We start from the raw sequence: 56,583 nt of genomic DNA, 5'->3' as shown, positions 1-56,583 counted from the left end.
TTCTTGAGCCCGGCGTGGATGGAGCCCACGGTGACCACGGCGACATCGCGCGGGTCGACCTCGCGCGAGACGATCGTCTGCAGCCGCATGACAGTGGCTGCCGCCATCACCACGGGGTCGATCGTGGAGTGCGGGCGCGAACCGTGGCCGCCGCGGCCGTGGAGGACGACCGTGAGGCCGTCGGATGCGGCCATCTGGGTGCCCGGACGCACCCCGATCGTGCCGGCGGGAAGGGGGGTGAGGTGCTGGCCGAGCACGATGTCGGGCTTCGGGAACCGGGCGAGCACGCCGTCGGCGATCATGGCCTGCGCGCCGGCGCCGTACTCCTCGGCCGGCTGGAACACCGCCACCACCGTGCCGGACCACTCGCTCCGCGTGGCCGCGAGCCGCTGCAGCGCGCCGAGCATCGCCGTGACGTGCATATCGTGCCCGCACGCGTGCATGACGGGCACGCTGTTGCCGGCGGGGTCCACGCCGCGGGCCGTGCTGGCGTAGTCGAGGTTGGTCCGCTCCTCGACGGGCAGCCCGTCCATGTCGGCGCGCAGCCAGACGACCGGACCTTCGGCCTGGGAGCCGGCGGGCTGGCTGCGGATGACGGCCACGACACCGGTGCGCCCCACTCCCTCTTCGAACTCGATCCCGAGCTGGGTGAGGTGCGTCACGATCACGCCGGCGGTGCGCGTCTCCTGAAAGGACAGCTCGGGGTGTCGGTGCAGGTCGCGGTACAGGCTCTCGAGATCGATGCTCATCCCCCGAGCCTAGGGGGCGGCCCGGATCTCGCATGCGGGGTCGGGGCCCTCGTCACCGGCGTGCGACGGCGGAGGTGTCAGCGCTGGCGCGCGGTGGTGCCGCGCACGACGAGCTCGAACGGCAGACGCGCGGGGATGTGCGGGACGGATGCGGGGTCCTCGAGCCGGGTGAGGATCGCCTCGGCGGCCCGCTCTCCCTGGCCCAGCGGGAACTGGTCGATCGTGGTGAGCCGGAAGAATTCGCCGAGCTCGTGCCCGTCGACGCCGATGACTGAGAGGTCTTCGGGAACGCGGTAGCCGAGCTCGCGCGCGGCGAGCACCGCTCCGATGGCCATCTCGTCGGATGCGGCGAACAGTGCGGTGGGGCGCTCGCCGGGCCGCCCGAGCAGCTGCGTGGCGGCGCGGAACCCGCCCTCGATCGTGAAGTCCGCCGGCTCGTACAGTGCGGGCAGCGCCGGAATCCCCGCATCCGACAGCGCCTGCTCGAAGCCCTGTCGGCGCTGGGTGGGGATGTGGAAGTCGATGTCGAACTCGGGATTGGCCCCGATGTGCCCGATGTGAGTGTGGCCCAGCGAGAGCAGGTGTTCGGTGGCAAGGCGCGCGACGGCGACGTCATCCACGGTCAGTGTGGTCAGCTGCGGATTGGGGCCGCCGATCGCGATCACGGGGATGCCGAGGTCGTGGAGGCGCTCGGACTCGTCGGCGCCGAGCTCGATGGAGATGGCGATGAGTCCATCGATGCGTCGCCGGCGCAGGAACGTCTCGAAGACCATGCGCCGCTCGGCGGGATCGGCCGTGACGCTGTACAGCGTGATGTCGTAGCCGCGCCGCATGAGCGCGGCCGCGATGCCGCTCAGGACGGTGCTGAAGAACCAGCGGTCCACGAACGGCACGAGCACGCCGACGTTGCGCGTTCGCCCCGATGCGAGGCTCGACGCCGAGGCCGACACGACATAGCCGAGGTTCTCGGCGGCGGCCATCACCCGGGTCCGGGTGGCCTCGGAGACGTGCCCGCGGCCGCTGAGCGCCCGCGAGACCGTCGCCGTCGACACGCCGGCCAACCGCGCGACCTCGTCGATGCTCACCATCGCCGGACTCCCCCCACGGGATGCTTCGTTCGCGCGCTCGTTCGGCCCGCTCGCCGCGTCAGTCCGCGGCGATCCAGACCGTCGTGTCGCCCGGGATGCCCTCTGCCGCGAGCGGACCGCTCGCGGCCACGAGCGTACCGGCCGGGAGCGCCACCGTGTCGCCGCCGACGTTCGCGATGACCGTCAGGTCGCCGTTGCGGAACGCCACGACGTCGTCGCCGAAGCCGTCGAGCCACTCCATCGAGCCGCTCCCGAGGCTCCGGGCCCGACGCTCGGCGAGGAGTGTGCGGTACAGCTCCAGGGTCGACTCCGGGTCGCCGACCTGGGCTTCGCGGGCGAGTGCCGCCCACTCGGCCGGCTGCGGCAGCCAGGAGGCGCCGGTCTCGGAGAAGCCGTACGCCGGTGCCGTTGCGCTCCACGGGATGGGCACGCGGCATCCGTCGCGCCCGTAGCGCTCGCCCTGCGTGCGGAACCAGGTGGGGTCCTGCCGGCTGTCGTCGGGAAGGTCGATGACCTCGGGAAGTCCGAGCTCTTCGCCCTGGTAGAGGTACGCCGACCCGGGGAGGGCGAGCATGAGCGCGGTCGCGGCACGAGCTCGGCGGAGCCCCACCTCGGGGATCGGCTTGCCGGGCGACAGGGGGCCGAGGCCGGACCCCTGCGGGTTCTCCGCCGTCAGGGCGAGGCGCGACGCGTGACGGACGACGTCGTGGTTCGAGAGCACCCAGGTGCTCGGTGCACCGACCGCGGGGTAGGCCGTGATCGATTCGGAGATGACGGCACGCAGCTTGGCTGCATCCCACGCCGTCTCGAGGTACTCGAAGTTGAATGCCTGGTGCATTTCGTCGGGGCGTACCCACAGGGCCGTCTGCGCGACGCTGGGCATCCAGGCCTCCGCGCACAATGCACGGTCACCGTCGTACTCCGCGAGGAGCGTGTGCCAGTCGCGGTAGATCTCGTGGACACCCGGCTGGCCCCAATACGGCACCGATGCTTCGTTGCCGCCCATGGACCCTGCCTGCGGGTCCGGCGTGTAGTCCGGAAGGCCCGCCTCTTTCACCAGGCCGTGCGCCACATCGACGCGGAACCCGTCGACACCGCGGTCGAGCCAGAAGCGCAGGATGCGGCGGAACTCCTCGCGCACCTCCTCGTTCGACCAGTCGAAGTCGGGCTGGGACGCGTCGAACAGGTGCAGGTACCACTGGCCCGGGGCGCCGTCGGCTTCGGTGACGCGCGTCCAGGCGGGGCCGCCGAACACCGACTCCCAGTTGTTCGGGGGCAGTTCGCCGTCGGCGCCACGGCCGTCGCGGAACATGTAGCGCGCGCGCTCGCTGCTGCCGGGGCCGGCGGCGAGGGCCGCCTGGAACCACTCGTGCTGGTCGGACGAGTGGTTCGGGACCAGGTCGACGATGATGCGGATACCGCGCTCGTGCGCACCGGCGAGCAGGTCATCGAAGTCGGCGAGCGTGCCGAACAGCGGGTCGACGTCGCAGTAGTCGGCCACGTCGTAGCCGGCATCCTTCTGCGGCGAGCGCTGGAAGGGGCTCAGCCAGATCGCGTCGATGCCCAGGTCGCCCAGGTCGCCGAGGTGGGCGGTCACGCCAGGAAGATCGCCGATGCCGTCGCCGGAGCTGTCCGCGAACGAACGCGGGTAGATCTGGTAGATGACGGCGGTGCGCCACCACTCCGACCCCGGTGCGACGGTGGTTTCGGTGCGGGCGTCCTCCTGCGTGAAAGTCATCCCGCCAGACTACTGCAAGCGCTTGCAGGGAAGGCCGGAGCGCCGGGGGCCTTGACGTCTCGCGGGTAAGGTGGGCGCGTGCCCGAACGTCCTGCCGCCCTCGCGCGCGCCGAAAGCCTGATCGGCAGCATCCCCGACTATCCGGCTCCCGGCGTGGTCTTCCGAGACATCACGCCGCTGCTGGCGGACGCGTCGGCGCTGCGCACGTGCATCGATGCGCTCATCGCGCCGTTCGCCGGCGGCTTCGACGTGGTCGCCGGGATCGAGGCCCGCGGTTTCCTTCTGGCCGGAGCCGCCGCGATCGCGGCCGATGCCGGGCTCGTCCCGATCCGCAAGGCCGGCAAGCTGCCGCGCCCCGCCGCATCCGTCTCGTACGCGCTCGAGTACGGCACGGCCGAGATCGAGATGCACGACGACCTCCCACCGGGCACGCGCGTGCTGCTGATGGACGACGTCCTGGCCACCGGCGGCACCGTCGCCGCGGCCCGGGAGCTGGTGTCGACACTGGGCGGCATCGTCATCGGCACGGCGGTGCTGCTGGAGATCGACGCCCTGGGCGGGCGCGACCTGCTCGGCGACGCACCGCTGCACGCGCTCTTCTCGGTCTGATCCTCGCGCTGCCCGGTGCCCTCGCCCGGGCTTCTCCCGCGCGTGCTGTGCCCCTCCCGCGTACCTAACTCAGGATGAGCGGGCCTCGAGGACGCCGTGTCACCGGTGGCCCGGCTCGTTTGGCCTGAGTTAGGCGCGGTCGGGGCGTCTCCGGTCGCCCCTCGCCCGGGTTCGCGGTCGGGCGGCGCTCGTCGGGGGCCACCCTGATCCGGATGCGGATGCGGGACGCTGGGGTATCCGAGTCTGCCGGCGGGATCCGAATCCGGGGGGTACTGGGACCACCCGGCACCGCGCCGTGACCGCGGTCAGGCGAGGACGCCGCCGCCGAGGTTGACCGGACTGCCCTCGATGTTGCCGACGATGCCGCGGATGACTCCGGTGCCGTCTTCGCGGCGGAGGGAGTCGTACCAGGCCTCGGTCACGGCGGGGTCGAAGGCGTGGGTCTCCACCGCACGCTTGCGGGCGCGCAGCACGAGGTCACCCGCGCGCTCCGACCGGATGCGCTGGTAGCGCACGAGCGCATCCTCAACTCCGAGGGTGTTGGTGGCGAACACGATGCCGAGCGCGAAGCTGTCCTCCAGCGCCGAGCACGCCCCCTGCCCGATGTCGGGTGTCGTGTTGTGGGCGGCATCCCCGAGGATCGCCACGCGTCCGCGCACCCACGTGTGGAAGGGGTCGATGTCCCAGATCTCCACGCGGTTGAGGGATGCCGCGGGGTCGATGGCGTCCAGGAGCGCCCGCACCCCCGGTGCCCCCCATCCGCCGAACGCGTCCTCGAGCGGCTGCTTCCCGTCCGCTTCGCGGTCGTAGGGCAGGCCGCTCGGCTGCGGCACGTCGACGAAGAAGTAGAAACGGTCGCCCCCGACCGGCATCACGGCGCACCGCTTGCCTTCCGCGACGTAGGTGGTCCACTGGTTCGCCGGGCTGATGCGCTCGTCGATCGGCACGAGCCCGTTGAAATTCGTGTACCCCGAGTACGTGCGCTCGGGCCGGGTCGCCGCATCCGCCGTGACGTAGTCACGCGTGAAGGATCGGGCGCCGTCGGCCCCGATCAAGAGGTCGCCGGTGTCGGTCGTGCCGTCGTCGAAGGTCGCCGTGACGGTGGTGCCGTCGTCGTGGATCCCCACGAGCCGCATGCCGAGATGGATGCGGCTCTGCCCGACGGTATCCATCAGCAGCGCCTGCAGGTCGGCGCGCGCGACGGGATATGCCTGCTGGCCGGTTCGCGTGGTGACGGGTTCGAGGCTGAAGCGGCACATCTGCTCACCGGTGTGGCCGTCGATGTAGGCCATATCGTCCATCTGCCCGCCGAGGGCCGCGACCTCGTCGGCGAGCCCGAGCCAATTGAGCACCTTCACGCCGTTCGACCACAGCGACAGGGCGGCGCCAACGGGCTTGTTCTCGCGCATCTGGTCGTAGACGACGACGTCGTGCCCGAGGCGTTGCAGAGCGATCGCGGCACTCGTGCCGCCGATGCCCGCCCCGATGATCAGAACCTTCATGCGCCCCTCAACTGCCGCGGTAGGTGGAGTACGCGAACGGGCTCAGCAGCAGGGGCACGTGGAGGTGCCGCCCGGAGTCGTCGACCGTGAAGGTCACCGTCACGTACGGGTGGAACGTCTCGGTGCCGCGGGCGGCGAAGTACTCCCCGGTGCGGAACGTCAGGGCGTAGTCGCCGGGGTCGAGCCGGTCCGGCTCGATGGCGAGGCGCCCGTCGCCGTCGGTCGTGCCCTGCGCGAGCACCGCGCCGAGGGCGTCGCCGGATGCGGCGGCGAGGACGACTGCGACGCCCGCGGCCGGTTCGCCGGTCGCCGCATCCAGGACGTGGGTGGTGAGCGCGCTCACTCGGCGTCCTCGGGGGTGGGGTCGCTGTCATCCGTGACGGCGGCGCGAAGGCGGAGCAGGGCGATCTCGGCGAGCTGCGCGGTGGCTTCCGCCGTCTCGACGTCGGGGGCGTTGCCCATGCGGCGCTGGAGCTCGGCGAGCATCGCGCTCGGCGTGCGTCCGGCCGCGCGGATGAGGAACACCCGCCCGAAGCGCTCCTCGTAGGCGGCGTTTCCCGCAGCGATCGCGGTGGCGACGTCGTCGCCGGCTGTCGACATCGACGCTTGCTCGCGGCGGGATGCGGCGGCCTCCGCGCCCGCGCCGCTGACCCGAGCGCCGATGCGCGGATGGTGGGCGAGCGCGGCCTCGAGGTCGGCCGGCGCCCACGTCGCCGCGAGGGCACCGGCGTACGCCGCAAGCGCGTCGACCGAGGCGTACGGGCGACCGGCGACCACCGCATCCACCCACCCCGGCACGTCCGCCCACACGCGGACCACGGCCGTGGCGTCGGCCGGATCGGCCGTATTGAACTCGTCCAACTCCATGTCAGTCACGCTAGCGGTGCCGCATTTCCGGCTCGTGACACGACGGCCGGGCGGCGTACGCGTCGCACTCCCGGCGGCGGGCTCATGCGCCGGGTGAGGTGGCGCTCCGCTGGCGGCTCGCGTGGGCGCGGGCCTTCATCCGGTTTCCGCACGTGCCCATCGAGCACCATTTGGCGGTGCCCGGCCGGCTGTGGTCGACGAGGAACAGATTGCACTCGTCGTTGGCGCATGCCCGCAGGCGTCCGGGCAGCTCCGCCATCACGGCCGACCACGCCAGCGCGGCGCGCACTCCGAGGCGTTCGTCATCAGGTGCCTGCAGCTGCCACTGAACTCCGCCCGGTCCCACCTCCGGTGCCAGGGTGGCGCGGCTGACCACCGTGCCGAGCTCCTCCAAACGGTCGGTCTCGCCGCGGATGACCGCCTGCAGAGCGCCGCGCACGTGCTGGAGGTGGCGGGTCTCCGCCTTCGATCCCGTGCCGCCGAACCGCTGCGCGATCTGTGCACCGGCGGGGCTTTCCAGGACGTCGGCCGGCTTCCCCCGAACGACCGGCGCGCTGTTCAGCAGCGCCAACAGCAGCTCCTCGTCCTCCATCGCCTGCATCCCTCCGTGTCGCACCCTCGGGCTGGCTGCCGGGCGTGGTCCCATGCTAGCGTGCGGCTAACCGGTTAAACGATATTTAGGAGTTAGAGATGGCAACCGTTCACCACCGCACCGTGTCCGTCGGCGGCCTCGACGTGTTCTACCGTGAGGCCGGGCCGGAGGATGCGCCCGTCCTGCTCCTGCTCCACGGCTACCCCACGAGCTCCCACATGTTCCGTCACCTCATCCCGGCGCTCGCCGACCGCTACCGCGTGATCGCGCCCGATCACATCGGCTTCGGCCGTTCGTCTGCTCCGTCGGTGGACGATTTCGACTACACCTTCGATGCGCTCGCCGACGTCACGCGCTCGTTCCTCGAGGTCGTCGGGGTCACGAGGTTCACCATCTATGTGCAGGACTACGGCGCACCGATCGGCTGGCGGCTGGCGTTGGCGGACCCAGATGCGGTGGAGGGTGTGATCTCGCAGAACGGCAACGCATACGAGGACGGCTTCGTGCCGGACTTCTGGGCGCCGATCTGGGCGTACGGCGCCGAACCGTCCGCGGAGAACGAAGTGGCCCTCCGGCCGGCGCTGGGGCGCGAGGCGGTGGAGTGGCAGTACACGCACGGCGTCGCGGACACGACGACGATCGACCCCGATGCATGGGAGCACGACCTCGCGCTGCTGCAGCGACCGGGCGTGGACCGCGCGCAGCTCCACCTGTTCGGCGACTACGCGACCAACCGCGCGCTGTACCCCGCCGTGCATGACTGGCTGCGCGCCTCGCAGACCCCGGTTCTCGCCGTGTGGGGCCGGAACGACGAGATCTTCGCCGCGGCCGGCGCAGAGGCGTTCCGCACCGACGTCCCGCAGGCCCGCGTCGAGCTGATCGACGGCGGCCACTTCCTCCTGGAATCCCACCTCGATGAGGTGGTCCGGATCATCCGGGACTGGCGCGCGGGCTTCTGAAACCCGCCCCCGGGCGCCCATCCTCCGGCTGCGCTCTGCATAACTCCTTTATTCCTGCATCACCGCGCCCCGCGCACCGCGGAAAGACGGCGGCTGCGGCCACAGCCGGGTTGGAATTGAGGAGTTATGCGCACGCGACGCGGCGCAGCCGCGGACCGAGAATGTTGCCGTGGGTAACATCCGGGAAATGCGGGAACCGTACGGTGGCGGCATGAGCACATTGGCCTCGGTCGCCGCGCAGCGCGTGTACCTCCACGGGGCATTCGTCCCGGCGACCGTCCGCGTCGCCGACGGCGTCATCACCGCTGTGGATGGCTTCGACCCCGGCGCCGACGTCGTCCTCGCCGACTCTCAGGTGCTGCTGCCCGGCCTGGTCGACTCGCACGTCCACCTCAACGAGCCCGGACGCACCGAGTGGGAGGGGTTTGCCACAGGAACCGCCGCGGCGGCGGCGGCGGGCGTCACCACGGTGCTGGACATGCCGCTGAACAGCATCCCGGTCACCACGACCGCCGAGGCCCTCGCCGTCAAGCGGTCCGCGGCGGCCGGGCAGCTGGCCGTCGACGTCGGATTCTGGGGCGGCGCCGTACCGGAGAACCTCGGTGCGCTGGCGGCCCTGGATGCGGCGGGCGTGGTCGGGTTCAAGTGCTTCCTGTCCCCGTCGGGCATCGACGAGTTCGGCCACCTCGACGCCGTCCAGCTCGAAGCCGCCCTCACGGAGATCGCCGGGCTCGGCAGCATCCTCATCGTCCACGCCGAAGACCCGGCGCACCTGCACGCCGACGGTCCGCTCGGCACGGACTACACCGACTTCGAGGCGTCTCGCCCGGCCGCGGGCGAGCGCGCGGCCATCCGAACGGTCATCGAGGCGTCTCGCCGCACGCGGGGACGTGCGCACATCGTGCACGTGTCGGATGCCGGCGCCCTCGAGGACATCCGAGCGGCGAAGGCCGAGGGCGTTCCGCTGACCATCGAGACGTGCCCGCACTACCTCACGCTCACGGCCGAGGAGGTGCCCGCCGGCGCGGCTGAGTACAAGTGCTGCCCGCCGATCCGCGACGCCGCGAACCGGGATCTCCTGTGGGAAGGAGTGCTCGACGGCACTGTGGACGCGATCGTGAGCGACCATTCGCCGTCCACACCCGCGTTGAAGGAGTCGCGCGACTTCGGTCTGGCCTGGGGTGGAATCTCGGGGCTGCAGACCGGCTTCTCCGCGGTGTGGACCGAGGCCCGGCGCCGCGGCATCCCGCTCGAGCGGATCCTGCCGCTGTTCACCACCGGACCCGCACGCATCGGCGGCCTCGGTGGGCGCGGGCGAATCGCGGCCGGCGAGCCCGCGCACCTGGTCGCCTTCGACCCGGATGCGTCGCACCTCGTGCGCGCCGCGGACCTGGAGTACCGCAACAAGATGTCGCCGTGGGACGGGCGGACGCTGCACGGCGCCGTCAGCACGACGTGGGTCCACGGGATGCCGGCCTACCGCGCCGGTGAGGGCGTCGTGGCGCGGGCGGGCCGTGAGATCCTGGCCGAGCCCGCGACGCTCGCCGGATGGGGGAACGACCGATGACGATCGAGATTCCGCAGGAGAGCGCTGAGGCAGCCTCGCCGGCGTTCGAGATCCTGCAGCCCGGCGTCGGCGAGACGCCCGGGGCGCACTACCTGCGCGCCACGCCCGACACCGTGCTGTGGGGCCGGTTGCCCTGCGTGACGGATGCGGCGGTGCTCACCATCGCGACCGGTGACACCGTGACGATCGACACCGTGAGCCACGAGGGCATCCTCGATGACCAGGGCAAGAACCCGGTGAGGTTCTTCGGCGGACACGGGGTGGCGGCATCCGCCGTGCTGGATGATGCGATCGCGATCGCTGCCACCGTGCCGAGGGATGCTGCATCCGATGGCCCGCACGTGGTCACCGGCCCCATCCGGATCGACGGCGCGAAGCCGGGCGACCTGCTCAAGATCACGGTCGAACGTCTGCAGCCGCGCGTGCCGTACGGGGTCATCTCCAATCGGCACGGGAAAGGCGCGCTGGTCGGGGAGCTGCCGCGCACGCCCGGGAGTGTGAGCGTGTTCGCCGCGGTGGAAGAGCGGGACGGCCGTCTCGTCGGCACGCTGCCCGTGACGGAGGGCGGCGAGCGCGTCGTCACCTTCCCGCTCGCACCGTTCCTCGGAATGATGGGCGTGGCGGTGGCCGAGTCCGAGCGGCCGCACTCCGTGCCCCCGGGTGCGCATGGCGGCAACATCGACATCAACCTCCTCGTCGAGGGGACCGTGCTCTACCTGCCCGTGCAGGTGGACGGCGCGCTCGCGTACATCGGCGACCCGCACTTCGCCCAGGGCGACGGGGAGGTCGCGCTCACGGCCCTGGAGGCTTCGCTGCGCGCGACCCTGCGCTTCGATGTCGTGCCGCGGGAGGAGGCGCTCGCCGAGTTCGGCGAGGTGACCGGACCCCTCGTCCGCACCGATGAATACCTCGTGCCGACCGGCCTCGATGTCGACCTCGATGAGGCGATGCGGCGGTGCGTACGCGCCGCGCTGTCGCTGATCCGGGCGCGGTGGGGGATGGACGAACACCTCGCCTACGCCTACCTCAGCGCCGCCACCGACTTCGACATCTCGCAGGTGGTCGACATCGTGTCCGGGGTCCATGCCCGCATCCGCGAGTCGGACTTCGCCGACGTCCCGCGCCCCGCCCGCCCCGCGTCCGCGTCCGGGTCCGCATCCGTGCCCGTGCCCGCGCCCGGGTCCGGTTCCGTGCCCGCGCCCGGGTCCGCGTTCGTGCCCACGCCCAGATCAGGAGAATCGACCGGAACAGGAGCATCCGGCCGAAACGGGCCTGTCTTCGCCACATCTCCTGAACCGGGCACGGCGACGGGGGACGGACGATGACGGATGCCGCGGAGTCCAAGACCGGCGCGGCCGACAGTCCGGCCCACACCCCGCCCCACACCCGGGCCGACAGTCCGGCCGACACCGCGGCCGACAGCGGGGCCGACATCCCGCCCGACCTCCGGCGGGCGTTCGAGGAGTACGAGCGCGCCGTGGTGGAGAACGACCTCGATGTGCTCGACGCGTCCTTCGCGCCGGGGCCGGATGTCCTCCGCGGGGACGGTGCCGGGCTGCTCGTCGGACACGACGCCATCCGCGCGTTCCGGTCGCAGCGCGGCGGCGTGACGCAGCGGAGCATCGACAGCATCCACTACCGGCCGCTCGCCGACGACGCTGCCCTTCTCATGTCAGTGTCGCGCTACTCCGGCGGCGGGCGAGGCCTGCAGACTCAGGTGTGGCAGCGCATCGATGGGCGATGGCTGGTCACCGCAGCGCACGTCACCCCGCGCGCCCCCGCCTTCGACCGGTCGGTGTGGCGGAGCGTGGGCGACCCGTTCTTCCAGGGCGCGTGGGAGGGACCGCTCGCGGGCCTCACCGTCGCGGTGAAAGACCTGTTCGCCGTCAGGGGCTTCCGTATCGGCGCGGGCAATCCGACGTACCTCGAGGAGGCGCGTCCCGAGACCACGACGGCACAGGCCGTGGCCGATCTGCTGCGGGCCGGAGCATCCCTTCGCGGGATCGCTCGCACCGACGAGTTCGCGTACTCGATCGCGGGCGACAACCCGCACTACGGCACACCGCCCAACGGCGCGGTGCCGGGCGCCCTTCCGGGCGGCTCATCGAGCGGGCCCGCCACCGCGGTCGCCACGGGCCAGGCCGAGATCGGCCTCGCCACCGACACCGCCGGTTCGATCCGCGTGCCGGCGTCGTACCAAGGGCTGTGGGGGCTGCGCACGACCCACGGACTGGTTCCGCGGCAGGGCCTCGTGCCCCTGGCGCAGTCCTTCGACACGGTGGGCTGGCTCGCCCGGGACGGCGACACCCTCCAGCGCGTCGCCGACTGGTGCCTGAGTTACGACGGGTCCGAATCGACCGAGAGCGTGTACGGCGCGTCCAGCGACGACCTCCCGTGGCGATTCCTCATCCCCGCGCCCGTGCACGCACAGGCCGAGCCGGCGACGCGCGACGCGTTCGATGCCCTCGTGGCGGCGCTCGCCGCGACGGATGATCCGCCCTCCGTCTCCCGCGTCGACGTCGGCGACCTGGGTGCCTGTGTCGAGGCCTTCCGCGCGGTGCAGGGCGCCGAGGCGTGGCGCAACCACGGCGAGTGGCTGCGCGCCCATCCCGGAGCCGTCGGACCGGCGGTCGCGGAGCGCTTCCGCGTTGGCGCGGCCGTGACTGCCGAAGAAGAAGCCGCCGCTCGCGTCACCCTCGAGAGCGTGCGTGCGCGGATGTCCGCACTCACCCGCGACGGCGTGCTCATTTTCCCGACCGTTCCGGGTCCGGCACCGCTGCGAACGGCGGATGCAGCGGCCATCGACGCCCTTCGCGCCGCGACGCTCCGCATGACGGCCCCGGCCGCCGTAGCGGGCCTCCCCGCCGTGTCGGTGCCGCTCCTGACCATCCCCACCCGGGTGGGGATGGCGCCCGTGGGGGTCTCGCTCGTCTCGCGTGCCGGCACGGACATCGCCCTCGTCCGGCTCGCCCGCCGCCTGGCAGCATCCTGGCCCGGAGCGGCCACGTGACCCCTGCCATGCTCGCCCGCACCCCGGTGCGGCCGCAGCGCGCTCGGGGCCGAAGGCCGGCGAGGGCGAACAGCACCCCGAACCCGAGCCCCGGCCCGAGCCCCAGCCCGAGCCCGAACAGCAACCCGAACCCGAACCCGGAGTACCCGTGACCGACACCGTCCCCGGCCCGATCGATCCGCCGACCCGGCTCCTCATGGGGCCGGGTCCGATCTCGGCGTACCCGAGCGTGCTCCGCGCCATGTCGGCGCCGCTCGTCGGCCAGTACGACCCGTTCATGACCGCGACCATGGCGGAGACCCAGGACCTCTACCGGCAGGTGTGGTCGACGCGCAACGACGCCACCGTGCTGATCGATGGCACGTCGCGCGCCGGCATCGAGGCGGCGCTCGTCTCCCTCATCCGCCCGGGGGACCGCGTACTCGTGCCGGTGTTCGGACGTTTCGGGCACCTCCTTGCCGAGATCGCGGAGCGGGCGCTCGCCGAGGTGCACACCATCGAGGTGCCGTGGGGTTCGGTGTTCCCGGTGTCGGTCATCCGCGCGGCGATCGAGCGCGTGAAGCCGCACGTGCTGGCGCTCGTCCAGGGCGATACGTCCACGACGATGAACCAGCCGCTCGATGAGATCGGCGAGATCTGCCGCGCGCACGGCGTGCTCTTCTACACCGACGCCACCGCCTCCCTCGGCGGCAACGAGTTCGAGATGGACGCGTGGGGCGTGGATGCGGCGACAGCGGGCCTGCAGAAATGCCTGGGTGGCCCGTCCGGATCCGCCCCTCTCACCCTCTCCGAACGCGCCGTAGCGGTGGTGCGCTCGCGCGCCCGCATCGAGGCGGGCATCCGCGAGGAGGGCGACCCGGATGCGCCGGATTTCGTCCGCTCGAACTACTTCGACCTCGGCATGATCCTCGACTACTGGGGTCCGCGGCGCCTGAACCACCACACCGAGGCGACGTCGATGCTCTACGCCGCCCGGGAATGCGCCCGCGTGATGCTCCTGGAGGGCCGCGCGGCCGTGATCGCGCGGCACCGCCTGCACGGCGAGGCCATGCTCGCTGGCGTACGGGGGCTCGGACTCGCGGTGTTCGGCGACGTCACCCACAAGATGTCCAACGTCGTCGCGGTCGAAATCCCTGAGGGCGTGCCCGGGGAGGCGGTGCGCTCCGCCCTCCTGGACGACTTCGGCATCGAGATCGGCACGTCGTTCGGACCGCTCCACGGCCGCGTGTGGCGGATCGGGACCATGGGGTACAACGCCCGCACGGATGCGGTGGTGCAGACTCTCGCGGCGCTGGAATCCGTGCTGCGCCGGTTCGGCGCATCCGTTCCCGCCGGAGGAGGCGTCGAGGCGGCCGAGGGCGTCTACGCCGCTGATGTGCCGGGCGGCGACTGACGTGCGTGCGCGCTTGCAGGTCGGACCCGACCGGATCGCCGCGGCGGCGGCTCGGGTGATGGCGCGGTGCGACGAGCTCGCGCGCGTCACCGCGACTCCCGGACGCATCGAGCGGGTGTACCTCTCCCCGGAGCACGCGCGGGTCAACCGCCTCGTCGCGCAGTGGATGCGGGAGATCGGCATGGTGTCGCGGCAGGACGCGGCGGGGAACCAGATCGGCCGCCTCGACCCGTTGGATGCGCCCCCGGGCGACGTACCCGCGCTGCTCATCGGCTCGCACCTGGACACGGTGCCCGACGCCGGACGGTTCGACGGCATCGCGGGAGTGCTCATGGGGCTCGAGGTCGTCCGGCTGCTGCGGGCGAGCGGCGAGGACGGGTCGGCGTACGCGCCGCTTCCTTTCGCCGTAGAAGTGATCGCGTTCTCCGATGAAGAGGGCACCCGGTTCGGCAAGGCTCTGCTCGGTTCGTCGGCCGTGGCGGGCACGTGGGATGACGCGTGGTGGGAGCTCACCGACCGCGACGGTGTGACGCTCCGGCACGCCGTCCGCGAGTTCGGGCTCGACCCGGGGCGCATTTCGGAGGCCGCGCGCCGCCCCGAGGAGCTCGTCGGATATCTCGAGGCGCACATCGAGCAGGGCCCCGAGCTTCACCGGCGCGGCGAGTCGCTCGCGGTGGTGTCATCCATCGCCAGCGCCCGCCGGTTCCAGCTCGTCGTCGAGGGCGAGGCGCGGCACGCCGGCGGCACCCCCTACGACATGCGCCGCGATGCGCTCCTGGGGGCGAGCGAGGCCGCGCTCGCGGTGGAGCGCATCTGCCGTGGCGAGCACCACATCATCGGCACCGTCGGTCAGCTGGAGGCGTTCCCGGGGGCGGTCAACATCGTGCCCGGTGAGGCGCGCTTCTCGCTGGACCTGCGCGGCGAGTTCGACGCACACCGCGACTCCGCGTGGGATGCCATCGCCCTCGAACTCGACGCGATCATGGGCCGACGCGGGCTGCGGTGGCGGGCATCCGAAGTGCACTCCGCGCCGGCGGTGTTCTGCGCACCCCTGCTGCAGGACGTGGTCCGAGCCGGCATCGGCGCTCTCGCACCCGGGGCCGACGATCCCGCGACGCTGTTCAGTCCCGCCGGGCACGACGCGATGGCGATCGGAGCGATCACCGAGGTCGGGATGCTGTTCCTCCGCAACCCCGACGGCATCAGCCACCACCCCGACGAGGCCGTGTCGGCGGAGGACGTGGGTGCCGGCATCCGGGCCCTGGCCGAGTCCGTGCTCCACCTAGCCGCCGAGCCCCGCTGACCCCCCCACCCGCGCCCACCCGCGCCCACCCGCGTTCGGCGAGAAACGACATTCCGGACGAGAAACGGCGCGACGCGTCCTGTCTCGTCCGGATCGTCGTTTCTCGCTCGGCGCCGAGCGCGGCTTACGTCGCCAGCAGGCCGTCGAGGCAGAGGTCCAGGCCCGCCTCGAGGTGCTCCGCGGTACCCGTGGACAGCAAGACCGTGACCCCGCCCTGGATCGCGGCGATCAGCGCCGCCGCGGTGCGGTGCGCGTCCAGCGACGGGTTCGCCTCACCCGCGGCCTGGGTCGCCTCGATCCCCGCTTCGAGACTGGCCTGCCAGCGCTGCACGAGTCCCGCGGTGACCGCACGAGCGCGGGGGCTGTACCGGCCCACGTCGGCGATCAAGACGGCGAGTGGGCAGTGCAGCCCCTGGTCCCGGTACTGCTGGACAATGAGGTCTCGCCACTGCTGCCACGCTGCGCGCGAGGTGAGTTCGCTCAGGTAGGGCATCTGGTCATCGAAAACTCGGGCGGCTTCGAATTCAGCGACGGCCAGCAGCAGCTGCTCCCGACCCTCGGGGAAGTAGTAGAAAAGCTGCCCCTTGCCCGTGTTGCTCCGAGCGCACACATCCTCGAGTGTCGTGTTGCTCGTGCCGCGTTCGCGAATCTCCTCCGCGGCTGCTTCGACGATGCGCAGGCGGGTCGCGACGCCCTTGAGTGTGCTCATGCGCGTAATTGTACTTGTGAGTACAATTTTGCCGCCATACGTTGCCCCCATGAGAAAAGTTGTCATATCCGAAGCAGGCGGCCCCGAGGTTCTTCAGGTGCAGGAACATCCCACCCCGCGCCCCGGTGCGGGCGAGGTCCTGGTCGACGTCCGGGCGATCGGCGTGAATTACTTCGACACCGCCATCCGAGCCCAACGCGTCGTCGAGGTGCCCGGCATGGAAGGCGCGGGCGTCGTGATCGAGGTCGGTGAGGGTGTGGACGAGTACGCACCGGGCGACCGGGTGGCGTGGCTGACGATCGACTCCCACGGCAGCTACGTCGAGCAGATCGTCATTCCCGTGCGCTACGTCGTGCCGCTTCCCGAGACGATCGACATTGAGACGGCTGCGGCAGTGCTCCTCCACGGAGTGACCGCGGACCACTTCGCCACCGCCTCCCACTCGGTACAGCCCGGTGACATCGCCCTCGTACACGCGGCGGCGGGCGGGGTCGGGCTCATGCTCACGCAGCTCATCAAGGCGCGCGGCGGCACGGTCATCGGGCTGGTCTCCCGCGAGGAGAAGATCCAGATCGTCAAGGATGCCGGTGCAGACCACGTGCTGGTCTCCACGGGCGGCGCGTTCCTGGACCGGGTGAAGGAACTGACGGGCGGCGAAGGAGTGCACGTCGTGTTCGACGGCGCCGGCGCGTCGACCTTCGACGCATCCTTGGATGTGCTTCGCACCCACGGCACGATGGTCTACTACGGGCCCCTCATCGGCGCGGTCCCCTCGATCAAGATGAACGAGATTCCTCGGAGCATCAAGATCACCTACCCCATCACGAACGACCACGTCCGCACGGCGGAAGAGATGAAGGCGCGCTCGTCCGAACTCTTCACCCGTGTCCAGCGGGGCGAGCTCACAGTCACCATCGCAAAGCGCTACCCGCTCGAGGATGCTGCCCAGGCGCACAAGGACATCGAGTCGCGCCGCACGACCGGCAAGATGCTGCTGATCCCGTGATGGACGACCAGAAACGCGTGGCGGTCGTGACGGGGGGAACGGGAGTGATCGGGGCCGCCATCGCCCGCGCCCTCCGCGCCGGAGGCTACGAAACGGTCGCGCTCGGCCGTCGCGGTGGCGACGTCCTCGCCGACCTGACGTCGGAGACGACGACGAAGCAGGCCGCCGCCGAGGTGCTCGACCGGTACGGCCGAGTCGATGTCCTGGTGCACGCCGCCGCCATCATCGACCCGATGTCGCTCGCCGAACTCGAGGCCGAGCGCTGGCGCACCCTCCTCGCGGTCAACGTCGAGGCGGGGCTGTGGCTCGCGCAGGCCTTCACTCCCGGCATGATCGAGCGGTCGTTCGGACGCATCGTCATGGTCGTGTCGGACTCGCTGTGGATCCCGCCGCAAGCCGGCGGCTTCCTGCCCTACGTCACCGCGAAGGGGGCGATGGTGGGGGCCGTGCGCGTCCTGGCGGCGGAGCTCGGCGCCCACGGCATCTCGGTGACTGCTGTCGCCCCGGGCCTGACCGAGACGCCGATGGCCCAGAGCGTCGTCGGCGACCCCGGGCAATTCGATGCCGTGGTCGCCGGGCAGGCGATGAAGCGCCGTCTCGTTCCCGAGGACACCGCGAACGCCGTCGCCTTCCTCGCCTCCGAGGGGGCAGAGGCGATGACCGGACAGGTGCTCGTCGTCAACGGCGGACTCACGATGCGCTGAGCCCGCAGCGCGCAGGGGCTGCGCGATGGCACCGAGAAACGACATTCCGGACGAGAAACGGCGCGGCGCGTCCTGTCTCGTCCGGATCGTCGTTTCTCGCCCACCGGGCAGAGCGCCGCAGCGCGCACGTGTCAGTCGGAGTACTCGCGGAGGAGCTGTTCGAACTCGGCGCGGGTCACCGCGAGGTGCTGCTGCATCTCGTCGGTGGCGCGCGGCGAATCGCCGTCCGTGATCGCTTCGAGGACGCGCGCGTGCCCTTCCAGACTCGCCTCCTTGTGGAAGCGGAAGCTGAGTAGGTCGACCGGTGCGAACATCTTCACGCGCGCGTCCTCGATCGCCCGGACGAGTTCGGGGTTGCCCGACGCGTGGGCCACCGCGAGGTGGAACGCGGTGTCGGCCAGCCGCGAGTCGGGGAGGGTCGTTGCCGCGGACAGTTCTTCCTGGGCTGACCGCATCAGTTCCAGGTCGGCCTCGGTACGGCGGACCGCGGCGAGCCCGGCAGCGGCGGCATCCACCACGCTGCGGAACTCCGCGAGCGCGAGGATCTCCTCCGTGCGCGTAGCGACATCGTCCAGGATGAGGCGTGGGTCCACGATCGACTCCTGGACGATCGCCCCGCCGCGGGCACCCCGGTGGATGACGACCTGCCCGCTGCCCTCCAGCACGCGCAATGCCTGCCGCAGGGTCTCGCGGGCGACGCCGAGCTGCTCGGCCAGGCGCCGCTCCGACGGCAGTCTGTCGCCGGGACGGATGCGGCCGAGGATGATCTCCCGCCGGAGGAAGTCCACGACCGCCTGATAGCCGGGAACAGAACGCACGTGCGAGGCGTCCGGCTCGCCGGGGTCGGGGTGCACGGTCATCCCTCCCTCACAGGGGCAGGCCGGGGGCGTCTGTCCCGACGATCCTCTTCCCTGCGAAGAAATCTAGTACGTCGGCATCGCCGTGCCCCCCGATGCCGGATTCCCCGAAGAAGCTCTGCACCGATTCGGCCGACATATCCAACAGGCTCGTCCCGTTGATCTTCACCTCGCCCGCCATCAGGAGTGCACCGAGCTCGATGCCGGCCCGCTCGTCCCTCGTGAACACGTAGGCGGCGAGGCCCACCTGCCCGCTGTTGGCCTTCGCGATGGCGCCGGCGACATCGTCGAAGGGCTCCACGGTGAGCAACGGGCCGAAGATCTCCCCCTCCGGTTCGAGATCTTCGCCGATGAGGAGGGTGGGCGCCACGAACCAGCCCTGGGCAGGAGGCCGCCCCACTGTGACTGCTCGCGCGCCCGCTGCGAGCAGGGCCTCGCGCTGGCGGTGCAGTTCCGTGCGCCGCCCCTCGAAGGCGACAGGGCCGAGCGTGGTCGTCTCATCCAGGCTGGAACCGATGACGAGGTTGCCCAACTCGCTCGCCAGCGCATCCACGAGTTCGTCCAGTAGTGGGCGCGCCACCAGTACCCGCCGCGGGGCTTCGCACCACTGGCCGGAGAGCTTCATCGCGCCTGCGACGAGGGCTTTCGCCGAGGCCGCCGGATCGGCATCGGCGAGAACCAGTGCGGCGTTCTGCGACCCGAGTTCGAGCCGCAGGCGGGTGAAGCGCGGTGCAGCGGCCGCCGCGATCGACCGACCGGTGGGCGTCGAACCGGTCATCGCGATCGATCGGATGCGGCGATCGGCGACGAGCGCTGAGCCGATGTCGGCACCACCCAGGACGAGGGAGACGACCCCTTCCGGGATGCCGGCCTCGGCAGTAGCCTCGACGACGAGCTGGGCACTCCACGGCGAGGCGGGCGAGGGTTTGAGCACCGCGGGCGCCCCGGCGGCGAGGGCGAAGGCGAGCTTCTTGGTCGCCATGGCCGACGGCGCATTCCAGGGGGCGATCAGGGCCGACGGACCCCACGGCACCCGCACCACGTGGACGTCCCGTCCTCCCGCGTCCAGGCGCTGTACGTCCCCCAGCGCGACGGCGCGGGCGGCAGCACCACGCACGGTGTCGCCGTTGCTGCCCGCGAACAGTCGCGTCACCGCGATCGGCACGCCCGCGTTGAGCGCGTCCAGACGCGCCATCTCCTCGACGCGCGCGTCGAGCCCGTCGGCCCACGCGTTCAGGAGCTCCGCCCGGCGCTGCACTCCGAGACCCGCCCAGCGCCGGTCCTCATGTGCCGCCGCCGCCGCGGCGATAGCGCGATCCAGCTGCTCGGGTGAGGACGACCGGCTGGGGGCCAGAGGTTCGCCGGTGTTCGGATCGTGCAGCGCCCGCTCGTCGGGGTCTGCCACGGCGCTGGGCTCTGCCGCCCCGCCGATCCACGTGCGCAGTTCCGGAAAGGTCACACTCAGATCCGATCGAAGTAGCGTTCGAGGTCCCACGGGGTGACCGCGGATTGGAAGACGTTCCACTCGTGGTCGGCGAAGATGCGGAAGTGATCCGTGTTGTCATCGCCGATCAGCGTACGGACGAAGTCCGAGCCCGAGAACAGGCGGGATGCTTCTGCGAGCGTCGTGGGCATGCCCGAGTCGGCCTCTCCCTCGTAGGCGTTGCCGCGGGTCAGTTCCGGCGGAACCACCCCGCGCTCGAGGCCGTCGCGAGCCGAGGCCAGAAGTCCGGTGAGGGTCAAGTACGGATTCGTGTCGGCGCCGGGGAGGCGGAATTCGAAACGCAACGCGGAGGGCGAGTGCCCCACGACCCGCACGGACACCGAGCGGTTCTGGATGCCCCAGGTGCGTCCGAAGCCGGCGACTTCTTGCGAGTTGGTCCGCCGATAGGAGTTGATGGTCGGCGCATACCAGGCCATGAGGGCCGGGGCGTGCTCCAGGACCCCGCCCACCGCCTGCCGAAGCTTGTCGCTCATATGGTGGTCGGCCGACGCGTCCCAGAAGACCGGCTCGCCGCCCGTGTCCAGGAGTGAGAAGTGCACGTGGCACGACGACCCGGGCTGACCGTTCAATGGGCGCGCCATGAACGTCACTGACATTCCGGCGGCCACGGCGCTGTCGCGCACCGCCAGTTTGTACAGCGCGTGACGGTCGGCCATCTCGAGCGGGTCGCCGTACGCGAAGGTCATCTCCCACTGCCCCAGCCCCCACTCGGACTGCGCTGCTTCCATCTCGATCCCGCTGTCGCGGAGATCCTGCCGGAGCTTGCGGAAGAAGGGTTCGTAGGCGTTGCCCTCGTGGATGAGGAAGTCGCTCGGCGTGAGCGTCGTGGGCTCGAGGTCGCGGAACCCTCCCAGCCGCAATGCACGGGGGTCGTTGCGGAACAGGTAGAACTCCAGCTCCGTGCCCGCCTTCGGGATGTACCCGAGACCGTCGTACCGACCCAGCTCCTGCTTCAGGAGGACTCGCGGCGAGATTCCGAGCGGCTCGCCGGTTTCCGGCCACACCGGGTCGGCGAGGCAGATGGCGATACCGTCCAGCCATGCCGCCCGCCGCAGCGTGGCGAGGTCCGGGATCAGGGCGACATCGGGGACGCCGTTGTGCATCGAGCACACCGCGAGGACATTGGCTCCGATGAGGTCGAAGGACTGGTCGACGTCCCATCCCCACGCGCACGTGCAGATCTCGATCCCGGACTCCACGATCGAGGCGAAGCGCTCCACGGGCACGCGTCGGCCGACCAGGCGCCCCTGCAGATCCGGGGTGGCGACGATGACGGTGTGGATGCCGGCGTTCTCGAGCTCGGCGACCTCGAGAAGGTAGTCGACGCTCATCGGGTGAGCCATCCGCCGTCGACGGGCAGCTGGATGCCATCGATCCAGCTGGCCTCGTCCGAGAGCAGCCACGACACCGCTGAGGCGATGTCGGCGGGGGTTCCCACCCGCTTGACGAGGAGGCGTTGCCCCATGAAATCCATCGCCTCGGGGCTGGTGACGCCCTCGTAGGAGAAGAAGTCCGTCGCGATCGGACCCGGCGCCACGCAGTTGACGCGGATGTTGTCCTGCGCGAGTTCCACGGCGAGAGCCTTCGTCAGCATGGGCACTCCTCCCTTGCTGGCGTTGTAGTGCGGCTGGGCCGTGGTGCCGCTGGTGACGACGACGAGCGCCTCCACCGTGGACAGATTCACGATCGCTCCACCACCGGCGGCGGCGATGTGCGGGGCGACTTCCTGGGCCACCAGGAACTGCCCCTTGAGGTTGACGTCGAGCACGAGGTCCCATGCGTCCTCGGTGAGGTCGGCCAGGGAGTGGTTGGTGACGAGTCCGGCGTTGTTGATGAGGAGGTGCAGGGCGCCCCACTGCTCCACGGCCGTCGCGGCGGCAGCGGCGATCTCGGCGCGGTTACGCACATCGACGCGAGCGGCAAGAGCCGTCCCGCCGGCCTGCCGGATCAGCGCCGCCGTCTCCTCCGCCGCGGCGAGGTCGACATCCGTCACCATCATCCGAGCGCCCTCGGACGCCAGACGCAGGGACGTCTCGCGCCCGATGCCCGAGCCTCCGCCCGTGATGAATGCGGATCGGTCCGCGTGCCGTGCGTTCATGCTGCTGCCTCCTGGGCGTCGGTTGATACAGAAACGGCGGCTGCCGAGCGAACCAGCCAGTCGAAGATCGGGTCGCCGCCGAACACCTCCGGATGCCACTGGACCCCGAGCGCGCGGGCGCCTTCGACCTCGATGGCTTCGATCACGCCGTCCGACGCGCGACCGGCGACGACGACGCCCTCGCCGGGGCGATCCACGGCCTGGTGATGGAACGAGTTCACCCGCACGGTCGATCCGTACACCCGCGCGAGCGTGCTGTCAGGGGTGAACTCCACGTCGTGCACGCGGTGGGCGCGAGGGTAGGCGTAGGACCCGTGCGACTCCCCCTCGCCGAACTCGAGGTGCTGCACCAGGGTGCCGCCGCGGGCGACGTTGAGGATCTGCTGACCTCGGCAGATTCCGAGCACGGGCACATCCCGCGCGATCGCCGCCGCGATCAGGTCGATCTCGTACTGGTCGCGCAGGGGATCCACCACGGTCGTCCACGGTCCCGGGCTCTGGCCGTAACGGCGGGGGTCGACGTCCTCGCCGCCCGCGATGAGCAGGCCGTCCATGCGGTCCATGACGAGGGCCGCGTCCGCTACGAGCGGGATGTGCACCGGGAGACCGCCGGCACGGACGACGGATTCCGCGTACTCGCTGAGGTAGATGTCGACGGGGGCGTCGGCGAAACCGCGCGGGGCGCCGATGAGTGCTCCCGCGCCCCGTCGCCCCGTGATGGCGATCAGCGGGGCGCCCGAGAAGGGGTGTCGGGCGGGCGCTTCTGTCATTCCTGGTCGAGCCTTTCGGTGATGTGCGCGTATGCCTGCGCGTCCCGGGAGCGGATGACGAGCGCCTGGATGACGCCGATGAGCGGCGCCGCGATGACCACGGCCAGCAGGATGGCGCTGATGAGGCCCCAGGTCGGGTTGCCCTCAGCATCGGTGTCGCCCACCAGAAGCGGGAAGTTCTCCGCGATCAGCCACGCCGCGATGACGAGGCCGATGAGGCCGAGGCCCGGAGCAATGAACGCCTGCCAGAGGTTGGCGCCGGCGCGGCGGCGGGCGAAGTACACGACGACGGCCAGGCACGTGGCGGCCATCAGCAGCACGATCGCGAGCGTGCCGATCCCCGCGTACCAGGCGAAGGCCTGGGCCGGCGTGATGCCGACGATGGCCGTGAGGGCGATCGCCGCCCCGGCGATGGTCACCTGGACGAGAGACGCGCGGTGCGGGGACGAGTGGCGCGGGTGCACGGCAGCGAGCGCTCCGGGGAGGAGGCGCGCGTCGCCCATGGTGTGGAAGTACCGGGTCAGCACGTTGTGCAGGGAGAGGACCGCGGCGAACATGCTGCCCACCAGCAGCACGGCCACCACGACGGACCCGATCGGGCCGAGGTACTGGTCGGTGACGCGAGCCAGAAGTGTGGCCGGGTCTTCCGCTGCGACATCGAACAGGTCGGCTTCTCCCACTCCGATGACGACGGCCCAGGCAGCGAAGGCGTAGAAGACGCCGATCGTGATGGCCGATCCGTAGGTGGCGCGCGGGATGGTCCGGTCGGGGTCGCGCACCTCGCGGCGGTAGACGACCGTGGACTCGAAGCCGATGAACCCGGCGATGGCGAACATCAGGCCGAGCGCGGGGGAGCCCGAGAGGATGTTCTCGAGCGAGAACGGCGACAGCGTCACCCCGGCCGCTCCGCCGGTGATGAGGATGACGAGCGCCAGCACCAGCACGACACCCACTTCGGCCAGCAAGACCACCAGCAGCACCTTCGAACTCAGGTGGATGTGCCGATAGCCCAGCACGCCTACGAGCGCCACGGAGACCAGCGTGAAGATCCACCAGGGGATCTCGGGGCCACCCAAGAGCACGATGCTCGAGCTGACGGTCCCGCCGAGGTAGGAGAAGACGGCGACCTGAACCGTCGTGTAGGTGACCACCGCGAGGTAGGCGGCGGCGACGCCCGGGATACGTCCGAGCCCGTGCGAGATATAGGTGAAGAACGCGCCGGCGTCCGGGAGCCGCTTGCTCATCGCCATCAGCCCCACCGAGAACAGAAGCAGGATGGCGGTGGCCACGAGGAACATCACCGGAAAACCGATGCCGTTGCCGATGAGGAAGCCGATGGGCACGAGCCCGCCGACGACGGTGAGCGGCGCGGCGGCGGCGATGACCATGAAGGTGACGGCGAATGCGCCCAGGTTGCCACGCAGGGCGCGCGCGGGCGGCGTGGGGGCGGGGCTGCTCAGGGCGGTGTCGGGTGGCACGGACATGTGAACTCCTCGGGTTCCGCGACATCGCACGGATTGGTCTAATTACTAGACCATAAGGCCCATGCGCGTCCAGTCACGTTTACCGCACCGAAACACCCCGCCAGTGTTCGTGAAATCTACATCGCTTAACGTCAGAGCCAGCCGAGCACCGTCGAGCCCGTGACGGCGCCGCATCCTTACCCGAATGCACCACCGGCATCTGGAGACACAGCACATGACCTTCTTCTCTTCCCGGCGCGCATCGCGCGCCACCGCGGCCCTGGCCGGGGTCGCCCTGTCCGCCCTCGCCCTCACCGCTTGCGCCGGCGGCGCCGGTACGGCGTCGACCACCGAACCCGCCGAGGGGTCTGACGAGAGCTTCGGCGACATCACGGTCCAGCTCAGCTGGATCTTCAACGAAGAGTTCGCCGGTGAGTACCTCGCCGACACCAACGGCTACTACGAAGAGGCGGGCTTCGAGGAGGTCAACCTCATCCCCGGCCCGTCGGGCGGTGTTCCCGAGCTGCTGGGCGGCACGGCCGACATCGCGCTGAGTGATGCCGTGCAGGTCGGGGCGGCCGTGGCGAACGAGGGAGCTCCGCTGAAGATCATCGGCGCGACCTTCCAGGCCAACCCGTTCACGGTGCTGTCCCTCGAGGACGGCGGCAACATCGCCACGCCCGATGACCTCAAGGGCAAGAAGATCGGTGTGCAGGACTCCAACCTCACGCTGTTCAACGCGCTCCTCGCCGCGAACGACATCGATGCGTCGGAGCTCACCATCGTTCCGGTGCAGTACGACCCGGCGCCGCTGGTCAACGGCGAGGTGGATGGCTTCGTCGCCTACCTCACCAACGAGTCCATCTCCGTCGAGATGGAAGGCATGGCCACCACCAACCTCCCGTTCGCGGAGAACGGCCTGCCGTTCGTCGCCGAGACGCTCACCGTGACCGACGAGACGATCGCCAGCAGCCGCGAGATGCTGAAGGCGTTCCTGGTCGCAGAGATCCGGGGCTGGACCGACGCGCTCGCCGACCCGCAGGCCGGTGCCGACCTGGCGATCGAGACCTACGGCGTGGACCTCGACCTCGACCCGGCCAAGACGCTGGCCGGCTCGGAGGCGCAGAACCTCCTCGTGGTGTCTGAGGAGACTGAGGAGAACGGTCTGTTCACCATCTCCGAAGACCTGCAGGGGACCACCATCGAGAGCCTTGCCGGCGCGGGCATCGAACTGGACGCATCCGACCTGTTCGACATGAGCCTGCTGGCCGAAGTCTACGAAGAGAACCCGGATCTCATCGCCTACATGGGCTGAGATCTCCACCCCTACCGAGAGCTACAGACTGTGACCGATACGGCCACCCAGACCGGTGCCCAGGCGACGACCCTGGGCACCGGCCTGCAGATCACCGAACTGAACAAGGTCTTCAGCGTGGGGCGCAAGAGCGTCGTGGCGCTGCAGGATGCCAACCTCCACACCGACCAGGGCACCTTCCTGGCGCTGCTGGGGCCGTCGGGATGCGGGAAATCGACGATCCTCCGCATCCTGGCGGGACTGGAGGATCCCACCAGCGGCAGCACCCGCGTGGACGGGAAGAGCCCCAAGGAGCTTCGCCGGGGCAACGAGCTCGGCATCGCCTTCCAGGACTCGGCGCTTCTTCCCTGGCGCAGCGTGCAGTCGAACATCCAGCTGCCCTTCGAGGTCGCGGGCAAACCCGTCGACAAGGCCTACGTGGCGGAGATGATCGACCTGGTCGGTCTGAAGGGCTTCGAGAAGGCCAAGCCGGCGCAGTTGTCCGGAGGCATGCGCCAGCGGGTGTCGATCGCGCGCTCGCTCATCATGAAGCCGTCGGTGCTGCTTTTCGACGAGCCCTTCGGTGCGCTGGATGACATGACCCGGCAGAAGCTCAACCTCGAGCTGCTGCGCATCTGGACCGAGAAGCCGGCGACCACGCTGCTGGTGACGCACGGGATCTCGGAGGCGATCTTCCTCTCCGACCAGGTCGCGGTGATGAGCCCCCGACCGGGCCGCATCAAGGAGGTCATGACGATCGACCTCCCGCGCCCGCGCACACCGGAGATGATGCGCACGCCGGAGTTCCACGCGTACGTCGACCACGCCCAGGAACTGCTCTTCGGCGTGGGGGGCGCTGCTGCCGATGACCACTGACGCAGCGAAGGCGCGCGCGGTCCAGTGGGAGGACATCCGCCTTCCCGCGTGGGTCACCGGCCTGATCGGCGCTGTCGGGGTGATCGCGCTCTGGTGGATCCTCGCAGCCACCGTCTTCTCCAGCGTCGGCCCGGGAGGCGCGCAGGCCATCCCGACCCCGCTGCAGGTCGTGGTCGAGTTCGCCGAGACGGGCTTCGACTTCTACGTCCGCAACTTCGGCATCACGCTGACCGAGGCGGGCATCGGCTACGTGTGGGGCAACGGTCTCGCGCTGGTGCTCTCCACGGTCGTGCTGATCGTCCCCCGCCTCGAAGGCGCCGTGATGCAGATCGCGATCATCACCTACTGCATCCCCATCGTCGCCCTCGGCCTCCTGCTCACCGTGATCGTCCCGATCCCCACCGCCGGGCAGCCGTCGACGACCGCGATCTTCCTGGCGGCGCTCAGCTGCTTCTTCACGACCGTGGTCGGAGCGCTCCTGGGACTGAAGGCCGCCGACAAGGCCAGCCTCGACCTCATCACCGTCTACGGCGGCTCACGGCTGACCCAGCTGCGCAAGGTGCGCGTGATCGCCTCGCTTCCGGCGATCCTGAACGCGCTGCAGATCGCCGTGCCCGCCGCCTTCCTCGGCGCGGTGCTGGGCGAGTTCTTCGGCAAGATCACCGTGGGGGTGGGGCCGGCGATGATCGCTGCCCAGCAGGCGCTCAACGCGGCGCGAGTGTGGGACATCGCTCTCGTTTCGGGAGCCGTCGCCCTCGCCGGATATGCGCTGCTCGGCCTGATCTCACGTGCGGTGGCCCCGTGGTCGAAGGGAGCGGTCCGATGACCGAAGCCGCTCTCACCGCCGTGAGCACCCCCGCCGCGGCCGCGCAGCAGTCCCAGCTGGACGAGCAGATCCGTCGGGAGACGCGTGCGTCGACACGGCGCGCGCTCGGCCGCAGCATCCTCACCTTCGCCCTGACGATCGTCGCGGTCCTGGTGATCTGGGTCGGGGCTCTGTGGCTGTTCGGGGTCTCGGCGTACGTCGGGAAGGGTCCGGTCGACGTCTGGAACTTCCTGTTCACGATGCCCAACGCCGAGGCGAACCGCGCTCAGCTCTTCGGACAGCTCGCAGTCACGCTGGGGCACGCGGTCGTCGGCTTCGCCGCGGGTCTCGTGGTCGCCCTGCTCATCGCGATCCTGTTCCAGCTCAGCAAGGGGGTCGAGCACGCGCTGATGCCGATGGCGATGCTGTTGCGGTCGGTGCCGCTCGTGGCCATGGCGCCCGTCATCATCCTCATCTTCGGCCGCGAGTTCGCCTCGGTCGCCGTCATCGGCGGCATCGTCGTCCTCTTCCCCGCGCTCGTCAACATCGCGTTCGGTCTGAAGTCGGCCTCACCCCAGATGAACGACCTCATCTCCGTATACGGCGGCACGGCGTGGACGCGACTGCGGAAGGTCGCCCTCCCGAGCTCCCTCCCGGAGTTCTTCGCGGCGGTGCGCATCTCGGTGCCCGGCGCCATCACCGGCGCACTGCTGGCCGAGTGGCTCGCCGTGGGCGGCGGGATCGGCGGTGCCGTCGGCGGATACGTCAACGCGGCGCAGTTCTCCGCCGTGTGGACGGCGGTCGTCCTCGTCACCGGCGCCGCGCTCGTGCTGTACAACCTCGTGCAGATCGTCGAGTCGGTCGTGCTGGCCCGCATGGGGATGGCCGATCGCGCCTGACTGCCCCCCGCATCCGTTCTGCTGCCCCAACCCGAAGGAACCTCCTATGACGACGTCCGTCGACCTGTCCGCGTTCGCCCACGGCCTGCCCAAAGCCGAGCTGCACCTGCACCTGGAGGGCACGCTCGAGCCCGAGCTGAAGTTCGCCCTCGCCGCGCGCAACGGCATCGATCTCCCGGAGAAGACCGTGGAGGAGGTGCGGGCGACGTACAACTTCACCGACCTCACGAGCTTCCTCGCCGTGTACTACCCGGCGATGCGGGTCCTGCAGACGGCGGACGACTTCCACGACCTCGCGTGGGCGTATCTGCTCAAGGCGAAGGAGCAGGGCGTCGTGCACGCCGAGATGTTCTTCGACCCGCAGGCGCACACGAGCCGGGGGGTGCCGTTCGAGAACGTGATCACCGGCTACCGCCGCGCGGCCGTGCGGGCGCAGGACGAACTGGGCGTTTCGGCCGAACTCATCCTGTGCTTCCTGCGCGACTTCTCCGCCGAGTACGCGATGGCGACGCTGATGGAGGCGCTGCCGTACAAGCAGTGGATCCTCGGGGTGGGACTCGATTCGGATGAGCGCGACAACCCGCCCACGAAGTTCGCGGCGGTCTTCGCGCGCGCCAAGGCGGAGGGCTTCTTCCTCACGATGCACTGCGACATCGACCAGGTCGGCTCGATCGACCACATCCGCGCCGTCCTCGAGGAGATCGGGGTCGACCGCATCGACCACGGCACGAACATCGTCGAAGACCCCGCGCTCGTGCAGTTGGCCAAGGAGCGGGGCATCGGGTTCACCACGTGCCCGGTGTCGAACTCGTTCGTGACGGAGCAGATGAAGGCCGACGAGATCGTCGGGCTCCTGCGGGAGGGCGTGCGCGTGATGGTCAACTCCGATGACCCGGCGTACTTCGGCGCGTACGTCGGCGACAACTACGTCGCCCTTGCCGAGCAGGCGGGGTTGACGCCGACCGACCTCGTGCAGCTCGCGATCAATTCGTTCGACGCGTCCTGGCTCACCCCGGCGCGCCGCGCTGCCTCCGTCGCAGCCGTCGAGGAGTACGCGACCGCGCACGGAGTGCCCCTCCCGGCCTAGGAACGGAGCACCTGTGATCACGACGCACGCCGACGCGGCAGGGGATGCTGCGGCGAACCTGCGGCTGGGCGCTTCGATCCGCCAGGTCCGGCATGCCCGCGGGATGACCCTCGTGCAGCTGGCCGAAGCGACCGATCTGTCGCACCCATTCCTCAGCCAGCTCGAACGCGGGCTCGCGCAGCCGAGCCTGTCGTCGCTGCGCCGCATCGCGCTGGCTCTGCAGACGAGTCCGATCGAGTTGATCGCCGCGGCGGAGCCGCCCGACCTGTCGATCGTCGAGGTCGAAGTGCACCGGCGGGGCGAAGGCCGCCTGGACGAGAGCTTTGCCGGGGGTGCTGCGCGGATGCTCGCGAACGGGGTGCGGCCACTGCATCCCCTCGAGGTGGAGGCGGCCAACGCCGAGCCCGGAGAGGTGTTCGTCCACCACGAGGACGAATTCCTCTATGTCGTCGAGGGGGAGGTCCGCGTGGAGGCGGGCGATCAGAACCTTCTGCTGGCGCCGGGCGACTCGGCCTATTACGCCGGCGGCGTGCCGCATCGCTGGTGGTCGGCCAGCGCGCAACCGTACCGGCTTCTCGTGGTGAAGCAGGGCACCACCCTCCCCGGGAGTGACGCATGATCTCGTACGCCGATTACCTTCAACTGCTGCCGAAGACCGAACTGCACTGCCACTTCGTCTCGACGATGGATGCGGCTCTGTTCCTCGAGCTCGCCGGCAAGCACGGCGTCCGGCTGTGGAAGTCCGACCCGTCGACGCTGTTCGACTTCGCCGACCTCGTCGATTTCCTCGTCGCGTTCCGTTTCGCGCACGACGTGCTGCGCGACCCGGAGGACTTCGAGCGGGTCGCCTACGAGGGTGTCCGCCGGGCGGTTGCCGACGGGAACCTCCGCTATCGCGAGTACTACGTCAATCCGCAGTACTTCGCCGAGCGGGGCCTGACGTACCCGCAGGTCGTCGACCCGATCCTCGCCGGTCTCCGCGCCGCGCACCGCGACTTCGGCGTGGGATTCCGCGTCGTCATCGCGATCAACCGCCGAGACTCTGCGTCCTCGGCTGTCGCGCTTGTCGAGCAGATGATCGCGCATCCGCGCGCCGAGGTGGTGGGAGTGGGGCAGGATGACCTCACCCCGGAGAACACCGAGGATCCCACGCGCTTCGCCGAGGCGTTCGCCCTCGCCCGCGCTCATGGTCTGAAGCTCACCGCCCACGCAGGGGAGACGGATGCGGCGTCGCCGGACGCCGTCCGTGAGGCCATCGAGGTGCTCGGGGTCGACCGCATCGATCACGGCTACCGGATCGTCGATGACCCGGCCGTGATCGCGCTGGCGCGCGAGCGCGGCATCGGGTTCACGGTGACGCCCGTGTCGACGACGATCTGCTCGGGGTGGACGCTCGACCCGAGCCACCGCATCCGCGCCATGATCGACGCGGGGCTGCCGCTGGCCGTGTCGACCGACGACGCGATGTTCTTCCGCACCGACCTCGGCCGCGAATACCGCGAGGGTCTCGCGGCGATGGGCGTGGACGCGGACACCGCGAAGCGCATCGCGCTGGAGGGGATCGATGTGGCGTTCTGCTCCGATGAGGAGAAGGCTGCGCTGCGCGCCGACTTCCGCGCCCAGTTCCTCGCGCTCGACGCGCTCCTCGCCCCGGCCTGAGCCGCGCGCATCCGCCGCCCCGGTCATGTCCCGCTTCTGCAGCTTCTGAGGCACGGAAGCCTGCAGAGGCGGGACATCACTCCGGTGGCAGCGGTCAGGCGGCCCGCAGGAGGTCGGCGGCGCGCTCGGCGATGGCGACCGTCGGCGCCTGGGTGTTGCAGGTCGGGATGCTGGGCATCACCGAGGCATCCGCCACCCACAGGCCTTCGAGCCCGCGCACCCGCAGCTGCGGATCGACCACGGCGAGGTCATCGACCCCCATGCGTGCCGTGCCGGAGCAGTGGAAGAACGTGCCGATGTTCTCCCGCACGAAGCGCGTCTTGGCTGCCTCGTCGAGGCCGCGCGGGGGCGTGATCGGGCCCTCCGCGAGCTCTGCATAGGCGGATGTCGCGACCAGGTCGTGCACCGCATCCACCGCCTCGACCATCGCGGCGAGGTCGATCGGGTCGGCCAGATAGTTCGGCTGGATGTCGGGCGCGCGGTCGGCGTCGGACGAGCGGACCCGCACCCACCCCACGCTGCGCGAGCGGTAGAGCCCGGGAACGAGGGCGAACACGCGGTCGCCCGAGAGGTCGTGCGCCGCGTGCAGCGCCTCGTCGCCGCGGGAGCCGTGGGCGATGACGGCGTGCAGGTCGGGTCCGGCTTCGGCGTGGGAGCTGCGCCAGTTCAGCATCGCGCCGCCGCCGTTGCCGATCACCGGTCCGAGGTCGGAGCGCGCACGGAAGTTCATGCCGAGGATGAGCGGATGGTCCTGGAAGTTCTCGCCGACCCCGGGCAGAGCGTGCACGGGGTCGATACCGGCAGCGCGGAGCCGAGCCGGGTCCCCGATTCCGGAGAGCTGCAGCAGCCGCGGGGTGTCCAGGGCGCCCGCCGACAGCACGGTGCGGGCGGCGGAGGTGGTCACCGGGGCGCCGTCGACGAGGTGGCGGATGCCGCGCACCGCGCTTCCGTCGAGGATCAGGTCGAGGACGCGACTGCCCAGGAGGACGTCGAGGTTGTCACGCCCGAGCGCCGGCTCCAGGTAGGCGCGGGCGGTGCTCCACCGCTCGAACGCGCCGGTTTCGCCCACGACCGCGTTGTAGTCGGCGTACACCGCCCCCTCGTTCGAGGCGCCGTTCGCGTCGTCGAGAACCGGCAGACCGCGCTCGGACGACGCCGCCAGGAGTGCGGAGGCGATCGGGTGGACCTCGGCGAGCGGCCCGACCTTCATCGGGCCCTCCAGCCCGCGGAAGGTCGGGTCGCCGCCGGGGCGGGATTCCGAGCGGCGGAAGTACGGCAGCAGATCGTCGTACCCCCAGCCGTCGGCGCCGGCTTGTTGCCACGCGTCGTAGTCCGCGCGGGAGCCGCGGTACCAGAGCATCGCGTTGGTCGACGACGAGCCGCCCAGCACCTTGCCCCGCGGCATCGCCAGCGCACGTCCGAGCACGGCCTCGGCGGGGGTGGAGCGGTAGCCGTAGTCGTACGGCCCGCCGATGAGAGCGTCCCAGTGCGCGGCATCCACGATCTCCGGCACACCGCGGTGGTCGGGGCCGGCCTCGACGAGCAGGACGCGCATCGCGGAGTCCTCCGACAGGCGTGCGGCCACGACGCATCCCGCCGCCCCGCCTCCGACGACGAGAACGTCGTATTCCGCCGCGGGCGTGCGCACGACAGGCATCAGTTGTGCTCGCTCGGACCCATGATCGAGACGCCCTCGGTCGCTTCGACGTGGCGGACGAAGATGTATTTGTCCTCGCGCCCGTCCGAGTGCTTGCGCCTGATTCCGGGCTCGAGGATGCCGTCGGTCTTCGCGACGACCAGATACGGCTCGGATGCGGCGAGGCCCGCGACGCAGTGCGCATCGAACTCGTCGAGCGTCGTCGCGGTGTGAGCCTGTTCGACCCCGGCGCCGCGGGCGATCGCGGCGAGGTCGACGCGGCCGCCCTTCGTGTGGGTCCGGGGGCCGCCGATCGACTGGTACTGCTCGTTGTCCCACACCACCACGAAGAGGTTGTGGGGGCGCTCGTTGCCGAGGGTCGCGAGGATGCCGAGGTTGAACAGGAGGCCGCCGTCGGTGTCGAGCGACACGATGCGGCGGTGGGGGAGGCCGACGGCGAGTCCGAACGCCTCGGGGGTGACGCATCCGAGCTGCTGCTGGAAAAGGCTCGCCTCGCGCATGTGCGGTGCGGCGTTGTACCACTCGTCGACCGCGCCGCCGAGGGAGAGGATGACGAGCTCGTTCTCCAGCCGCGCGCCGAGCAGCTTCATGGCTGCGAACCGGGAGTAGCTCATCGGACGAGCCCCCCGCCGAGGACGACGGCCGCGTGGTAGTACGAGGCGTACGCCGTCTCGTAGGCGTTCACGATGGCCTGCTCGATCTCGTCCACCTCGTGGACGATCGTGTACGGGGTGCGCAGGGTCTTCAGGAGCGGCTCCATGGTGATCCCGTGGGGGATCGCCCACCAGTTGTTCTCGCCCATTTCGCCCCGGTAGCTCATGATCATGACGACCGGGATGCCGGCGCCCAGCCCCATCCGCGCGAGGTGCTCGGTCGCCGCCCGCAGGCCCGAGTTCTCCATGACGAGGACCGCCCGCTTGCCGGAGAGGAACACGCCTCCGGCGATCGCGGCGCCCTCGCCCTCGTTGGTGACGGGGATGGTGCGGATGTCGGCATCCGCGTCAAGCGCCGGGTACAGCTCCTTGAGGAGCGAATCCGGCAGGTACGTGGCGACGCTGACCCCGGCCTTCTTAAGGCCTCGGATCACCGCCTCGACGGCGTCTTGTCTCATTGCGTGCTCTTTCTCTCCTGGGTCGACTCGCCAAAAAACGCGCAGTTTCGCGCGAAAACCCGACGGTTTATGGCGAGTCGACGAGCTGGGGGGCGCGCGCGGACAGGGTGTGCGCGCGGTGGGTGGGTGCGAGGCGCGGGATGCCGGAGATGTGCTCGCGCAACGTCGAGCCGGGAGGCGTGCCGACCCGGCCCCGGGCGGCGAGGATGGGGACGACGAGCTCGATGAACGCGCGGTAGGCGTCCGGGCCGCCGAAGGTGGGCTCGAGCATGATGCCGTCGATGCCGGAGCCGTCCACGATCGCCTCGATCTCGTCGGCGACCTCCTCGGGAGATCCGGTCACCTGGAATCCGCGGATGGCCTTCGTGCGGAAGGAGTCGAGGATCTCACCCACCCGCATCTCCGGGTTCTGCCGCGCGTAGCGCTGCACGAGCGTCTGCCCGAGATCCGTCTTCAGGTCGACCACGCGGGTGTCGGGGTCGAGCCCGGTGAGGTCGAGCCCGGTGATGCCCGCGAACATCACCGCGGCGTCGTCACGGCCGAGGAGCGCCTCGTACTCCGCCCGCAGCGCGTGCGCCTCGGCGGAGGTGGATGCGACGGTCACCGTCATGCCCGTGACGACCCGCACGTCCTCCGGCCGGCGCCCCTGAAGTACGGCCTGCTCGCGGATGTCGCGCACATGCGCCGCGGCGGTGGGGATCGTCTGCCCCTGGATGAAGACGGCCTCGGCATTGCGCGCGGCGTAGGCGCGACCGCGGTCGGACGTGCCGGCCTGGAAGAGCACCGGGGTCCGCTGCGGCGTGGGCGGCACGGCGAAGATGCCGGCCGAGCGCTGATACGGCGCATCCACGTCGACCCGGTGCAGCTTCGCGGGGTCGGCGTACACGCCGCGCACCCGGTCGCGGACCTCGGCGTCGTCGTCCCAGCTGTGCTCCCAGTAGCGCAGGCACGTGTCGAGGAAGTCGTCGGCCGCGTCGTAGCGCTGGTCGTGTGCGAGCTGCTCGGTGACGCCGAACAGCTCGTCGGTCGTCGCCTGCGAGCTGCCGGTCACGACGTTCCAGCCGATGCGGCCACCGGTGAATCGGTCGAGCGTCGCGAACCGGCGCGCGGTGGCGTAGGGGCGCTCCACCGTGGTGGGAGAGGTGACGACGAAGCCGAGGTTTTCGGTCTCGCGGGCCAGCGCCGCGATGGCCAGCATCGGGTCGAGGGCCGGGAACTGGATGCCGTGTGCCGCGACCTCCTCGGGCATCCGACCGCCGAGCGTGGCGTAGCCGTAGGTGTCGGCGAAGAAGAGGAAGTCGAAGCCCGCCGCATCCAGGTCGCGGGCGAGGTCCGCCCAGTAGTCCAGCCGGTCCCAGTCGTCGCCCCGCCCTCGCGGGTCGGTCCATGTGGGCATCCCGTTGCTGGGGTTCATCATCTCGAAGACGCCCAGGACGATGCGCTTGCCTGTCGAATCGCTCATCAGATCACCATCACCACGGTCTTGGTCTCCAAATAGTTCTCCAGGCCTTGGGCGCCGTTCTCGTATCCCCAGCCCGACTCCTTGTGGCCGCCCTTGGGCAGCTCGGGGCCGAGGAAGGAGTGGCAATTGACCCACACGGTGCCGGCCTGGATGCGGGCGGCCACGCGATGGGCGTCGCTGAGTCCGCGGGTCCAGACGCTCGCCGCCAGCCCGTACGGAGAGTCGTTGGCCCAGCCGACCACCTCGTCGAGGTCGTCATAGGGGGTGACGACGGCGACGGGTCCGAAGACCTCCTCGCGGAGCAGCCGCGCGTCGGGGCGCACGCCTGTGACGACCGTCGGCGCGAAGAACGTTCCCGCTGTTCCGCCGCGCTCGCCGCCGGCCACGACCTCGACTCCGTCGGCCCGGCCCTCGTCGATGAACGCGGCGACGCGCTCGGCCTGTGCGACGCTGACGAGCGGACCGAGGTCGGCATCCGGATCGAGGCCGTGCCCGAGGCGCAGCTTCGCGCCGAACGCGGCCATCCCGTCGACGACGTCGCGGTACACGTCGCGGTGGGCGTAGACGCGAGCGGATGCCACGCACACCTGCCCGCCGTTGTCGAAGATGCCGCGGGAGATTCCTTCGATGGTGGCGTCGAGGTCGGCGTCGGGAAGCACGAGGGCGGGCGACTTGCCGCCCAGCTCGAGCGTGAGGCGCTTGAGGTCGCCGGCGGCCGTGGCCACGAGACGCTTCCCGACGGCGGTGGATCCCGTGAAGGCGATCTTGTCGACCCCGCGGTGCTCGGCGAGGGCTTGACCTGCCTCACCGCCGTAGCCGGTCACGATGTTCACCACCCCGTCCGGAAGACCGGCCTCCTGCAGCAGGCGCCCCAGATACAGCGCGGTCAGCGGCGTGTTCTCGGCGGGCTTGAGCACCACGGTGCATCCCGAGGCCAGGGCGGGAGCGAGCTTCATCGCGGCCATGAGCAGCGGCGAATTCCACGGCACGATCGCGCCGACGACACCGACCGGCTCGCGGCGGGTGTAGGCGAAGACCTCTTTGCCGGGCGGTGTGCGGCTGAGGGAGGTGGGAATGGTCTCGCCGACGATCTTCGTCGGCCACCCCGCGTAGTAGCGGAACTGGTTGATGGCCGCCGGGATCTCCCCGAAGCGCGCCGTGCGCAGGTTCTTGCCCTGGTCGAGGGTTTCGAGTTCGGCGAGGTCGTCCAGGTGATCCTGCATCAGGTCGGCGACGCGCCAGAGGAGCGCGCCACGGTCGGACGGGGTCATCCGTCGCCAGGCATCACCCTCGAGTGCGGTGCGCGCGGCCGCGACGGCGCGGTCGACGTCCGCCGCCCCTCCCCGAGCCACGGAAGCGAGGGTGGCGCCGGTCGCGGGGTCGGAGGTCGCGAAGGTGGCGCCGTCCGCCGCATCCGTCCACCGTCCGCCGATGAGGAGGCGCCCGGGGTGGTCGGCGAGGAACGCGGTGACCCGGTCGCGCAGGGCGAGGGTCGGAAGGGTGATCGTCACGGGACTGATAGTAGAGAGCAATCATTGATTGCAAATACCGATCACGTTACGGATGCGTTTCGTGACGTGGGGACGAGCGATCCGCGCAGGGCGGCCGGGCTCAGAAGCCGGCGTGGATCAGCAGAATGGTCGCAGGCTCCTCGCCGCGCACCTCCCACCGGTTGCGCAGGGCGCCCGGGTGGGCGAGCGCGTCACCGGGGCCGAGCGTCCACTCGCCGCGTCCCTCGATCGCGACGGTGGCCTCACCGTCGACGATGTACACGGTGTTCTCACCGTCGGACTCGAACCACTCGCCGCGATACCGCCCGGGGATGCGGTACTCCTGCACCGTGGCCGCGTGAGCGGCGCCGGCGGAGATGATGCGGCTGACGGCCGACCCGTCCCCTTCGCTCACGGGGACCCGGCGGCCCTCGCCGCGCCGGGTGACCGAGATCGGATCAGGCTCCGCCTCGTTCGGCAGGAGGGACGACGGCGAGATCTCGAGAACCTTCGCGATGCGGAACAGCGTGACGATCGACGGCATCGTCTGGCCGGACTCGATCTGGCTGAGGAACGGCTGGCTGATCTCGGCCGCCGACGCCAGCGCGCGCATCGACAGCTTCTTCGCCGTGCGCGCCGCCCGGATCTCGCGCCCGAGCGAGACGCCGATCAGCGCGTCGCCCCCCGCATCCGTCGTCACTCGCTCACCCTACCGATGCGCCCCGCGGTCAGATGGCGGCCGTGGAGGCCGGCGATGTCATCCGAATCCGTGGACTTACTCGGCGGGGGCGAGATGGGCGGGGGCTGCAGCGACCGTCCGGGGCTGCGAGCCGGCCGCGATTCCCTCACCCAGAGCCCGGCCCTGGATGATCGCGGTCAGGTCGATGCCCGTGGCCGCGCGCACCGCCTCGAAGGATGCGCGCAGGCCGGTGGCGGACTCGGTCGCGAGGTGCGAGCTCGCGCCCTCGCCGCCGAGGACCGTGATCGAACCGACCTTGTCGTAGCCCTTGGCGAACTCCGCCATCAGTGGCACGAGCGATTCGAGTGCCCGCTGGGCGAGGAGCGCCTCCTGGTTCTGCGAGAGCGCCTCGGCCTCGGCGCTGATCGCCGCAGCGCGCGCCTCGCCGCGCAGCCGCTCGGCGTCGGCGTCGGCCTGGGCGCGCACCCGGACCGCGCTGGCGTCCTGCTGGGCGATCTCGGCCTGCGCCTCGGCGGCCTTGACGTTCGCATAGGCGTCGGCGTCGGCACGGCGCTGCCGCTGGTACAGGTCGGCGTCGGCGACGCGGCTGACTTCGGACTCCAGTCGGGCCTGCGTGTTCTGCGCCTCTTGCACGAGCACGGCCTGCTGCCGTTCGGCGCGGGCGAGAGCCTCGGCCTGCTCGGCCTCCGCGTTGGCGCGACCGACCTCGGCCTTGGCCGCGGCGGTGTTCTTGTCCAGGGCGGTCTGCTCGATGAGGTTCGCCTCGTCCGTGGCGATCTGGCGACGACGGATCTCGCGGTCGGCGTTGATCTTCGCGACCTCGGCGTCGCGCTTGACGCGCTCGACCTCGGTGGCGCCCAACGCACCGACGTAACCGTGGGAATCGGTGATGCCCTGGATCTGGAAGGAGTCCAGGATGAGGCCCTGACTCGACAGGTCCTGCTTGATGCCGTCGGCGATCTGATCGGACAGCCGCTGCCGGTCGCGCATGAGCTCTTCGACGGTGAGGGTGGCCACGACGCCGCGGAGCGCACCTTCGAGCTGCTCGGTGGTGAACTGCTCGATCGCCTCATCCTGCGACGCGAACCGCTCGGCTGCCCGGCGGACCGAGTCGGGATCGGAGCCGATCTTCACCAGTGCGACGCCGCTCACGTTGACGGTGACGCCGTTGGACGTCTGCGCGACCGGCTCCATCTTGATCTGGCGCGCGCGCAGCGAGATCATCTCGGCGCGCTGGGTGAGGGGGTTCACGATCGCGCCGCCGCCGGTGATGACGGTGATGCGGGAGGACTCGCCGCCGGGCGTCGTGCGCTGCTTCTTACCCACGATCACGAGCGCCTCATCCGCGCGGGCGACGCGATACCAGGCGCGGATCAGGATGAGGATGACGACGAGCGCGGCGACGGCGACGCCCACCCCGATCAGAACGAGGAGTCCGACCCCTCCGAGAGCGACGAGATCCATGGATGCCCCTTCTGCAGCGTTTCTCTCAACCTATCGGGCCGGCAGGAGCCCTCATCGCCACCGCCGCGCTGCCGGAGGCGCGGAGCGGAGCGGCGAGGCGCCACACGCGGTCGCGGGAGAAGGGCTGCTGGTACCCGCGGACTCCGAGCGCCCGGGCGATCGCGTTTCCGACGGCGGGCGCCACGGGGTTGTACGGCGACTCGCTCATCGACTTCGCGCCGAACGGGCCGACGTCGTCGGAGGTCTCGGCGAAGTAGACCTCGGTCGGGGGGACGTCGGCGAACTGCGGCACGCGGTACTGGCGGAACATGGGGTTGAGGACCCGTCCGTCCTCGACGTACACCTCCTCGTAGAGGGCGCTGCCGATGCCCTGCGCGGCGCCGCCCTCGACCTGCCCGCGCACCTGGGCGGGGTTCATCAGGAACCCGGCGTCGGCGGCCTGAATCGACTGGAGCACCCGCACCGTCCCGGTCTCCACATCGACCGCCACCCGCACGGCGTGCACGTTGAAGGCGACCGAGCGCAGGTCGCCCATCTCGGCGCCGGCCGCGACGAGTCCCTCGTCGTCGCGCTCGTGGGATGCGGCGGCTGCGACGATCTCCGCGAACCCCACGGTGCGCTCGCCGACGCGCACGCCGTCCGCCGTCAGCTCCGGATCGCCTGCGTCGGCCTCGCCGATCGATGCCGCGATGCGCAGCATCCGCTCGCGCAGCGCGAGGCAGGCCGCGTGCAGCGCCTTGCCCGCGACGGTGATGCCGGTCGAGGCGAAGGCGCCGGTGTCGTGGCTCACGGCGTCGGTGTCGGCGGTGCGGAGCTCCAGCCGGTCGAAGCTCGCGGACAGGTCGGATGCGGCGATCTGCCGCAGCACGGTGGTGGTGCCGTTGCCGAACTCGGTCGTGCCGGCGCGGAGGAGGAAGGTTCCGTCGGGGCGGAGCGTCGCCGATGTGTGCGAAACGTGTCCGCGGGGCGCGATGGTCGCGATCATCGCGACGGCCATCCCCTCGCCGACGCGCCAGTTCGCACCCGCCGGCGGCTCGACGCCGTTGCCGCGGCGGAGGGCCGTCTCGGCGAGGTCGAGGCACTGGTCCAGCCCGTAGCTTCCCCACACGAGGTCTTCCTCGTACTTGTCCTCGTCGGGATGCATCGGATCGCCCTTGCGCAGGACGTTGCGCCGGCGCAGCTCGAACGGGTCGATCCCGAGCTTCTCGGCGAGGAGGTCCATCGCCGATTCGACGCCCAGCATCACCTGCCCCAGGCCGTACCCGCGGAAGGCGCCGGACGGCGGGTTGTTCGTGTAGACGGCCTCCGCGTCGATCCGGCGAACGGGCGCGCGATACACGATCGTGGACTCGGCCACCCCGTGGAACATCACCCCGATCGCATGGTTGCCGTACGCGCCGGTGTCGCTGAGCACGTCCACGGTCAGAGCAGTGAGGTGCCCGTCCTCGGTCGCGCCGAGCGACACCGATACCCGCATCGGATGCCGGAACGACGTACGGGTGAACTCCTCGGTGCGCGAGAACTCGTACGCGACCGGCCGCCCCGTGCGCAGCACCGCGAGGGCGACGAGGTCTTCGGCGAAGATCTCCTGCTTGCCGCCGAATCCGCCGCCGACGCGCGCGGTGTGCACGCGGATGCGATCGCGGTCGAGGTCGAAGATGCGCGCAAGCTCATCGCGTGTCAGGAACGGGACCTGGGTGCTCGAGCGGATCACGAGCCGGCCGTCGGAGTCGAGCCAGCCGAGGGCGCCGTGCGTCTCCAGCTGCGCGTGCGACACGCGGCTCGTCCGCCACGTGCCGCTGACGGTCACCGGGCTCGCGGCGAGAGCGGCCGCCGCCTCCCCGCCGCTTCCGTCATGCATCGCGGCGACGACGTTGCGGGATGCCTCGTGCACGCGGTCATCCGGCGTCCGGTCGGGATGCAGCAGCGGGGCGCCGGGGCGACGGGCCTCTTCCGGATCGAACACGGCGGGCAGCACGTCGTACTCGACCTGGATGGCCCGGCACGCCGCTTCGGCGGCGGCGGCGGTTTCGGCGACCACGGCGGCCACCCGCTGCCCGCGGAAGCGGACGACGTCGTCGAGCATCCGCGTGTCGTCGGGGTCGTCGGTGCGGTGATGGTGGCGGGCGGTCGAGTAGCGCGTGGCCGGCGCGTCCTCGTGCGTGAAGACCGCGACCACGCCGGGGATGCCCCGGGCCTCGGTCGTGTCGATGGAGAGGATCCGCGCGTGCGCGTGGGGCGATCCGAGCACGCGGAGGGTGAGGGCGCCGGGGAGCGGCTCGTCGAAGGTGAACGGCTCGAGGCCCTGGACGATCCGGCGCGCGGCCGGTGGAGCGATCGACCGGCCGACGCCGTGCGGGGGTGACGCTTCGTCTCGCTGCGCTCGCTCAGCGTCCGGGGTGTGCTGCGCTCGCTCAGCGTCCGGGGGTCGCTGCGCTCGCTCAGCGTCCGGGGGTCGCTGCGCTCGCTCAGCGTCCGGGGGTCGCTGCGCTCGCACGGCGCCCGGGGTGTGCGGCGCTCGCTCAGCGTCCGGGGGTCGCTGCGCTCGCTCAGCGTCCGGGGTGCTGGCTGCGGCGGCCTCGTCCCGGTCGCTGAGCGAGGAGCGCAGCGACGAGACGAAGCGTCCCGCCCCGGCCGGCCCGGTCTCGCGCACCGGGCCCAGCACCGACGCCGTGATCGCCTCGCGGATCGGCCGGTAGCCCGTGCAGCGGCAGAGGCTGCCGCGCATCGTGCGGTCGAGGTCGGGCAGGTCATCGGCGCAGAGCGTCGACGCCGTCACGGACATGCCGGGCGTGCAGAATCCGCACTGGAATCCGAACCCCGTCGCGAGCGCCTCCTGCACGGGATGCAGCTCGTCGCCGGGTGCGAGCCCCGCCGCCGTCGTTACGGTGCGACCCTCCATGCGCTGCGCCGGGATGAGGCAGGAGTGCACCGGCTCGCCGTCGAGCAGCACCGCGCAGGCGCCGCAGTCGCCGGCGTCGCATCCCTTCTTCACCTCGGTGTGCCCGTGTTCGCGCAGCAGGGTGCGGAGGCACTGACCGGGGGCCGGCTCGGCATCGACGCGTTCGCCGTTGACGTCGAATCTCATGCGGCTGCCAATTCGGTGCGCACTCGCTCGGCCAGCACGGCGCTGACGCCGCGGCGCCAGTCGGCCGAGCCGAGAGGGTCGGTGTAGTAGCCGGATGCTCCCTCGACGGTCGCCCGGAGCACCTCGGCATCCGGCAGTCCGGCGAAGCGCAGCACGTTCGGGCGCTCGGTGGCCGCGGTGATCCCGAACACGGCCGCGCCGTCGGCATCCACGCGGCCGGTCACGACGGCGCCGGAGCGGCCGTACTCGGCGAGGGCGATCTTCCGGAGGACGAGGCGCGAAGCCAACGCCGCGGCGGGGAGCTCGATCGCCCGGATCACCTCGCCCGCGGCGAGGCTGTTGGTCCCGTTGCCGGTCATGAGGTCGGCGACGGGGATGCGGCGCTCCCCGCTCGGACTCCAGATCTCGGCGATCCCGTCCAACCCCGACGCCAGCGCGACCATCGCCGCCGCCGCGAACGAACGGGCGATGTTGCCGCCGACGGTGGCGGTGTTCCAGATCTTGAAGCTCGCGAGGAGGGCGTCGGCGGCATGCGGGACGGCTGCGGCGGCGCGCCAGCCTGCGGGCGCCTCGGTGCGCGCCCAGGCGACGAGGCGGGCGATCGTGCACGTCGCCCCGATGCGCAGCCCGCGGTCGGACACCTCGAGGTCGGGCCAGCCCAGGGTCGTCAGGTCGACGAAACCGGTGGTCGCGATCTGCGGCTCGCTCATCAGCCATGTGCCGCCGCCGAGGAAGACCTCGCCGGGCTCGAGCGCCAGGTCGGCGCGGGTGCGCGCGCGGCGGAAGCTCGTGACGGTATGGATGTCCACGCTTCCCCTCCCCGGCGCGATTCTGGCGCGCGATCCCGGCGCATCGGTGGCCGGGTCGCGTCAGTCAATCACCCGCGGATTACCCGGATGTTTCCCGGATCAACATCCCGCGTGACGAAGCCGACGCGATCGGTGGAGGGCATTTTCGCGAGAAACCATATTTCGCGGGAGATCGGGCCTTTTCCGGGGCTTCGATGTCGGTGGCCCTCGTCAGAATGGGGGCATGGAACACCTCATCGAGACCCTTCGCGGCGCCGAGCGGCAGCTCCGCTCGGCGCTCGATGCGGTGTTCCACGACGACGAGGCGCGTCGATCGACCGAGCCGCAGCTGCTTGAGGCGCTCTCGACGGCCGCCGCCGTGGCCCGGCTCGCCGAAGCGGCGATGATCGAGTGCGTCGGCGAGGTGGGGGAGCGGTCGGACGACCCCGCCCCCGCCGCGCGGATGACGACGCGGTTCGGATGCCGCACCGTCAAGGAACTCGTGCAACGCGCCACGCGCGTGTCTGGCCGTACCGCCGGCGACCTCGTCGCGGCCGGACGGTCGATCGTTCCGCACATCTCGGTGTCGACCGGCGAGACACTTCCCGCCGACTTCCCGGCGGTGCGGGAGGCGGTTGCCTCCGGCGACCTCGGTGTCGACGGCGCCCTCGCGATCACGGCGGTGATCGGCGCTGCGGCGTCCGCGCATTACCACCGCGCCGCGGCCGAGGCCGAGCTTGTGGCGGCCGCGCGGGGGGTGGGGGTGGACGACGCTCCGCCGCCCTCCGCGGACGAACTGCGGATGCAGGCGCAGGTGTGGGCGATGTGGCTCGACCCTGACGGCGCCGAGCCTCGGGAGTCGGCCGCCGACCGCAAGCGGGGCGTCGCACTCGGGATGTGCCGCGATGGCCTGATACCGCTGCGCGGACAGATCCTGCCGGAAGTCGCCGGTCAGCTGCAGCGGGTGTTCGACAGCATCCTGAACCCGAAGGTGGATGACCGCGGGCTGCGGTTCATCGAAGATCCCGAGGCCGAGTCCGATGAGCCCGACCCCTCCCCGCCCGATCCGCGCACGCGGGCGCAGAAGCAGCACGATGCCTTCGCGACCGCGCTGCACGTGGCGGCCGCATCCGGTGGGCTCCCCACGCTCGGGGGTGCGGCACCGACGCTGGTGGTGTCGGTGCGCGAGGCAGACATGAAAACCGGGCGGGGTTTCGCCCACATCGACGGCATCGACGAGCCCGTGTCTCTCTCGGTGGCCCGTCACACCGCCTGCACCGGCGCGGTCCAGCGGGTGATCTCGGACGAGCGCGGTCGCATCGTCTCCCTCAGCATCGCCGATCGCATCTTCTCCGCCCTGCAGCGCCGAGCGATCGGGGCTCGCGACGGAGGATGCCTCATTCCCGGGTGCTTCACGCCCGCGGCATGGTGCGAGATCCACCACGTGGAGGAGTATTCGCGAGGAGGACCCACAACGACCGACAACGGCGTGCCGTTGTGTTGGCACCACCACCGGACGATCGATCGTGGCGAGTGGAAGATCCGAATGAACCACGGCGTGCCGGAGGTTCGCGGCCCGACGTGGTGGGACCCGTCCGGCAGATGGCGGGCCGCCTCGAAATCCCCGACGACCCTCCTGAACCGCCTCGCCCGCGCGCGCCCGTGATCCGTTCAGAGCCGCGCGGCCAGCGGCGGACGCGGCACGGTCAGAGTCGCCCGGCGAGCTCCCGCGAGGCGGCGGCCACCTCGGCCGCGATAACAGGCTCTTCCGCCGACACGAGCTGTCCCTCCGACACGACCGCACGGCCGTTCACGAACAGCCGCTCCACCGGCGGCATCGCGCCCAGCCCGAGGGCAGCGACCGGGTCGAGGATGCCGGCATGCTCCACCCCGTCGATACGCCACACCGCTATGTCGGCGAGCTTGCCGGGCTCGAGCGAGCCGATCTCCTCCGCGCGCCCCAGCACCTGGGCGCCGCCCATCGTCGCGATCCGCAGACCGTCGCGCACGGAGAACGAGTCCGACCCCGTCCGAAGGCGATTCATCAGCACCGCCTGCCGGATCTCCGTGCCGAGCTGTCCGGACTCCTGCGAAGCGGCGCCATCCACGCCGAGACCCACGGGCACCCCCGCCCTCAGCATGTCGCGCACCGGTGCGATGCCCGCCGCCAGCCGACCATTGGACGAGGGGCAGTGCGCCACGCCCGTCCCCGTCGCGGCGTACCGCGCGATCGCGGGCTCATCCAGATGCACGGCGTGCGCCATCCACACGTCGTCGCCCAGCCACCCGAGATCTTCCAGGTACTGCGTCGGAGTCCGGCCGAACTTCTCGAGGCAGTACGCATCCTCTTCCACGGTCTCCGACGCGTGGGTGTGCAGCCGGACGCCCAGAGAACGCGCCAGCGACGCTGCCTCGCGCAGCAGATCCGCCGTCACCGAGAACGGTGAGCAGGGCGCGATCGCCACCCGCACCATCGAGTCGAACGAAGCGTCGGAGTACCGCTCGACCGCCTCCTGCGACGCCCGCAGTGCGGCACCCGTCGTCTCCACGGCGAAGTCGGGCGGCAGTCCGCCCTGCGATGCTCCGAGGTCCATCGACCCGCGGGTCGCGTGCAGGCGCACCCCGATGCGCCCCGCAGCCTCGACGATCGCGCCGACGATGTCGCCCGACCCCTGCGGGAAAACGTAGTGGTGGTCGCCGACGGTCGTGCAGCCCGATCGCGCGAGCACCGCCATGGCGCCGGCCGCCGCCGTGCCGACGAGCCCCGCGTCGATGCGTGCCCACAGCGGATACAGCGCCGTGAGCCAGTCGAACAGGATGCTGTCCTGCGCGTAGCCGCGCGTCAGCCACTGGTACAGGTGGTGGTGCGTGTTGATCAGGCCGGGAGTGACCAGACACCCCGTGGCATCGACCACCTCCGCTCCCGCGCGCCACTCCGCCGGGGCCGCGCCCGGACCGATCGCCACGATGCGATTCGCCTCCAGGACCACGTACCCGCCGCCGTACTCGGTGCCGGCAGCATCCACGGTGGCGACGTGGCCCCCCTCGATGATCGTGCGGGTCATCACAGCTCCAGCTCGACCGCGGTCTCCAGCGCGGCCTCGATGGACCGCATCCACCCGTCCTTCAGCGCCGTGTTCTTCTCGGAATACAGCGACGCCCCGTCGACGAGGTTGCTCGAGCAGGCGCAGATCATGCCGGCGCGAAGGCCGCGCAGGCGCGCGACGACGTACATCGCGGAGGCCTCCATCTCGACGTTGAGGATGCCCATGCCGCTCAGCTGCGCGATCCACTCCGGTGTCTCGGCGTAGAAGGCGTCGTCGCTCGCGCTGATCCCCGTGTGCGCGGTGGTCCCGGATGCCGCGGCGAGGCGATCGGCGTGACGGGCCAGCGCGAGCGTGAGCCCGAGGTCGGGCACGGCGGGGAAGCCCTTGGGGACATAGGCGTCGGTGGTGCCGTCGTTTCGGAAACTGCCCTCGCTCACGAGGAGGTCGCCGGGAGCGATGCCCGGCTGCAGGCCGGCAGAGCTTCCGACCCGGATGAAGCTGGTCACGCCGACGCGGGCGAGTTCCTCCACGGCGATCGCGGTCGAGGGGCAGCCCATGCCGGTGGAGGTGGCGGTGATGTGCCGGCCCTTGTACCAACCCGTCATGGTGCGGTGCTCGCGGTTGTGCGCGACCTCCTTCACATCCGTGAGGAATTCAGCGACGAACGGCACCCGGAACGGATCGCCCGGCAGCAGGGCCACGGACGAGACCTCCCCGGGCGCGATGCCGATGTGGTACTGGCGTTCGGTCAGGCCGACCTGTGACTTGTCGACGGTGGCGGACATGGTGCTCCTTCAGGGTGCTGTGACGTCGGATGTCGCCGCAGTCCCCGCCCTGAACCGCCTGCCGACCTGCGGAAGGTCGGTCATGGTTGATAGGACCCGCAATCCCGAGAGCGTAGCAAGGCCGTATTGCCGGCTCGTTTCCCGCACGCCCGGCGACTCGGGTGTCGGTGAGAGCGACGCGGTGTCGGAAGGGCGACGCGGTGTCGGCGCGGGGGGTCGGGCCGGGGACGGTCAGGCAACCGGGGCGGGCGTGGCGCACGCGACCGACTCGCGGCGGTGCACGGGGCCGGCGAGCTCGCGGAGGGGCCGTCCTGTCCCCCCGTGGCGCGCGGCGACGATCTCGGCCAGCACGGAGAGCGCGGTCGCCTCCGGGGACGACCCACCGAGGTCCAATCCGAGAGGCGCGTGGATGCGGGCGATCGCGTCCGCCTCGACGCCGTCACCGGCGAGCAGCTCCGCGCGGTGCGCGACCGTGCCGCGCGCCCCCATCGCGCCGACGAAGCCCACGCCGCGCCGCAACGCAGCCGCGAGCATCGGAACGTCGACCCGTTCGTCGTGGCTCAGCACGCACACCGCCGCGGTCGACGGATCGGGGCCGACGAGCTCGTCGAGGTGCTCGTGGGGCGAGCCGACGAACAGCCGGTCGGCGGTGGGGAAGCGCTCCCGTGTCACCAGGCGCTCCCACACATCGCACACGCTGACGAGGTACCCGGCCGCCGAGGCGACGCGGGCCAGCGCCATCGCGTGCTCTCCGGCGCCGACGATGACAAGGCGCGGACGGGGCTGGCGTTCCACCACGAAAACATCGGCCTCCTCAGCATCCGGAAGCGTTCCTGCCGGCGAGGTGGCATCGACAGGGATGAGGCGTCCTGCGGCCGCACCCGAAAGGACGATGCCGACACGCGCCGGACGGTCCACCGGGATCTCCAGCGCGGCGAGGGCGACGGCATCCGTCGGGTCGATGCGATGGATGATGACGTCGACACTGCCCCCGCAGGCGAGACCCGCCGCGTGGGCGGCGTCGTCGCTGAACCCGAGGCTTGCCGTGACCGCGCGCCCGGTCGCGAGCACCTGGGTCGCCAGGAGGATCGCATCGCCCTCGACGCACCCGCCGGAGATCGATCCGAGCACCGTTCCGTCGCGAAGGAGGGCCATGGCGGCCCCTTCGCCCCGCGGAGCGCTGCGGGCCACGCGCGTCACCGTGACGACCGCGACCGGCTCGCCGGCGCGCAGCACCGGCAGCAGGGCGGAGGCCAGTTCGAGCATGGCCACACGGTAGACCCGCGATGTTTCACAGAGGCTACGCTCGCGGGTCGGCGGATACGCTGGCGCGGTGACCGCCTCCGTCCGTCCTCGCATCGCGGGCATCGTGCTCGCCGCCGGAGCGGGACGGCGCTTCGGCGGACCGAAGGCCTTGGCGCGCGACCGCGAGGGCGTGCCGTGGATCGTTCGCGCCGTCGACGCGCTCTGCGGGGGCGGATGCGACGATGTCGTGGTCGTGCTGGGGGCTGAGGCCCCCCGGGCCGCCGCGCTGATCCCCGCAGGATCGCGCGTGGTGGTGGCGCCGGACTGGGTCGGCGGCCTCTCGTTCTCCCTCGCCGCCGGCCTGGATGCCACGGCCGCCGCCGGAGCGGATGCCGCGGTCGTCGTGCCCGTTGACACGCCGGAGCTTCCGGCACCGGCGGTGACGCGCGTCCTCGCCGCCGCATCCCCCGACCCGCGCTCCGCTCTCGTCCGGGCGACGTACGGCGGGCGTCCGGGGCATCCGGTGCTCCTCGGCGCGGAGCACTGGGCGGGGTTGCGGGCGGAGTTGTCCGGTGACATCGGCGCGGGGCCGTTCCTCGCACTCCACGGCGCGGCGGCTGTGGAGTGCGGCGACCTGTGGCCCGGGCTCGATCACGACGAGGCGGGATGACTGCGGCACGCAGGCGGCGTCGGGCAACACCGGCGCGCGCTCGCGGCGTTCGCCCATCCGGCCGACGTAGCCTCGTGCGCCGGAGGGCGGGGATGCGGAAACGAAGGCGAACGGGAGGGCGCTGGTGGCTCCCGGTGGTGGCCGCTGCCGCGATCGCCCTCGTCGCGGGCGGGCTTATCGCTGCCGTCGCGCAGACCGCGGTGACGTCGGTCGCCGAGCCGCGCATCGACGCTCCGGACGTCCCGTCGGCCCCCGCGGTCGACCCCGCGCAGCCGACCCCTCGTGCCGACGCGACGTGGACGACCCGAGTGGCCGAGGCCACCCGCATCGAGCCGCGCGCACTGCAGGCCTACGCCACGGCGGCGCTCATCCTCGCGCGCGAGCAGCCTGCCTGCGGCATCGGCTGGAACACCCTCGCGGGCATCGGCTCGATCGAATCCAGTCACGGGAGCCACGGCGGCGCCACGCTCGGAGACGACGGCTACTCGCGGCCCGCGATCCGCGGCATCCCGCTCGATGGAACCCGGAGCGCTCGCATCGACGACACCGACGGCGGGCGGTGGGACGACGACACCGAGTGGGACCGTGCCGTGGGGCCGCTGCAGTTCATCCCGGACACGTGGGAACGCTGGGGTGCGGACGCGGACGGCGACGGCGCCGCCGATCCGGACCAGATCGATGACGCGGCTCTGACGGCCGCGCGCTATCTGTGCGCCGCCGGAGAGATGACGACCGTCGATGGCTGGCGCCGCGCGATCTTCAGTTACAACAACCTCGAGACCTACGTCGACGACGTCGCGTCGGTGGCCGACATCTACGCCGCACGCGCAGACGGCCGCTGACCGCGGGCGGTGAACCGGATGCCGCCGCCTCAGCCGCCGAGAACGACGTTCACGGGCGGCTCGCCCGCGCGGAGACGCTCGATCTGCTCGCGGACGAGACGCGCCACACGGGGACGCATCGCGGTGGTGGCGCCGCCGACGTGCGGTGCGATGAGCACTCCGGGCAGCGACCAGAGCGGGTGTCCCTCGGGAAGCGGCTCGGGGTCGGTGACATCCAGCGCCGCACGGATGCGCCCGCGGCGCACATGATCCACGAGGGCGTCCGTATCGATGAGCGGGCCACGACCGACGTTCACGACCAGGGCGCCGTCCGGCAACGCCGATAGCGCAGCGTCGTCGATCACCGAGGACGTGGCATCCCCGCCGGGAAGCGACGCGATGAGGATGTCGGTCTCGGCGAGCACGTCGGCCAGGTCATCGATGGCATCGACCTGGATGCCGTCTTCCTTCCGTGCACGGCTCGCCACGGCACGCAGCTGCACCTCGAATCCGGCAAGGCGCGCGGCGATGGCCTTGCCGACGCCGCCGTATCCGAGCAGGGTGACCCGCCGGTCGGCGAGGCTCTCGGCGAAGATCGGAGACCAACGACCCTCGTCCTGCGCGCGCACGAAGTGGGGGATGCCGCGCTGTGCGGCCAGCGTCAGTCCGACCGCGAGTTCGGCGGTCGAGGCCTCGTGCACGGTCGATGCGTTGGCGAATCGCTGCCCTTCGGGCAGGTGTTCCTCGACACCCTCGTACCCGATGGACTGGCTCTGGATGAGGCCGACCTCGACGCCGCGGAGACTCTCGAAGATCTTCGCGAGGCCCATGTACGGCGGGACGACCAGATCGAACCGCTCCCGCGGAGCCGGGGAGGCCAGGTCCCACACGACGAGGTCGACGCCGTTCGGCAGCGGAGCGAGGTCGGCCGCCAGCTCTGGCGAGGGCACGGAGACGATCAGGGTGTTTTCAGGGGTCACGGTCCCACCGTAGCCGGGCTCGGCCTGCGGGCCGCAGCATCCCGCATGCTCGTGGGGCCCGTCTGGTGCACGCCGACGTGTTCGGCTACCGGTGTGGATGCGGCCGGCCCACCGCACTCGTGATCGCGGTGCTCGCCCGGGTCTGGCCGCCGGCCGGCACCATCCGGCACCGTCCGGCATCGTCCGAGTTCCGCCGCCATCCGCCCGGCATCGTCCGAGTTCCGCCGCCATCCGCCCGGCGTCCCCGGATCGCCGTGCTGTAATCAGGCGTTTTCGCGGACACAGGCCGTCATGCGCGCAGAACCGCCTGCCTCCGCCAAAACTCCTGATCTCGATGCCCCGAGTACCGTGACCCGCCGCCGAGGTCCGCGGTGTCGAGGGGCGGTGCGCTCAGGTGCGGGCGCATGCCCGGGCGCCACGACCGCAGACAGCGCCGGCCCCGGGGAGCCGGCCCGGGTGCGGGCTCACGAAGCGGCCGAGACCACCGCGGACAGCGCCGGCCCCGGTGCGGGCTCAGGCGGCAGCCGCGACCACCGCGGACAGCGCCGAGGAGAAGAATCCGAGCCCGTCCACGCCCGAACGCATCGCCGCCGGCGTGCCGGGGCCGAACCCCGGTTCCACCGCGTGCTCGGGGTGCGGCATGAGCCCCACGACGTTTCCGCGCTCGTTCGTGATTCCCGCGATGTCGTCGATCGATCCGTTGGGGTTCACGCCGAGGTAGCGGAGCGTCACCAGCCCCTCGCCCTGCACCCGCTTCAGGGTCTCGCTGTCGGCGATGTACCCGCCGTCGGCGTTCTTGAGCGGAATGACGATCTCGTCGCCCTCGGCGAAGTCGCTCGTCCACGCGGTCGAGGCGTTCTCGACGCGCAGGCGCTGGTCGCGGCGGATGAACTGCTGGTTGGCGTTGCGGATGAGACCGCCCGGGAGGAGGTGAGCTTCCACGAGCATCTGGAACCCGTTGCAGATACCCAGCACGGGCATGCCCTTGGCGGCAGCATCCTTCACCTCGGACATGATCGGAGCACGCGCCGCGATCGCGCCGGCGCGGAGATAATCGCCGTAGCTGAAGCCGCCCGGAAGCACGAGCGCGTCCACGCCCTTCAGGTCGTGATCGCCGTGCCACAGCGCAACCGGTTCGGCACCGGCGATCGCGATCGCACGCTGTGCGTCGCGGTCATCGAGCGATCCCGGGAAGGTGATGACGCCGATCCGGGCCGTCATCCCACGACCTCGATGTTCACGACATCCTCGATCACCGAGTTGGAGAGAATCTCGTCGGCGATCCGGCGGGCGGTCGCCAGCGCATCCTCGTCGACCTCGCCCTCGACGGTGAGCTCGAATCGCTTGCCGATGCGGACATCGGAGAAGGTCTCCACGCCGAGGCGGCTTAGAGCCCCGGAGACGGCCTTGCCCTGCGGATCGAGCAACTCGGCCTTGGGCATGACGTCGACGACGATGGTGGGCATTCGAGCTCCAGAAATCGCGGGATGCGGGCTCCCCAATCCTACGGGCCTGGCGCGCCGTCCCTCCCGTCCCGCGAGAAACCCCTCGCGCCCGCGAGAAACGACATCCCGGACGAGAAACCACGCGCGGCGTCGTGTCTCACCCGGTCTGTCGTTTCTCGCCGACCCGGCGCGCCACCCGCCGCCCCGCACCCTCCGCCCCCGCACCCGCCGCCCGTGCACCCGCCGCCCCTCACCCGCCACCCCCGCACCCGCCGCCCGCCGCCCGCCGCTCCCCAGAACGCCGTGGGAGCGCTCCCTTGACGTCGTGGGAGCGATCCCATATGGTGATCGGCGACCGGTGAGAGCGCTCCCACGCTGCACCGACCACCCACACCACAAAGGAGTGACCTGTGTCATCACGCGTTCTACGCCGTGCCGCGTTCGCGGCCGCGGCTGTTTCCACCACCGCTCTCGTGCTCGCCGGCTGCGCCGCTGGCGGCGGGAACGACAGCGCCGGAGGATCGGATGAGGACCTCACCCTCACCGTGACCACCTTCGGCACCTTCGGGTACGACGACCTCTACGACGAGTACGAGGAGCAGCACCCGAACATCACGATCGAAGCCACCAACATCGACACCGGCGGCAACGCCCGCACGGACGCCTTCACCAAGATCGCGGCCGGATCGGGGCTCTCCGACATCGTCGCGATCGAAGAGGGCTGGCTCGGCGCCGTCATGGAGGTCTCCGACCAGTTCGTCGATCTGCGCGACTACGGCATCGAAGACCGCAAGTCCGACTGGGTCGAGTGGAAGTACGAGCAGGCCACCGACCCCGAGGGTCGCGTCGTTGGATACGGCACCGACATCGGCCCGGTGGGCCTGTGCTACAACGGCCCCGCCTTCGCCGCTGCCGGGCTCCCCACCGATCGCGCCGAGGTTGCGACGCTGCTCGAGGGTGACTGGGCGAACTACTTCGAGGTGGGTCGCCAGTACAACCAGGCCACCGGGAAGGCCTGGTACGACCACTCCGGCTTCGTCTGGAACGCCATGGTCAACCAGCTGCCCGAGGGGTACTACACCACCGATGGCGAGCTGAACGTCGAGGGCAACGCCGATCTGCAGGAGCGCTTCGAACTGCTCGGCGCCGCGACCGAAGACGGCCTGTCGGCCGCGCAGGCGGCGTGGGACTGGAACGGCGGCAAGTCGTTCGTCGACGGCACGTTCGCGACCTTCGTCTGCCCGGGCTGGATGCTCGGCGTCCTGCAGGGCAATGCCGAGGCCGGCGGCGGCGACGCCACGAGCGGGTGGGACTTCGCCGATGTCTTCCCCGGCGGCGCAGCCAACTGGGGCGGGGCTTTCCTCTCCGTCACCGAGACGTCGCAGCACAAGGAGGCCGCCGCAGAGCTGGCCGACTGGCTGACCCAGCCCGAGCAGCAGGTGAAGCAGTCCACCGCGGCGGGCAACTTCCCCAGCACCATCGAGGCGCAGGAGGCTCTCGCCTCCGACGCGACGCCCAACGAGTTCTTCAACAACGCACCCACCGGCGCGATCCTCGCCGAGCGTGCCAAGGGCGTCGTCGCTCAGTTCAAGGGCCCGGATGACTCCGTCATCCAGGAGAACGTGTTCGGTCCGGCACTGTCGGCCCTCGACCGCGGTGAGACCGACACCCAGGGCGCGTGGGAGCAGTCGCTCGAGCTCCTGGACGAACTCGTCGGCTAGCGGAACAGGGATGCGGGGTCTCCGGATCACCCGGAGGCCCCGCATCCCGCTTCCTCGAGAGGATTCCCCATGACCGTGACTGCGCTGCGCCCCGACACCCTGCACGCCGATCCGCCGAGCCCGGCGCCCCGACGTTCCCTCTTCCGGCAGAGACTGTCCAAGGCCGACCAGAAGGCCTCGCCCTACGTCTACATCGCGCCGTTCTTCCTGCTGTTCGGGTTGGTCGGCCTGTTCCCCCTCATCTACACGCTCAACGTCTCGTTGTTCGAGTGGGATCTGCTCAAGGGGCAGGGCGATTTCGTCGGATTCGCGAACTTCGCCGAGATCCTCAGCGACCGGATGTTCTGGAACTCCGTCTCCAACACCGTGAGCATCTTCGTGCTCTCAGCCATCCCGCAGCTGTCGATCGCCCTGGTCGTCGCCTACCTGCTCGACCGGGGTCTGCGCGCGCCCACCTTCTGGCGGATGAGCGTGCTCCTGCCGTTCGTCGTCACCCCGGTGGCCACGGCCCTCATCTTCTCGAGCATCTTCAACGAGGCGGATGGGCTGGCCAACAACCTGCTCAACGTCATCGGCATCGCCGACCAGCAGTGGAAGCACGACACGTTCCTCAGCCACCTCGCGATCGCCATCATGGTGAACTTCCGCTGGACGGGGTACAACGCCCTCATCCTTCTCGCTGCGATGCAGGCGGTTCCGCGCGACCTTTACGAATCGGCCGCGATCGACGGGGCAGGGCCGGTGCGCCGGTTCTTCTCGATCACCATCCCCACCATCCGCCCGACGCTCATCTTCGTCATCATCACCGCGACGATCGGCGGGCTGCAGATCTTCGCCGAGCCGCGGCTGTTCGACGTGTCCACCGCCGGTGGCATCGGCGGCAGCGACCGGCAGTTCCAGACCACCGTGCTGTTCCTGTGGGAGCTCGCGTTCTTCCGGCGCAATCTCGGTGAAGCATCGGCGGTGGCGTGGCTCCTGTTCCTCCTCATCGTCCTCTTCGGGGTCGTCAACTTCCTCATCGCCCGTCGCATCGCCGCCGCCGGCGGCGGCCGGCCCTCGCGCCGGGAGCGCCGCGCCGCCCGCCGCACCGCCTCGATCGGAGAAGACGCATGAGCATCGCGATCCCCGAACCCCTTCCCCCGGTCCAGGTGGATGCTGTCGAGCCCGACCCCCCGCGCCACGCACGTCTCGGGGCCCGGAAGCCGCGCGAGGCCGGACCCGCCGGCATCGGCAGCCGCCCCGGATTCCTCACCTATGGACTCTTGGCCGCGTTCGTCGTCGGCAGCGCGTACCCGCTGTGGTGGTCGGTCGTCGTCGGCTCGGGCACCAACGCGACGCGCGGCGAGACGCTCCCCCTCATCCCCGGCGGCAACTTCCTCGCCAACGCCGCGAAGGTGCTGGATGCGATCCCGTTCTGGCTGGCGCTGGGCAACTCCGTGCTGGTGTCGGCGATCATCACCCTCTCGGTGGTGTCGTTCTCCACGATCGCCGGCTACGCGTTCGCCAAGCTCCGCTTCCGCGGGCGTGACGGGCTCATGCTGTTCGTCATCGCCACCATGGCGATCCCCACCCAGCTGGGCATCATTCCGCTCTTCATGGTCATGCGCGAGCTGGGCTGGACGGGCACCATCGGGGCGGTCATCGTGCCGACCCTCGTCACGGCGTTCGGGGTGTTCTTCATGCGGCAGTACCTTGTCGACGTCATCCCGGATGAGCTCATCGAGGCCGCCCGGATGGATGGCGCGAACCAGTTCCGCACGTTCCTCACGGTGGGGCTGCCGGCTGCACGCCCGGCGATGGCGATCCTGGGCCTCTTCACCTTCATGACGGCGTGGACCGACTACCTCTGGCCGCTGATCGTCCTGAGCCCGTCGAACCCCACGCTCCAGACCGCGCTCAGCCAGCTGCAGTCCGGCTTCTACATCGACTACTCGATCGTCCTCACCGGGGCGGTCCTGGCCACCATCCCGCTCCTGATCCTGTTCATCATCGCGGGGAAGCAGCTCATCAGTGGGATCATGGCCGGGGCTGTGAAGGGTTGACGCAGTGAGCGATTTCCGACGAGAGGACACCCGTTCCATGAGCACGACTGCCCTGGCCGAACAGCCCGCGACGCGGGCGTTCCCGCCGGACTTCCGGTTCGGTGCCGCCACTGCGGCGTTCCAGATCGAGGGCGCGGCGTTCGAAGACGGTCGCCGCGCATCCATCTGGGATGCGTTCTGCCGGGTGCCCGGTGCGGTCCTCGGCGGCGATGACGGAGACGTGGCGTGCGACCACTACCACCGCTACCCTCAGGACGTCGCGCTGATGAAGGAGCTCGGTCTCCAGACGTACCGCTTCTCCACGTCGTGGGCGCGGGTGCGCCCTGACGGCGGCCCCCTCAACCAGGCCGGTCTGGACTTCTACTCCCGGCTCGTCGACGAGCTCCTCGGAGCCGGCATCCGCCCCTGGCTGACCCTGTACCACTGGGACCTGCCGCAGGCGCTGGAGGACCGCGGCGGCTGGACCGTGCGCGAGACCAGCGAGCGGTTCGCCGAATACGCCCTCGACATGCACGACGCCCTCGGCGACCGTGTCCAGGATTGGGCGACCCTCAACGAGCCGTGGTGCGCCTCCTTCCTCAGCTACACCGCCGGCGTGCACGCTCCCGGCCACTACTCCGCCGGCGAGGGGATGCTGGCCGCCCACCACCTCCTGCTCGGTCACGGTCAGGCGATCCGCGAGCTGCGCGCCCGCGACGCCTCGCTGAACCTCGGCATCACGCTGAACCTCACCGTCGCCGACCCGGTGGACCCGACTGATCCCGCCGACGTGGATGCGGCCCGGCGCATCGACGGGCAGTTCAACCGCTGGTTCCTGAACCCCCTGTTCCGTGGGGCCTACCCCGCCGACATCCTGGACGATTTCCGGCGGGCGGATGCGGAGGGCGCAGCGCAGTTCGAGGCGGCCGTACGACCGGGCGACCTGGAGATGATCGCCACCCCGTTCAACACCCTGGGCG

52 protein-coding genes (2 of these 52 running past the window's edge) are annotated in these 56,583 nt (G+C 70.8%); 23 read left to right on the top strand and 29 right to left on the bottom strand.

The features are described from left to right. From AC4FS1_RS11635 to AC4FS1_RS11625, 3 genes are all read right to left on the bottom strand, one after another. Positions 1-749: the 5' portion of an amidohydrolase gene (locus AC4FS1_RS11635; protein ID WP_491155177.1), read on the bottom strand. 484 nt of this gene lie to the left of the window's left edge; only the first 749 of its 1,233 coding nucleotides appear in the window; its start codon is at positions 747-749; its stop codon lies beyond the left edge, outside the window. 77 nt (positions 750-826) lie between these two features. Continuing rightward, complete coding sequence (locus AC4FS1_RS11630; protein ID WP_491155175.1) at positions 827-1,837, bottom strand: LacI family DNA-binding transcriptional regulator; 1,011 nt, start codon at positions 1,835-1,837, stop codon at positions 827-829. Positions 1,838-1,895: 58 nt separating this feature from the next. Then, positions 1,896-3,575: a glycoside hydrolase family 13 protein gene (locus tag AC4FS1_RS11625; protein ID WP_491155173.1), complete on the bottom strand. Its 1,680-nt coding sequence runs from the start codon at positions 3,573-3,575 to the stop codon at positions 1,896-1,898. A 78-nt stretch (positions 3,576-3,653) separates the two neighbouring features. Here AC4FS1_RS11625 and AC4FS1_RS11620 point away from each other — a divergent pair, with 78 nt between their 5' ends. Next, positions 3,654-4,184: an adenine phosphoribosyltransferase gene (locus tag AC4FS1_RS11620; protein ID WP_491155171.1), complete on the top strand. Its 531-nt coding sequence runs from the start codon at positions 3,654-3,656 to the stop codon at positions 4,182-4,184. Between the two features lie 305 nt (positions 4,185-4,489). Here the strand turns inward: AC4FS1_RS11620 and hpxO are convergent, their stop codons facing one another. The 4 genes from hpxO to AC4FS1_RS11600 all read right to left on the bottom strand — a co-directional run bounded on the left by hpxO (position 4,490) and on the right by AC4FS1_RS11600 (position 7,145). Continuing rightward, positions 4,490-5,686, bottom strand: coding sequence for an FAD-dependent urate hydroxylase HpxO (gene hpxO / locus AC4FS1_RS11615; RefSeq protein ID WP_491155169.1), 1,197 nt, complete (start codon positions 5,684-5,686; stop codon positions 4,490-4,492). Positions 5,687-5,693: 7 nt separating this feature from the next. After that, positions 5,694-6,029, bottom strand: a complete 336-nt coding sequence (gene uraH, locus AC4FS1_RS11610; RefSeq protein ID WP_491155167.1) for a hydroxyisourate hydrolase — start codon at positions 6,027-6,029, stop codon at positions 5,694-5,696. After that, a complete protein-coding gene (gene uraD, locus AC4FS1_RS11605; RefSeq protein WP_491155166.1) occupies positions 6,026-6,553 on the bottom strand; it encodes a 2-oxo-4-hydroxy-4-carboxy-5-ureidoimidazoline decarboxylase in 528 nt (175 codons plus the stop codon). The genes uraH and uraD overlap by 4 nt, the downstream gene beginning before the upstream one ends. Positions 6,554-6,635: 82 nt before the next feature. Continuing rightward, positions 6,636-7,145 carry a CGNR zinc finger domain-containing protein gene (locus tag AC4FS1_RS11600; protein ID WP_491155164.1) on the bottom strand — a complete coding sequence of 170 codons (510 nt, stop codon included), beginning with the start codon at positions 7,143-7,145 and terminating at the stop codon, positions 6,636-6,638. 98 nt (positions 7,146-7,243) lie between these two features. Here AC4FS1_RS11600 and AC4FS1_RS11595 point away from each other — a divergent pair, with 98 nt between their 5' ends. The 6 genes from AC4FS1_RS11595 to AC4FS1_RS11570 all read left to right on the top strand — a co-directional run bounded on the left by AC4FS1_RS11595 (position 7,244) and on the right by AC4FS1_RS11570 (position 15,377). Beyond that, positions 7,244-8,104 (top strand): alpha/beta fold hydrolase, encoded by an 861-nt coding sequence (locus AC4FS1_RS11595; protein WP_491155162.1) that lies wholly within the window; start codon positions 7,244-7,246, stop codon positions 8,102-8,104. 211 nt (positions 8,105-8,315) lie between these two features. Continuing rightward, positions 8,316-9,671, top strand: a complete 1,356-nt coding sequence (allB, locus tag AC4FS1_RS11590; RefSeq protein ID WP_491155160.1) for an allantoinase AllB — start codon at positions 8,316-8,318, stop codon at positions 9,669-9,671. Next, positions 9,668-10,996, top strand: a complete 1,329-nt coding sequence (locus tag AC4FS1_RS11585; protein ID WP_491155159.1) for an acetamidase/formamidase family protein — start codon at positions 9,668-9,670, stop codon at positions 10,994-10,996. The genes allB and AC4FS1_RS11585 overlap by 4 nt, the downstream gene beginning before the upstream one ends. Then, a complete protein-coding gene (locus tag AC4FS1_RS11580; protein ID WP_491155157.1) occupies positions 10,993-12,681 on the top strand; it encodes an AtzH-like domain-containing protein in 1,689 nt (562 codons plus the stop codon). The genes AC4FS1_RS11585 and AC4FS1_RS11580 overlap by 4 nt, the downstream gene beginning before the upstream one ends. 196 nt (positions 12,682-12,877) lie before the next feature. Further along, positions 12,878-14,074, top strand: coding sequence for a pyridoxal-phosphate-dependent aminotransferase family protein (locus tag AC4FS1_RS11575; protein WP_491155716.1), 1,197 nt, complete (start codon positions 12,878-12,880; stop codon positions 14,072-14,074). A gap of 1 nt (position 14,075) precedes the next feature. After that, the gene (locus AC4FS1_RS11570) at positions 14,076-15,377 is read left to right on the top strand and encodes an allantoate amidohydrolase (protein ID WP_491155156.1); all 1,302 of its coding nucleotides are present in this window, start codon (positions 14,076-14,078) and stop codon (positions 15,375-15,377) included. Between the two features lie 124 nt (positions 15,378-15,501). Here AC4FS1_RS11570 and AC4FS1_RS11565 read toward each other — a convergent pair whose 3' ends face one another. Next, the gene (locus AC4FS1_RS11565; RefSeq protein WP_491155154.1) at positions 15,502-16,086 is read right to left on the bottom strand and encodes a TetR/AcrR family transcriptional regulator; all 585 of its coding nucleotides are present in this window, start codon (positions 16,084-16,086) and stop codon (positions 15,502-15,504) included. A 49-nt stretch (positions 16,087-16,135) separates the two neighbouring features. Here AC4FS1_RS11565 and AC4FS1_RS11560 point away from each other — a divergent pair, with 49 nt between their 5' ends. After that, positions 16,136-17,092, top strand: a complete 957-nt coding sequence (locus tag AC4FS1_RS11560; RefSeq protein ID WP_491155152.1) for a quinone oxidoreductase family protein — start codon at positions 16,136-16,138, stop codon at positions 17,090-17,092. Further along, positions 17,092-17,796: an SDR family NAD(P)-dependent oxidoreductase gene (locus tag AC4FS1_RS11555; RefSeq protein ID WP_491155150.1), complete on the top strand. Its 705-nt coding sequence runs from the start codon at positions 17,092-17,094 to the stop codon at positions 17,794-17,796. Before AC4FS1_RS11560 ends, AC4FS1_RS11555 begins: the two co-directional genes overlap by 1 nt. 131 nt (positions 17,797-17,927) lie before the next feature. On the opposite strand, the gene AC4FS1_RS11550 is transcribed toward AC4FS1_RS11555, so the two are convergent. Genes AC4FS1_RS11550 through AC4FS1_RS11525 form a run of 6 tightly spaced genes read right to left on the bottom strand, consistent with a single transcriptional unit; the run spans position 17,928 to position 24,509 of the window. Next, positions 17,928-18,656, bottom strand: coding sequence for a FadR/GntR family transcriptional regulator (locus AC4FS1_RS11550; protein ID WP_491155148.1), 729 nt, complete (start codon positions 18,654-18,656; stop codon positions 17,928-17,930). 7 nt (positions 18,657-18,663) lie between these two features. Further along, positions 18,664-20,112 (bottom strand): aldehyde dehydrogenase family protein, encoded by a 1,449-nt coding sequence (locus tag AC4FS1_RS11545; RefSeq protein ID WP_491155146.1) that lies wholly within the window; start codon positions 20,110-20,112, stop codon positions 18,664-18,666. 2 nt (positions 20,113-20,114) lie between these two features. Further along, complete coding sequence (locus AC4FS1_RS11540; protein WP_491155144.1) at positions 20,115-21,488, bottom strand: glutamine synthetase family protein; 1,374 nt, start codon at positions 21,486-21,488, stop codon at positions 20,115-20,117. Then, positions 21,485-22,255: an SDR family NAD(P)-dependent oxidoreductase gene (locus AC4FS1_RS11535; RefSeq protein WP_491155143.1), complete on the bottom strand. Its 771-nt coding sequence runs from the start codon at positions 22,253-22,255 to the stop codon at positions 21,485-21,487. Before AC4FS1_RS11535 ends, AC4FS1_RS11540 begins: the two co-directional genes overlap by 4 nt. Beyond that, positions 22,252-23,025, bottom strand: a complete 774-nt coding sequence (locus tag AC4FS1_RS11530) for a gamma-glutamyl-gamma-aminobutyrate hydrolase family protein (protein ID WP_491155141.1) — start codon at positions 23,023-23,025, stop codon at positions 22,252-22,254. Before AC4FS1_RS11530 ends, AC4FS1_RS11535 begins: the two co-directional genes overlap by 4 nt. Then, complete coding sequence (locus AC4FS1_RS11525) at positions 23,022-24,509, bottom strand: APC family permease (RefSeq protein WP_491155139.1); 1,488 nt, start codon at positions 24,507-24,509, stop codon at positions 23,022-23,024. Before AC4FS1_RS11525 ends, AC4FS1_RS11530 begins: the two co-directional genes overlap by 4 nt. Positions 24,510-24,723: 214 nt before the next feature. Between AC4FS1_RS11525 and AC4FS1_RS11520 the strand changes: the two genes are divergently transcribed. Genes AC4FS1_RS11520 through add (AC4FS1_RS11490) form a run of 7 tightly spaced genes read left to right on the top strand, consistent with a single transcriptional unit; the run spans position 24,724 to position 31,108 of the window. Continuing rightward, positions 24,724-25,803, top strand: coding sequence for an ABC transporter substrate-binding protein (locus AC4FS1_RS11520; protein WP_491155137.1), 1,080 nt, complete (start codon positions 24,724-24,726; stop codon positions 25,801-25,803). A 30-nt stretch (positions 25,804-25,833) separates the two neighbouring features. Beyond that, positions 25,834-26,658 carry an ABC transporter ATP-binding protein gene (locus AC4FS1_RS11515; RefSeq protein WP_484533990.1) on the top strand — a complete coding sequence of 275 codons (825 nt, stop codon included), beginning with the start codon at positions 25,834-25,836 and terminating at the stop codon, positions 26,656-26,658. Then, on the top strand, positions 26,648-27,484 hold the full coding sequence (locus tag AC4FS1_RS11510; protein ID WP_491155134.1) for an ABC transporter permease: 837 nt from the start codon (positions 26,648-26,650) through the stop codon (positions 27,482-27,484). The genes AC4FS1_RS11515 and AC4FS1_RS11510 overlap by 11 nt, the downstream gene beginning before the upstream one ends. Then, positions 27,481-28,362: an ABC transporter permease gene (locus tag AC4FS1_RS11505; protein WP_491155133.1), complete on the top strand. Its 882-nt coding sequence runs from the start codon at positions 27,481-27,483 to the stop codon at positions 28,360-28,362. The genes AC4FS1_RS11510 and AC4FS1_RS11505 overlap by 4 nt, the downstream gene beginning before the upstream one ends. Before the next feature lie 46 nt (positions 28,363-28,408). Next, positions 28,409-29,449, top strand: coding sequence for an adenosine deaminase (gene add, locus AC4FS1_RS11500; RefSeq protein ID WP_491155132.1), 1,041 nt, complete (start codon positions 28,409-28,411; stop codon positions 29,447-29,449). Between the two features lie 13 nt (positions 29,450-29,462). Then, positions 29,463-30,068 carry a helix-turn-helix domain-containing protein gene (locus AC4FS1_RS11495; protein WP_491155130.1) on the top strand — a complete coding sequence of 202 codons (606 nt, stop codon included), beginning with the start codon at positions 29,463-29,465 and terminating at the stop codon, positions 30,066-30,068. After that, entirely contained in the window at positions 30,065-31,108 is a 1,044-nt protein-coding gene (add, locus tag AC4FS1_RS11490) for an adenosine deaminase (RefSeq protein WP_491155129.1), read from the top strand. The genes AC4FS1_RS11495 and add (AC4FS1_RS11490) overlap by 4 nt, the downstream gene beginning before the upstream one ends. A gap of 94 nt (positions 31,109-31,202) precedes the next feature. Here the strand turns inward: add (AC4FS1_RS11490) and AC4FS1_RS11485 are convergent, their stop codons facing one another. The 9 genes from AC4FS1_RS11485 to AC4FS1_RS11445 form a co-directional block, all read right to left on the bottom strand. Beyond that, positions 31,203-32,765 carry a GMC family oxidoreductase gene (locus AC4FS1_RS11485; protein ID WP_491155127.1) on the bottom strand — a complete coding sequence of 521 codons (1,563 nt, stop codon included), beginning with the start codon at positions 32,763-32,765 and terminating at the stop codon, positions 31,203-31,205. Next, positions 32,765-33,379, bottom strand: a complete 615-nt coding sequence (locus AC4FS1_RS11480) for a thiamine pyrophosphate-dependent enzyme (RefSeq protein ID WP_491155125.1) — start codon at positions 33,377-33,379, stop codon at positions 32,765-32,767. The genes AC4FS1_RS11485 and AC4FS1_RS11480 overlap by 1 nt, the downstream gene beginning before the upstream one ends. After that, entirely contained in the window at positions 33,376-33,876 is a 501-nt protein-coding gene (locus tag AC4FS1_RS11475) for a thiamine pyrophosphate-binding protein (RefSeq protein WP_491155124.1), read from the bottom strand. The genes AC4FS1_RS11480 and AC4FS1_RS11475 overlap by 4 nt, the downstream gene beginning before the upstream one ends. A gap of 67 nt (positions 33,877-33,943) precedes the next feature. Then, positions 33,944-35,338 (bottom strand): NtaA/DmoA family FMN-dependent monooxygenase, encoded by a 1,395-nt coding sequence (locus AC4FS1_RS11470; RefSeq protein WP_491155122.1) that lies wholly within the window; start codon positions 35,336-35,338, stop codon positions 33,944-33,946. Beyond that, the gene (locus tag AC4FS1_RS11465) at positions 35,338-36,849 is read right to left on the bottom strand and encodes an aldehyde dehydrogenase family protein (RefSeq protein ID WP_491155120.1); all 1,512 of its coding nucleotides are present in this window, start codon (positions 36,847-36,849) and stop codon (positions 35,338-35,340) included. Before AC4FS1_RS11465 ends, AC4FS1_RS11470 begins: the two co-directional genes overlap by 1 nt. A gap of 100 nt (positions 36,850-36,949) precedes the next feature. Next, entirely contained in the window at positions 36,950-37,528 is a 579-nt protein-coding gene (locus AC4FS1_RS11460; RefSeq protein ID WP_491155118.1) for a helix-turn-helix domain-containing protein, read from the bottom strand. A gap of 75 nt (positions 37,529-37,603) precedes the next feature. Then, entirely contained in the window at positions 37,604-38,992 is a 1,389-nt protein-coding gene (locus AC4FS1_RS11455) for an SPFH domain-containing protein (RefSeq protein WP_491155116.1), read from the bottom strand. Positions 38,993-39,017: 25 nt separating this feature from the next. Further along, positions 39,018-42,080 carry a molybdopterin-dependent oxidoreductase gene (locus AC4FS1_RS11450; RefSeq protein WP_491155114.1) on the bottom strand — a complete coding sequence of 1,021 codons (3,063 nt, stop codon included), beginning with the start codon at positions 42,078-42,080 and terminating at the stop codon, positions 39,018-39,020. Next, a complete protein-coding gene (locus tag AC4FS1_RS11445) occupies positions 42,077-42,889 on the bottom strand; it encodes an FAD binding domain-containing protein (protein WP_491155112.1) in 813 nt (270 codons plus the stop codon). The genes AC4FS1_RS11450 and AC4FS1_RS11445 overlap by 4 nt, the downstream gene beginning before the upstream one ends. A 223-nt stretch (positions 42,890-43,112) precedes the next feature. Here AC4FS1_RS11445 and AC4FS1_RS11440 point away from each other — a divergent pair, with 223 nt between their 5' ends. Continuing rightward, positions 43,113-44,534 carry an HNH endonuclease signature motif containing protein gene (locus tag AC4FS1_RS11440; protein WP_491155110.1) on the top strand — a complete coding sequence of 474 codons (1,422 nt, stop codon included), beginning with the start codon at positions 43,113-43,115 and terminating at the stop codon, positions 44,532-44,534. 40 nt (positions 44,535-44,574) lie between these two features. Here the strand turns inward: AC4FS1_RS11440 and AC4FS1_RS11435 are convergent, their stop codons facing one another. The 3 genes from AC4FS1_RS11435 to AC4FS1_RS11425 all read right to left on the bottom strand — a co-directional run bounded on the left by AC4FS1_RS11435 (position 44,575) and on the right by AC4FS1_RS11425 (position 47,966). Then, positions 44,575-45,933 (bottom strand): 8-oxoguanine deaminase, encoded by a 1,359-nt coding sequence (locus tag AC4FS1_RS11435; RefSeq protein ID WP_491155109.1) that lies wholly within the window; start codon positions 45,931-45,933, stop codon positions 44,575-44,577. Then, positions 45,933-46,700 (bottom strand): nucleoside phosphorylase, encoded by a 768-nt coding sequence (locus tag AC4FS1_RS11430; protein WP_491155107.1) that lies wholly within the window; start codon positions 46,698-46,700, stop codon positions 45,933-45,935. Before AC4FS1_RS11430 ends, AC4FS1_RS11435 begins: the two co-directional genes overlap by 1 nt. A gap of 231 nt (positions 46,701-46,931) precedes the next feature. Then, positions 46,932-47,966: an XdhC family protein gene (locus AC4FS1_RS11425; protein ID WP_491155105.1), complete on the bottom strand. Its 1,035-nt coding sequence runs from the start codon at positions 47,964-47,966 to the stop codon at positions 46,932-46,934. 67 nt (positions 47,967-48,033) lie between these two features. Here AC4FS1_RS11425 and AC4FS1_RS11420 point away from each other — a divergent pair, with 67 nt between their 5' ends. Together AC4FS1_RS11420 and AC4FS1_RS11415 are read left to right on the top strand one after the other, a co-directional pair. Then, the gene (locus AC4FS1_RS11420; RefSeq protein WP_491155103.1) at positions 48,034-48,615 is read left to right on the top strand and encodes a nucleotidyltransferase family protein; all 582 of its coding nucleotides are present in this window, start codon (positions 48,034-48,036) and stop codon (positions 48,613-48,615) included. 137 nt (positions 48,616-48,752) lie between these two features. Continuing rightward, positions 48,753-49,457 carry a lytic murein transglycosylase gene (locus AC4FS1_RS11415; RefSeq protein ID WP_491155101.1) on the top strand — a complete coding sequence of 235 codons (705 nt, stop codon included), beginning with the start codon at positions 48,753-48,755 and terminating at the stop codon, positions 49,455-49,457. 29 nt (positions 49,458-49,486) lie between these two features. On the opposite strand, the gene AC4FS1_RS11410 is transcribed toward AC4FS1_RS11415, so the two are convergent. The 3 genes from AC4FS1_RS11410 to purS all read right to left on the bottom strand — a co-directional run bounded on the left by AC4FS1_RS11410 (position 49,487) and on the right by purS (position 51,882). Then, positions 49,487-50,416 carry a 2-hydroxyacid dehydrogenase gene (locus AC4FS1_RS11410; RefSeq protein WP_491155099.1) on the bottom strand — a complete coding sequence of 310 codons (930 nt, stop codon included), beginning with the start codon at positions 50,414-50,416 and terminating at the stop codon, positions 49,487-49,489. 513 nt (positions 50,417-50,929) lie between these two features. After that, positions 50,930-51,637: a phosphoribosylformylglycinamidine synthase subunit PurQ gene (purQ, locus tag AC4FS1_RS11405; protein ID WP_491155097.1), complete on the bottom strand. Its 708-nt coding sequence runs from the start codon at positions 51,635-51,637 to the stop codon at positions 50,930-50,932. Next, positions 51,634-51,882, bottom strand: coding sequence for a phosphoribosylformylglycinamidine synthase subunit PurS (gene purS, locus AC4FS1_RS11400; protein WP_491155095.1), 249 nt, complete (start codon positions 51,880-51,882; stop codon positions 51,634-51,636). Before purS ends, purQ begins: the two co-directional genes overlap by 4 nt. Positions 51,883-52,271: 389 nt before the next feature. On the opposite strand from purS, the gene AC4FS1_RS11395 reads away from it, so the two are divergent. The 4 genes from AC4FS1_RS11395 to AC4FS1_RS11380 form a co-directional block, all read left to right on the top strand. Next, positions 52,272-53,582: an ABC transporter substrate-binding protein gene (locus tag AC4FS1_RS11395; RefSeq protein ID WP_491155093.1), complete on the top strand. Its 1,311-nt coding sequence runs from the start codon at positions 52,272-52,274 to the stop codon at positions 53,580-53,582. Between the two features lie 69 nt (positions 53,583-53,651). Continuing rightward, on the top strand, positions 53,652-54,695 hold the full coding sequence (locus tag AC4FS1_RS11390; protein ID WP_491155091.1) for a carbohydrate ABC transporter permease: 1,044 nt from the start codon (positions 53,652-53,654) through the stop codon (positions 54,693-54,695). Continuing rightward, positions 54,692-55,624 carry a carbohydrate ABC transporter permease gene (locus AC4FS1_RS11385; protein ID WP_491155089.1) on the top strand — a complete coding sequence of 311 codons (933 nt, stop codon included), beginning with the start codon at positions 54,692-54,694 and terminating at the stop codon, positions 55,622-55,624. The genes AC4FS1_RS11390 and AC4FS1_RS11385 overlap by 4 nt, the downstream gene beginning before the upstream one ends. A gap of 37 nt (positions 55,625-55,661) precedes the next feature. Then, on the top strand, positions 55,662-56,583 hold the 5' portion of the coding sequence (locus AC4FS1_RS11380; protein WP_491155088.1) for a GH1 family beta-glucosidase. 557 nt of this gene lie beyond the right edge of the window; the window shows 922 of its 1,479 coding nt (coding positions 1-922); the start codon lies at positions 55,662-55,664; its stop codon lies off the right edge, out of view.

It is taken from the genome of Microbacterium sp. Z12_35 (assembly GCF_058310475.1).
The sequence above is the reverse complement of the archived record's forward strand: the minus strand, read 5'-3'. Positions and strand labels throughout refer to the sequence as shown.

Coding starts and splice junctions, on each gene's coding strand:
- AC4FS1_RS11630 (WP_491155175.1), bottom strand. CDS start 1,837: ATGGTGAGCATCGACGAGGTCGCGCGGTTGGCCGGCGTGTCGACGGCG.
- AC4FS1_RS11625 (WP_491155173.1), bottom strand. CDS start 3,575: ATGACTTTCACGCAGGAGGACGCCCGCACCGAAACCACCGTCGCACCG.
- hpxO (WP_491155169.1), bottom strand. CDS start 5,686: ATGAAGGTTCTGATCATCGGGGCGGGCATCGGCGGCACGAGTGCCGCG.
- uraD (WP_491155166.1), bottom strand. CDS start 6,553: ATGGAGTTGGACGAGTTCAATACGGCCGATCCGGCCGACGCCACGGCC.
- AC4FS1_RS11600 (WP_491155164.1), bottom strand. CDS start 7,145: ATGGAGGACGAGGAGCTGCTGTTGGCGCTGCTGAACAGCGCGCCGGTC.
- AC4FS1_RS11595 (WP_491155162.1), top strand. CDS start 7,244: ATGGCAACCGTTCACCACCGCACCGTGTCCGTCGGCGGCCTCGACGTG.
- allB (WP_491155160.1), top strand. CDS start 8,316: ATGAGCACATTGGCCTCGGTCGCCGCGCAGCGCGTGTACCTCCACGGG.
- AC4FS1_RS11585 (WP_491155159.1), top strand. CDS start 9,668: ATGACGATCGAGATTCCGCAGGAGAGCGCTGAGGCAGCCTCGCCGGCG.
- AC4FS1_RS11580 (WP_491155157.1), top strand. CDS start 10,993: ATGACGGATGCCGCGGAGTCCAAGACCGGCGCGGCCGACAGTCCGGCC.
- AC4FS1_RS11575 (WP_491155716.1), top strand. CDS start 12,878: ATGGGGCCGGGTCCGATCTCGGCGTACCCGAGCGTGCTCCGCGCCATG.
- AC4FS1_RS11565 (WP_491155154.1), bottom strand. CDS start 16,086: ATGAGCACACTCAAGGGCGTCGCGACCCGCCTGCGCATCGTCGAAGCA.
- AC4FS1_RS11560 (WP_491155152.1), top strand. CDS start 16,136: ATGAGAAAAGTTGTCATATCCGAAGCAGGCGGCCCCGAGGTTCTTCAG.
- AC4FS1_RS11555 (WP_491155150.1), top strand. CDS start 17,092: ATGGACGACCAGAAACGCGTGGCGGTCGTGACGGGGGGAACGGGAGTG.
- AC4FS1_RS11550 (WP_491155148.1), bottom strand. CDS start 18,656: ATGACCGTGCACCCCGACCCCGGCGAGCCGGACGCCTCGCACGTGCGT.
- AC4FS1_RS11540 (WP_491155144.1), bottom strand. CDS start 21,488: ATGAGCGTCGACTACCTTCTCGAGGTCGCCGAGCTCGAGAACGCCGGC.
- AC4FS1_RS11535 (WP_491155143.1), bottom strand. CDS start 22,255: ATGAACGCACGGCACGCGGACCGATCCGCATTCATCACGGGCGGAGGC.
- AC4FS1_RS11530 (WP_491155141.1), bottom strand. CDS start 23,025: ATGACAGAAGCGCCCGCCCGACACCCCTTCTCGGGCGCCCCGCTGATC.
- AC4FS1_RS11525 (WP_491155139.1), bottom strand. CDS start 24,509: ATGTCCGTGCCACCCGACACCGCCCTGAGCAGCCCCGCCCCCACGCCG.
- AC4FS1_RS11520 (WP_491155137.1), top strand. CDS start 24,724: ATGACCTTCTTCTCTTCCCGGCGCGCATCGCGCGCCACCGCGGCCCTG.
- AC4FS1_RS11510 (WP_491155134.1), top strand. CDS start 26,648: ATGACCACTGACGCAGCGAAGGCGCGCGCGGTCCAGTGGGAGGACATC.
- AC4FS1_RS11505 (WP_491155133.1), top strand. CDS start 27,481: ATGACCGAAGCCGCTCTCACCGCCGTGAGCACCCCCGCCGCGGCCGCG.
- add (WP_491155132.1), top strand. CDS start 28,409: ATGACGACGTCCGTCGACCTGTCCGCGTTCGCCCACGGCCTGCCCAAA.
- add (WP_491155129.1), top strand. CDS start 30,065: ATGATCTCGTACGCCGATTACCTTCAACTGCTGCCGAAGACCGAACTG.
- AC4FS1_RS11485 (WP_491155127.1), bottom strand. CDS start 32,765: ATGCCTGTCGTGCGCACGCCCGCGGCGGAATACGACGTTCTCGTCGTC.
- AC4FS1_RS11480 (WP_491155125.1), bottom strand. CDS start 33,379: ATGAGCTACTCCCGGTTCGCAGCCATGAAGCTGCTCGGCGCGCGGCTG.
- AC4FS1_RS11475 (WP_491155124.1), bottom strand. CDS start 33,876: ATGAGACAAGACGCCGTCGAGGCGGTGATCCGAGGCCTTAAGAAGGCC.
- AC4FS1_RS11470 (WP_491155122.1), bottom strand. CDS start 35,338: ATGAGCGATTCGACAGGCAAGCGCATCGTCCTGGGCGTCTTCGAGATG.
- AC4FS1_RS11455 (WP_491155116.1), bottom strand. CDS start 38,992: ATGGATCTCGTCGCTCTCGGAGGGGTCGGACTCCTCGTTCTGATCGGG.
- AC4FS1_RS11450 (WP_491155114.1), bottom strand. CDS start 42,080: ATGAGATTCGACGTCAACGGCGAACGCGTCGATGCCGAGCCGGCCCCC.
- AC4FS1_RS11440 (WP_491155110.1), top strand. CDS start 43,113: ATGGAACACCTCATCGAGACCCTTCGCGGCGCCGAGCGGCAGCTCCGC.
- AC4FS1_RS11435 (WP_491155109.1), bottom strand. CDS start 45,933: ATGACCCGCACGATCATCGAGGGGGGCCACGTCGCCACCGTGGATGCT.
- AC4FS1_RS11430 (WP_491155107.1), bottom strand. CDS start 46,700: ATGTCCGCCACCGTCGACAAGTCACAGGTCGGCCTGACCGAACGCCAG.
- AC4FS1_RS11425 (WP_491155105.1), bottom strand. CDS start 47,966: ATGCTCGAACTGGCCTCCGCCCTGCTGCCGGTGCTGCGCGCCGGCGAG.
- purQ (WP_491155097.1), bottom strand. CDS start 51,637: ATGACGGCCCGGATCGGCGTCATCACCTTCCCGGGATCGCTCGATGAC.
- purS (WP_491155095.1), bottom strand. CDS start 51,882: ATGCCCACCATCGTCGTCGACGTCATGCCCAAGGCCGAGTTGCTCGAT.
- AC4FS1_RS11390 (WP_491155091.1), top strand. CDS start 53,652: ATGACCGTGACTGCGCTGCGCCCCGACACCCTGCACGCCGATCCGCCG.
- AC4FS1_RS11385 (WP_491155089.1), top strand. CDS start 54,692: ATGAGCATCGCGATCCCCGAACCCCTTCCCCCGGTCCAGGTGGATGCT.